The 45,170-nt window shown below is 38.4% G+C and carries 45 protein-coding genes and 1 pseudogene; 36 read left to right on the forward strand and 10 right to left on the reverse strand.

The features are described from left to right. The 13 genes from HCCG_RS05965 to HCCG_RS06030 form a co-directional block, all read left to right on the forward strand. A partial coding sequence (locus HCCG_RS05965) for a sulfatase-like hydrolase/transferase (RefSeq protein ID WP_034548195.1) occupies positions 1–1,607 on the forward strand: 1,607 nt, incomplete at its 5' end. A gap of 36 nt (positions 1,608–1,643) precedes the next feature. After that, positions 1,644–2,483 carry a class I SAM-dependent methyltransferase gene (locus HCCG_RS05970; protein ID WP_002956553.1) on the forward strand — a complete coding sequence of 280 codons (840 nt, stop codon included), beginning with the start codon at positions 1,644–1,646 and terminating at the stop codon, positions 2,481–2,483. 114 nt (positions 2,484–2,597) lie between these two features. Then, a complete protein-coding gene (locus HCCG_RS05975) occupies positions 2,598–5,462 on the forward strand; it encodes an adenylyl-sulfate kinase (RefSeq protein ID WP_015453439.1) in 2,865 nt (954 codons plus the stop codon). Then, on the forward strand, positions 5,459–6,034 hold the full coding sequence (locus tag HCCG_RS05980) for a gamma-glutamyl-gamma-aminobutyrate hydrolase family protein (protein ID WP_002956555.1): 576 nt from the start codon (positions 5,459–5,461) through the stop codon (positions 6,032–6,034). The genes HCCG_RS05975 and HCCG_RS05980 overlap by 4 nt, the downstream gene beginning before the upstream one ends. Before the next feature lie 9 nt (positions 6,035–6,043). After that, positions 6,044–6,586 (forward strand): hypothetical protein, encoded by a 543-nt coding sequence (locus HCCG_RS05985; protein WP_002956556.1) that lies wholly within the window; start codon positions 6,044–6,046, stop codon positions 6,584–6,586. Positions 6,587–6,602: 16 nt separating this feature from the next. After that, positions 6,603–7,508: a hypothetical protein gene (locus HCCG_RS05990; protein ID WP_041321695.1), complete on the forward strand. Its 906-nt coding sequence runs from the start codon at positions 6,603–6,605 to the stop codon at positions 7,506–7,508. Beyond that, positions 7,505–8,272, forward strand: coding sequence for a phosphocholine cytidylyltransferase family protein (locus tag HCCG_RS05995; RefSeq protein ID WP_002956558.1), 768 nt, complete (start codon positions 7,505–7,507; stop codon positions 8,270–8,272). Before HCCG_RS05990 ends, HCCG_RS05995 begins: the two co-directional genes overlap by 4 nt. 63 nt (positions 8,273–8,335) lie before the next feature. Beyond that, entirely contained in the window at positions 8,336–9,664 is a 1,329-nt protein-coding gene (aepX, locus tag HCCG_RS06000; protein ID WP_268257957.1) for a phosphoenolpyruvate mutase, read from the forward strand. Positions 9,665–9,977: 313 nt separating this feature from the next. Next, positions 9,978–10,850, forward strand: coding sequence for a TylF/MycF/NovP-related O-methyltransferase (locus tag HCCG_RS06010; protein ID WP_002956561.1), 873 nt, complete (start codon positions 9,978–9,980; stop codon positions 10,848–10,850). A gap of 13 nt (positions 10,851–10,863) precedes the next feature. Continuing rightward, entirely contained in the window at positions 10,864–13,071 is a 2,208-nt protein-coding gene (locus HCCG_RS06015; protein WP_002956562.1) for a thiamine pyrophosphate-dependent enzyme, read from the forward strand. Beyond that, complete coding sequence (locus HCCG_RS06020) at positions 13,061–14,689, forward strand: phosphonoacetaldehyde reductase (RefSeq protein ID WP_015453443.1); 1,629 nt, start codon at positions 13,061–13,063, stop codon at positions 14,687–14,689. Before HCCG_RS06015 ends, HCCG_RS06020 begins: the two co-directional genes overlap by 11 nt. A gap of 82 nt (positions 14,690–14,771) precedes the next feature. Then, positions 14,772–15,941: an FAD-binding protein gene (locus tag HCCG_RS06025; RefSeq protein WP_050754586.1), complete on the forward strand. Its 1,170-nt coding sequence runs from the start codon at positions 14,772–14,774 to the stop codon at positions 15,939–15,941. A gap of 52 nt (positions 15,942–15,993) precedes the next feature. Then, complete coding sequence (locus HCCG_RS06030; RefSeq protein WP_002956565.1) at positions 15,994–17,391, forward strand: CCA tRNA nucleotidyltransferase; 1,398 nt, start codon at positions 15,994–15,996, stop codon at positions 17,389–17,391. 103 nt (positions 17,392–17,494) lie between these two features. On the opposite strand, the gene HCCG_RS06035 is transcribed toward HCCG_RS06030, so the two are convergent. The 5 genes from HCCG_RS06035 to HCCG_RS06055 all read right to left on the reverse strand — a co-directional run bounded on the left by HCCG_RS06035 (position 17,495) and on the right by HCCG_RS06055 (position 23,529). Then, positions 17,495–18,271: a R.Pab1 family restriction endonuclease gene (locus HCCG_RS06035; protein WP_002956566.1), complete on the reverse strand. Its 777-nt coding sequence runs from the start codon at positions 18,269–18,271 to the stop codon at positions 17,495–17,497. Beyond that, positions 18,252–19,385 (reverse strand): DNA methyltransferase family protein, encoded by a 1,134-nt coding sequence (locus HCCG_RS06040; protein WP_002956567.1) that lies wholly within the window; start codon positions 19,383–19,385, stop codon positions 18,252–18,254. The genes HCCG_RS06035 and HCCG_RS06040 overlap by 20 nt, the downstream gene beginning before the upstream one ends. A 10-nt stretch (positions 19,386–19,395) precedes the next feature. Beyond that, a complete protein-coding gene (guaA, locus tag HCCG_RS06045; protein WP_002956568.1) occupies positions 19,396–21,147 on the reverse strand; it encodes a glutamine-hydrolyzing GMP synthase in 1,752 nt (583 codons plus the stop codon). Positions 21,148–21,299: 152 nt separating this feature from the next. Further along, positions 21,300–22,082, reverse strand: a complete 783-nt coding sequence (locus tag HCCG_RS06050) for a V-type ATP synthase subunit I domain-containing protein (RefSeq protein ID WP_002956570.1) — start codon at positions 22,080–22,082, stop codon at positions 21,300–21,302. Positions 22,083–22,146: 64 nt separating this feature from the next. Continuing rightward, positions 22,147–23,529, reverse strand: a complete 1,383-nt coding sequence (locus HCCG_RS06055; protein ID WP_015453447.1) for an arsenic transporter — start codon at positions 23,527–23,529, stop codon at positions 22,147–22,149. A 137-nt stretch (positions 23,530–23,666) separates the two neighbouring features. Between HCCG_RS06055 and HCCG_RS06060 the strand changes: the two genes are divergently transcribed. Together HCCG_RS06060 and HCCG_RS06065 are read left to right on the forward strand one after the other, a co-directional pair. Further along, positions 23,667–24,227: a hypothetical protein gene (locus tag HCCG_RS06060; RefSeq protein ID WP_002956572.1), complete on the forward strand. Its 561-nt coding sequence runs from the start codon at positions 23,667–23,669 to the stop codon at positions 24,225–24,227. A gap of 9 nt (positions 24,228–24,236) precedes the next feature. After that, positions 24,237–24,608 (forward strand): methionine-R-sulfoxide reductase, encoded by a 372-nt coding sequence (locus HCCG_RS06065; protein WP_014666783.1) that lies wholly within the window; start codon positions 24,237–24,239, stop codon positions 24,606–24,608. 292 nt (positions 24,609–24,900) lie between these two features. On the opposite strand, the gene trpA is transcribed toward HCCG_RS06065, so the two are convergent. Beyond that, positions 24,901–25,698: a tryptophan synthase subunit alpha gene (trpA, locus tag HCCG_RS06070; RefSeq protein WP_002956574.1), complete on the reverse strand. Its 798-nt coding sequence runs from the start codon at positions 25,696–25,698 to the stop codon at positions 24,901–24,903. Between the two features lie 137 nt (positions 25,699–25,835). Between trpA and trpB the strand changes: the two genes are divergently transcribed. The 12 genes and pseudogenes from trpB (at position 25,836) to HCCG_RS06125 (ending at position 35,120) form a co-directional block, all read left to right on the forward strand. Beyond that, on the forward strand, positions 25,836–27,095 hold the full coding sequence (gene trpB, locus HCCG_RS06075) for a tryptophan synthase subunit beta (protein ID WP_002956575.1): 1,260 nt from the start codon (positions 25,836–25,838) through the stop codon (positions 27,093–27,095). 416 nt (positions 27,096–27,511) lie between these two features. After that, the gene (locus HCCG_RS11960) at positions 27,512–27,655 is read left to right on the forward strand and encodes a hypothetical protein (RefSeq protein WP_015453449.1); all 144 of its coding nucleotides are present in this window, start codon (positions 27,512–27,514) and stop codon (positions 27,653–27,655) included. 78 nt (positions 27,656–27,733) lie between these two features. Continuing rightward, positions 27,734–27,967, forward strand: coding sequence for a hypothetical protein (locus HCCG_RS06080; RefSeq protein ID WP_002956576.1), 234 nt, complete (start codon positions 27,734–27,736; stop codon positions 27,965–27,967). Positions 27,968–28,137: 170 nt separating this feature from the next. Then, the gene (locus HCCG_RS06085) at positions 28,138–28,365 is read left to right on the forward strand and encodes a hypothetical protein (protein ID WP_230197911.1); all 228 of its coding nucleotides are present in this window, start codon (positions 28,138–28,140) and stop codon (positions 28,363–28,365) included. 27 nt (positions 28,366–28,392) lie between these two features. Further along, a pseudogene (locus HCCG_RS11690) lies at positions 28,393–28,794 on the forward strand (AIPR family protein); the annotation flags it as partial. A 37-nt stretch (positions 28,795–28,831) separates the two neighbouring features. Next, positions 28,832–29,170 (forward strand): hypothetical protein, encoded by a 339-nt coding sequence (locus HCCG_RS06095; RefSeq protein ID WP_002956579.1) that lies wholly within the window; start codon positions 28,832–28,834, stop codon positions 29,168–29,170. 226 nt (positions 29,171–29,396) lie between these two features. Then, the gene (locus HCCG_RS06100; RefSeq protein WP_002956581.1) at positions 29,397–30,125 is read left to right on the forward strand and encodes an amino acid ABC transporter ATP-binding protein; all 729 of its coding nucleotides are present in this window, start codon (positions 29,397–29,399) and stop codon (positions 30,123–30,125) included. A 27-nt stretch (positions 30,126–30,152) separates the two neighbouring features. Beyond that, entirely contained in the window at positions 30,153–30,929 is a 777-nt protein-coding gene (locus HCCG_RS06105; RefSeq protein WP_002956582.1) for a transporter substrate-binding domain-containing protein, read from the forward strand. A gap of 31 nt (positions 30,930–30,960) precedes the next feature. Continuing rightward, complete coding sequence (locus tag HCCG_RS06110) at positions 30,961–31,719, forward strand: amino acid ABC transporter permease (RefSeq protein ID WP_034548201.1); 759 nt, start codon at positions 30,961–30,963, stop codon at positions 31,717–31,719. Between the two features lie 12 nt (positions 31,720–31,731). Continuing rightward, positions 31,732–32,391, forward strand: coding sequence for an amino acid ABC transporter permease (locus tag HCCG_RS06115; protein ID WP_002956584.1), 660 nt, complete (start codon positions 31,732–31,734; stop codon positions 32,389–32,391). Between the two features lie 179 nt (positions 32,392–32,570). Beyond that, entirely contained in the window at positions 32,571–34,346 is a 1,776-nt protein-coding gene (locus tag HCCG_RS06120; RefSeq protein ID WP_002956585.1) for a DUF262 domain-containing protein, read from the forward strand. 96 nt (positions 34,347–34,442) lie between these two features. After that, on the forward strand, positions 34,443–35,120 hold the full coding sequence (locus HCCG_RS06125; RefSeq protein WP_002956587.1) for a DNA-methyltransferase: 678 nt from the start codon (positions 34,443–34,445) through the stop codon (positions 35,118–35,120). Positions 35,121–35,128: 8 nt separating this feature from the next. Here the strand turns inward: HCCG_RS06125 and HCCG_RS06130 are convergent, their stop codons facing one another. The 3 genes from HCCG_RS06130 to HCCG_RS06140 are packed head-to-tail and all read right to left on the reverse strand — an operon-like array spanning position 35,129 to position 37,015. Then, positions 35,129–35,710 (reverse strand): RDD family protein, encoded by a 582-nt coding sequence (locus HCCG_RS06130; RefSeq protein ID WP_002956588.1) that lies wholly within the window; start codon positions 35,708–35,710, stop codon positions 35,129–35,131. After that, on the reverse strand, positions 35,710–36,324 hold the full coding sequence (gene pyrE / locus HCCG_RS06135; RefSeq protein WP_002956589.1) for an orotate phosphoribosyltransferase: 615 nt from the start codon (positions 36,322–36,324) through the stop codon (positions 35,710–35,712). The genes HCCG_RS06130 and pyrE overlap by 1 nt, the downstream gene beginning before the upstream one ends. Before the next feature lie 10 nt (positions 36,325–36,334). Continuing rightward, positions 36,335–37,015 carry a hypothetical protein gene (locus HCCG_RS06140; RefSeq protein ID WP_002956590.1) on the reverse strand — a complete coding sequence of 227 codons (681 nt, stop codon included), beginning with the start codon at positions 37,013–37,015 and terminating at the stop codon, positions 36,335–36,337. Between the two features lie 182 nt (positions 37,016–37,197). Between HCCG_RS06140 and HCCG_RS06145 the strand changes: the two genes are divergently transcribed. The 8 genes from HCCG_RS06145 to HCCG_RS06180 are packed head-to-tail and all read left to right on the forward strand — an operon-like array spanning position 37,198 to position 43,678. Next, a complete protein-coding gene (locus HCCG_RS06145; protein WP_002956591.1) occupies positions 37,198–37,698 on the forward strand; it encodes a DUF2147 domain-containing protein in 501 nt (166 codons plus the stop codon). A 15-nt stretch (positions 37,699–37,713) separates the two neighbouring features. Next, positions 37,714–39,810, forward strand: coding sequence for an ATP-dependent helicase (locus HCCG_RS06150; protein WP_002956592.1), 2,097 nt, complete (start codon positions 37,714–37,716; stop codon positions 39,808–39,810). A 26-nt stretch (positions 39,811–39,836) separates the two neighbouring features. Next, entirely contained in the window at positions 39,837–40,796 is a 960-nt protein-coding gene (flgA, locus tag HCCG_RS06155; RefSeq protein WP_015453455.1) for a flagellar basal body P-ring formation chaperone FlgA, read from the forward strand. A 34-nt stretch (positions 40,797–40,830) separates the two neighbouring features. After that, positions 40,831–41,415 carry a UbiX family flavin prenyltransferase gene (locus tag HCCG_RS06160; RefSeq protein WP_002956594.1) on the forward strand — a complete coding sequence of 195 codons (585 nt, stop codon included), beginning with the start codon at positions 40,831–40,833 and terminating at the stop codon, positions 41,413–41,415. Between the two features lie 18 nt (positions 41,416–41,433). Then, entirely contained in the window at positions 41,434–41,946 is a 513-nt protein-coding gene (gene coaD / locus HCCG_RS06165) for a pantetheine-phosphate adenylyltransferase (protein ID WP_002956595.1), read from the forward strand. A 3-nt stretch (positions 41,947–41,949) separates the two neighbouring features. Continuing rightward, positions 41,950–42,555 (forward strand): dTMP kinase, encoded by a 606-nt coding sequence (gene tmk / locus HCCG_RS06170; protein WP_002956596.1) that lies wholly within the window; start codon positions 41,950–41,952, stop codon positions 42,553–42,555. Positions 42,556–42,562: 7 nt separating this feature from the next. Further along, entirely contained in the window at positions 42,563–42,955 is a 393-nt protein-coding gene (locus tag HCCG_RS06175) for a hypothetical protein (RefSeq protein WP_002956597.1), read from the forward strand. Positions 42,956–43,009: 54 nt separating this feature from the next. Next, positions 43,010–43,678 (forward strand): hypothetical protein, encoded by a 669-nt coding sequence (locus HCCG_RS06180; RefSeq protein WP_002956598.1) that lies wholly within the window; start codon positions 43,010–43,012, stop codon positions 43,676–43,678. Positions 43,679–43,683: 5 nt separating this feature from the next. On the opposite strand, the gene HCCG_RS06185 is transcribed toward HCCG_RS06180, so the two are convergent. Continuing rightward, entirely contained in the window at positions 43,684–43,965 is a 282-nt protein-coding gene (locus tag HCCG_RS06185) for a hypothetical protein (protein ID WP_002956599.1), read from the reverse strand. A gap of 182 nt (positions 43,966–44,147) precedes the next feature. On the opposite strand from HCCG_RS06185, the gene HCCG_RS06190 reads away from it, so the two are divergent. Then, a partial coding sequence (locus tag HCCG_RS06190; RefSeq protein WP_034548206.1) for a cache domain-containing protein occupies positions 44,148–45,170 on the forward strand: 1,023 nt, incomplete at its 3' end.

Consider the following 45,170-nt stretch of genomic DNA (forward strand, 5'->3'; position numbering starts at 1 on the left):
ATTATAATGTTGTAACGGGTGAGAGTTATAGCCAACTTGATAATTTTGTATTTAAAAATCCGCACAATCTTTCCGCACCTCTTGCTAAGTATGTTGATTTGTTGGTTGGGATTCTCGCCTGTGTTATGATATTGATATGTTTGAGAAAGCAAAGTCTCTTTAAAAATACGCTTATGTGTCTTTTGATTGCTTTTGGTGCAGTTAGCACTCTTAATGCTGCTCATATCGCTACACAGAAGATGGATTTATCATATCGCAATATACCTATCTCGCAAGAAGCAGATTCTCATTTACGAGATCTTTTACCACCTTTTCATCACGATTTAACCAGTTTTAGTAAAGACAAAGAAAATGTTCTTATATTGCTTTTTGATGCCTTTACAGGCTCACATTTGCAGATTATTTTTGAACAATTCCCAGAATTAAAGCAAGAGTTTCAGGGATTTACTTATTATCCAAATACGCTTTCTCTTGATGGAGATACAATTAGGACGGCACATACTATTTTGACTGGACATAATCTATCAGCATTCGCTAATCGCAATTTGAGTATGCAGACATATACGGATAACATTACAGATTCTTTATTAGCGACATATCAAACTTTTAGAAAGTATGGTTTTAAGGTGGATAGTTTTGCTATGCCCCATATTAACAGCTCCCATACGCAAGAAAATATTGATATTTATGATGGATGGGATAATTATTTTGCAGCGTATTCTAAAATGATGGATTTTGATTCCACATTACAAAACCTTAAAAAACATAATCAGCCTGTTGGTGAAATGGCTTCTATGGGACTTTTTTATTTCGCTCCTTATATTTTTCGCGCTAGGATTTATAAGGATTTTGAGTTTGGCAATTATTCGTGGATTTTTGGCAAGAAACAGCAGATAGGTAGTTTTATTAATGGTGTCAAACACACTTCGGCATTGCCACTTATTGTAAGAAATTTAAATGTGGACTCTACTTCTAAGACTTTCAAGTATATACATACAATGCACACACATTATCCATTTGCACTTAATAAAGATTGTATGCCAGAAATGGATACGCAAAGTCAGCTTCCACAACAATATAGGGCATTTTTTTTAAATATTCACCATTATGACAATGAGGTTTGTGCAATGAAAGAGACAAAAATTTTACTTGATTTTTTAAAAGACAATGGTATTTATGATAACACAATGATAGTGCTTGTAAGTGATCACAGCTATAATGATTTGCCTACGCACAATATGCCAAATCAAGCATCGTTTGGCAACAACCCCAATCCCCTTTTAATGATAAAAAAATTGAAAAGTAATGGTGATTTAAAAACCGATATGCGTTTAATGAGTAATGCTGATGTGTATGGGATTTTATGCGATGAAGTAATGGGTGGGGGAGGGTGTAATGTGTCTAATATTCTCAAAAACTATCCACAAGAGAGACAGATCATTCATACAAGAAATATTCATTGGACTTCCGAGGCACAAAGAGCGGACCACTTGATGTTTGAAAAAATATGGCTCATTAAAGATTCTGTGCTTGATCCTAAAAATTTCACAGACATTACAGAATCTGTCAAAAACGGCACTTTTAAGATTGATGGGATAGAGCATTAAATAGCAAGATAGTAGTAAAAATATAAAGGATAAGCTGTGGACAAAACATATTGGCGTGAATTTTATAGTAGGTACAAAATCGGTGTAGAACCATCACTTTTTGCAAAACTTGTGTATAAAAACTATTTGTTAGAATCCATAAATTGCGATACTAACAAATACGCAGAATCTAACGCTCCATCACTCCTTGAGCTAGGTTGTGGTAATGGGCGAGATAGTCTCTATTTTGCAAATAATGGTATAGATACAACCGCCATAGATCAAGTGCAAGAGGAAGTAGAGTTTTTGAATGGTTATGCAAAAACATTGCAAGATTCTAAACAAAGCCCACAAACTAAAAATATCCCACGCTTTCTATGTGGCGATTTCACACAGCTAGATTCCTTTAGTTTTCAACGACAATTTGATTGTATCTACTCTCGTTTTACCCTGCATTCTGTCAGCAAAGCTCAACAAGATAAAACCTTGGCAGATTGCCTTAAATATTGTAAAGATGGCGGAATCTTGAGCGTTGAAGTGAGAGGCGAGAAAAATAGCCTTTGTGGCAAGGGTAAGGCGGTAGAGAATGAGACAAACGCATTTATTTATGATAATCACTACCGCAGATTCTTAAACTTCACTCAAACATTGCAAGAGATTAAATCTTTGCGTTTTAGCTCAAATAATGCGACACAAGGGGTATTCAATAAAAAAACAGATAACACAAGCAATACCCAAGCAGATACCCGTATAATAACTACGGGGGGGGGGTATAATGCTCTCACTTACCGCTTTAAAATTCTCTATGCAAAAGAAGATAATGGCTTTGCACCATTTAATAGTGAAGATGACTACTTTATCCGCATTATCGCAAGAAAGGAGCATTGCGAGTCTTAAGGCAATTCTCACATTACATCGTAAGCTAACCTCCAAACTAAGCCTTGAATCTAGCCATAGCTTCACGAATAACTCCCTATTTACACTATCCACAAAGCCTAGCAGGATTGCCTTATGATTATTTGGATTATGGGCTTAAATGGTGCTGGGAAAAGCAGCGTAGCACAAGAGCTAAGTAAGATTCTAGACAAAAGAGAGATTGAAAATATTATCCTTGATGGGAATCATCTGCGTGAGATTTTTGAGCAAAATGGCTATGATAGGGCTTCTCGTATCGCCCTTGGTATCCGCTATGCCGAGCTTGCCAAGAGTCTCTCTTCACAATCTAGCAAGGCTGTGATTATCGCAGCAAATGGTATGTTAGAAGAGGTGTGTGCGTATAATCGTCTGCATTTGAGTGAGTATTATGAGATATTCCTTGATGTGCCAAAATCCGTGCTTGAAAAGCGAGATTCTGCGGGGATTTATAGCAAGTTTAAATCTGGGCTCGTGCGGAATGTCGGCGGACTTGACTTAGAAGTGGATATTCCACAAGCACATTTACATATCTCCTATGATAGTGCTTTGACACCTTATGACATAGCCTTGAGAATTGATAGCTTTTTGCGTGAAAGCAAAGCCCAAAACTCTACACAACGCCACACACAAAGCGTAGAAAATAATATTTTAGACACAAAAGCTAAAACACTACAAAATCTCCATTCAAAGCTTCAATACGCTAAGATTCTGCCTTTATGGATTCTAAGCAAAAAGGATTTTTTAGAATCTAGTGCATTCAATCATCTTTTACAAGAGCTAGATTCTACACCTTTTACTTCCTTTATCGTGCGTTCATCAGCAAAGAGTGAAGATGGCTTTTCTCACTCAAATGCCGGGGCCTATGCGAGTTTTCTACATATCAAAAAAGATGAGCTAAAAGAGCATATTTTTGAAGTTTTTGCTTCATATCACAAAGAGATTGATGATAAAAACAAGGCATTTTCAAGTGTAGCAAATGATGAAGTGGTGCTTATTCAGCCTATGGCAGAGGGTATTATCTGCTCTGGTGTGGCTTTTAATAGGCAGCCAAAGTCAAATGCTCCTTATTATGTCATAGAATATTCTTTAGAATCTACCCACGCTATCACAAGTGGAGAGGCTAACACGCAGACTTTTTATATCGCTCATTGCACTAAAAAGATTAACAATGCGCATTTACAAAAGATTGTAAGGCTTTTGCGTGAGCTAGAATCGCTCATTCCGCATACGCCACTTGATGTGGAGTTTGGTATCACAGACAAGGAAATCTATTGCTTTCAAGTCCGCCCCCTGCTTGTAAAAACGCACAAGCAATACCCATCGCATAGCATACAACTCACTTTACTTAAAAACAAGATTCACTCTATCCTAAAGCCCCACCCCTCACTGCAAGGCACAAAAGGCATACTTGGGATTATGCCTGATTGGAATCCTGCTGAGATTATCGGGCTGCACCCACACCCCCTAGCCCTTTCTTTGTATGCTAATCTCATTACAGATTCTGTATATGCGACACAAAGGGCGGAGTATGGCTATAAAGATGTGAGTGCCAATCCGCTGATTTATAATCTACACGGCAAACCTTATGTTGATGTGAGGGCAAGTTTTAATTCATTTTTGCCGCGGCATTTGAGAGATGATATAAGTCAAATGCTTGTTAATTTTTACTTGCATCGATTAAGGGAGAATCCGCATTGGCACGATAAGGTAGAGTTTGAGATTCTCTTTGATAGCTATTATTTTGATACACCAAGAAGGATAGAGATTTTAAGCGAATATGGCTTTGGAGCAAAGCAAATAAATGAGATAACAAAAGAGCTAAAAGCCCTAACAAACAACATTATCGCAAATAAAATCTACACCACGGATATACAAAAGCTAGAGATTTTAAGTCATAAACGAGAGCAGATTCTAAGCTTTGAAAGCTCTCTACTTGAGAAAATCTATTGGCTTTTGCAAGATTGTAGAAACTATGGTACAAAGCCTTTTGTGGGATTGGCACGCATTGGCTTTATGGCAATGGGCTTTTTGAATGCATTAGTGAAAGAACAGATTCTAGACGAATGGCAAAAGCAAAATTTTATTCAATCTTTAGAGTGTATAACCTCTCACTTTGCCACCGATTTGCATCATCTCTCAAAAAATGACTTTTTGCGTAAATATGGGCATTTGCGTCCGGGGACTTATGATATTTTATCGCCACGATATGATGAAGGCTTTGATTTTTATTTTAAGCACAAAACCCCGCTAAACTTACATAAAGAAAGCTTCAATCTAAGCTTAGAGCAGATTAAAGCCATTGATAGCCTTTTAAAAGAGCATAGCATACAAACTGATGTGCTAGGCTTTTTTGACTTTATCGCCACAGGCATTATATACAGAGAGCAGTCTAAGTTTGAATTTAGCAAGAATCTAAGCACGGCTTTAAGCCTTATAGCAAAGCTTGGAGCGGAGTTTGGACTAAGCAGTGAAGATATGAGCTATTGCGATGTGGATATTTTCTTTAAAGCCTATCGCACTTCTAATAATTTGGAGCGTTTGATTTTAGAATCCATTGAATATGGCAAAAGCTCCTATGAGCTGCAACAAGCCATTATCCTGCCTCCACTTATCACAGATGAATCTCAAGCAGAATACTTTAGCATTGCTGAATCTATGCCAAATTTCATCACACAAAAACGCATAAAAGGGCAGGTGCTTCACTTAAAAGATGAGATAAAGGCGGATTTAACTCAAAAAATTGTGTGTATTTCAAGGGCGGATCCGGGTTTTGATTGGATTTTTTCACACGATATTAAGGGGCTTATTACGGAGTTTGGCGGGGCAAATTCACATATGGCAATACGAGCAAATGAGCTTGGGATTCCAGCCGTGATTGGCTGTGGGGAGAAGTTTGCGACATTTGCAGCAGCAGGGGCGGTAGAAATTGATTGTGCGAATTCTAAGGTGGTTGTGCTATGACTGCTTTGATAACCCAAAGAATCTGCCACCACAAGCCCTATAATGAGCTATGGGAATGCTTAGATGTAGCCTTGTATGAGTATTTGCTAAAGTGTGATTGCAGGGGCTTTGGTGTGTCTTTTAGTCAAAAAGATTATATTGCTGAAATATTTAAAGATAAAGAAGTGCTTGTGCTAAGTGGGGGCAATGACATTGGGCAGTATCCCAAGCGAGATGAATTTGAGTTTATGCTACTTGAGTATGCGTTACAACATAATAAAAAGATTCTAGCAATATGCCGTGGTATGCAGATTGTAGCGACATATTTTGGATTAAAACTTCACAAAAGCACACACGCCGTTAAAGAATACCACGCCCTAAGCGGCACACTTACACATAGTGTGCATAGCTATCATAATTTTTGTATCAAGGAAGTGCCAAGTGGATTTGAGAATCTAGCTTATGTTGAGAGTGAGATAGAGGCGATGAAAAGTAGGCAGATTCTAGCGTTAATGTGGCATCCAGAGCGAGAGAGACAAGATTCTACTATACAAGCAGATAGGGCTTTAATCTCTCAATTTTTACAAACTTAAGGGGCAAAAATGTATCCATATATCACAGAAAATAACCTAAACCTACCACAAAGCTACAATTACACCGCCTTTGGTGGCGTGGCATTTTTACAAGAGTATCTTTCTACACGCAGGGCTTTATTTACATTTTTATGCGAACCAGCCCAAAATCAAGGTAAAAATATGGAGCAAAGAGAGCTAGAATCTGTCAATGACTATATTTTAGAATCTTGTAAAAACGAGAAAATACTAAAGCTTGTGATTAAAACTTTTGAGATTAATAAAAGGCTGTATATATCTTATGATAAAGGGGTTTCTAGATTTTCTAACGAAGAGATTTTAAAGCCAGATAAGATGAGTTCATATACGCATATTGATAATTATTTATGCTTTGCTAAAGCCTTATGTGCGTTTTTTGCTCAAACACATAATCTTTTGTATCTTAATACTTTGCTAAAACTTAACGATACGCTTTTATCACTTATTTATAATCCTGCTATGGATTTGGCAGTGTTAGATTCTAGCGGGGGGGGGGGGTATAATGCCTTACCTAGCCAAAAGCGTGAAATGTGAAATAGAAGGTGTGAAAATGATAGCACAAAAAGCAGGGTTTCAACCTTGCGTGGATTTTATAGAATCTGCGAGTGTTGATAGGCAGATTCTAGCACACAATGATTTGCAAATAGAGTTACAAGCAGAGCTGCAACAGCTTAAATCCTTGATAGATTCTATCAAAGACTATGAGTATAAGGACACTCCGCTTGATTTTGGCTCTATAAATGCTCCTGCAAAGTGTGTAGAGCTAGAATCTAGCCTTGCTATGATATATGCCCTAAGCTCTCGTTCAAATATCTACTTTCAAGCGATGTTGCAATGTGGTATCGTCCCAAGCCATATTGTGATTTTAGGCAATGCCCTTGAAGCAGGGCAAGTCATTTTACAGATTCAAGACTTAGGCATTAGCACACATTGCATTGATACACAGGATATTAATGATGAAGCGGTGTTTAGTTGTGTGGAAAGTTTGCCACAAAAATATGTGATTTATTCAGGCTATGGCGGGGGGATTTTAGAATCTAAATATTTTCATATTCCAAAGCATTTTATCCATATCCACGCTGGGAAGCTCCCGCAGTATAAAGGCTCAACGACTTGCTATTACTCACTTTTAGAAGAGGGGGAGATTTGCTCAACTGCTATGTTTTTAAACGATGGGCTTGATTGTGGCGATATGCTAGGCTTTTTTAGCCTTAGCTCAAAGCAATTATGCGAGTTTGCTAACACGGATATTGATACTACCCTTGAGCCTTATATCCGCTCTCAAGCTCTTGTAAAAGTGCTTTTAGAATACAAGCAAAATGGGGCTTTTAGCCTAACTTCGCAAAATCGCAAAGAGGGCGAGACATATTATAGAATCCACCCGACTTTGAAGCACCTTGCGTTGTTTTCTTGTTTTGGTAATTGGGACATATCAGCAAATGGAGGCACACAATGAAAGCTCTTATCTTAGCAGCAGGACGCGGTAGTCGTATGCAGGAATTGACACAAGAGAAGCCCAAATGTTTGGTTGAACTTCACAAAAAGCCGCTTTTGCTCTACCAAATTGAAGCGTTAAAAAACGCTGGGATAGATGATATAGGCATTGTTGTGGGCTATGCTAGGGAATGCTTAGAATCTTATATAAAGCACTTTAATCTACACAGCATTATCAATCCGCAATGGGCAGATTCTAATATGATTTACTCCCTGTATTGTGCAAAAGAGTGGCTAATGGATAGCGATAGGGTGGTGGTGAGTTATAGCGATATTTTTTATAGCGTTGCTGCGATAGATTCTCTGCTTAAAAGCAAAGATGATATAGGAATCTTATATAGCACACAATGGCGTAAGCTGTGGGAATTGCGTTTTGATGAGCCACTGCTTGATGCGGAGAGCTTTAAGCAAAGCGATGGAGTCTTGCGAGAGATTGGCTTAAAAGCACAGAATCTAGATGAGATACAAGGGCAGTATATGGGATTACTATCTTTTAGCCTTCAAGGCTTACGCACCCTTTTTTCTTTAAGTGAAAATCTCCCAAAAACAACGGATAGCACCACGCTTTTAAATACCCTGCTTAAAAATGGGCAGAAGATAGCCTGTATGCATTATAGTGGCATTTGGGGCGAATGTGATAATAAAGATGATTTGAATCTTTATAAATCACTTTTCACTCCAAGTGATTTAGAAACTCTCACTCAAAAACCCACTTTAAAAGGATAAGTATGCGAAAAAATACATTTACCCCCCCCCCCCCCCGTTAGTCAGCCTAATCAAAATGCTTTAATAGTCTATGTCGCTATGGCGGCAGATTTAATCCACCCCGGACACATTAATATCCTAAAAATCGCAAGAGAGTTAGCCGATAGCTTAGAATCTAGTGAGGGCAGAAGGGGCGAAGTCGTGCTAGGACTTTTGACCGATAAGGCAATAGCCTCTTATAAACGACTACCTTATATGAACTATGCCCAACGCTATGAAGTCATTAGCCATTTAAAAGAGATTGATAGAGTTATCCCGCAAGATACATTGAGTTATGAGGGCAATATCCGCTCCTTAAAGCCTCGCTTCGTAATCCACGGCGATGATTGGAAAAGCGGCACACAGAGTAAAACGCGTCAAAATGTCATTGATACCCTGCAGGAGCTAAATTGCGGTGAGCTTATAGAGCCTAGCTACACAGAGGGCATAAGCTCCACACAGCTAAACCTTGATGCAAGGGCGATTGGCATCAGCACAAATGCTAGACTTTCGCTCTTACGCCGACTTGTGAATGCAAAAACTCCACTTAGAATCTGTGAAACCCACTCCGCTATATCCGCCCTTATCGCACAAAATGCTTGTGTAGAATCTAGCGGCAAAAAGCTAGAGTTTGATGGCTTTTGGAGTTCTAGCCTTACAGATAGCACAAGCAGGGGTAAGCCAGATATTGAAGCCGTAGAGCTAACAAGCCGCTTAAACACCATTAATGAAATCTTTGAAGTAACCTCAAAGCCCTTGATTTATGATGCTGACACAGGTGGCAAGATAGAGCATTTTGTCTTTTCTGTGAGAAGTTTGGAGCGAACGGGAGTATCTGCTGTCATCATTGAAGACAAAACGGGCTTAAAGAAAAATTCACTTTTGGGTAATGATGTAGAGCAAACCCAAGAAGACATTGAAGTCTTTTGCGACAAGATTAGAGCAGGGAAAAACGCACGGATTACACAGGATTTTATGATTATCGCGCGTATTGAATCTTTGATACTAGACAAAGGGCAAGAAGATGCACTAAAAAGGGCTTTTGCCTATATTAACGCTGGGGCAGATGGTATAATGATACATTCACGCCAAAAAAGCCCTGATGAAGTGTTAGCTTTTCTCAAAACCTTTAGAGAGAAAGATTCTAAAACGCCTGTGGTAGTCGTGCCTACAAGCTTTAATGAAATCACTGCAAAAGAGCTAGGGGAAGCAGGGGCAAATATTATCATTTATGCAAACCACTTGCTTAGGGCTTCATTTGTAGCGATGCAAAAGGTCTCACAAGGGATTTTAGAGTTTGATAGAAGTAAGGAGATGGAATCTTCTTGTATGAGTGTGAAGGAGATTCTCTCACTTATTCCGGGGACAATTTAGTGTTTTTGTGTTTTAGCAATTCAGCTTGTGGCGATAAATGCGGGAGCTGCGAAAAATCACGGCGGTCATTACCCTTTAAGGTAACCTTGTGATTTTCCTGAGCCCCACATTTACTAAAGAAACTGCGGCTTTGCCTTGTTTTCTCACTCACAATCTTAGAATTGCTAGATTCTAAATTAGTAGATTTTCTAAAATCACTCAAAACAAAACTCTATGTAATATAGAATCTGAGTGGCAGATTCTATAAATTTTGTAGTTTGGATTCTATCTATTGCTTGGTAGATAGAACACAAATTACTTTTAAGGAGCAAATATGCAAAAGGTTGTCATTTTTGGTGCAGGAAACTGCGGTAGACTCATTGGAGCAAATCTTATGCAAGATAAGAATGTAGAGATTATCGCTTTTATTGATAATGATCCGCAAAAGGCAGGGCAGAAAATCTGTTTAGAAAATACCCAAGATTCTACGGGGGGGGGGGTAAGTATATATTCTTCTCCTAAGTTGCTGGAGCTAGACTTTGACAAAGTGATTGTAGGCACTTTCACAGGGCTTTATGAGATTAGCGAGCAGTTAGAATCTATGGGTATCCCAAAGGCAAAAATTGATGTAGGCTATATTGAGCTAAGTGTCAAGGCACGCATTGTATTTTTGCAGGATTTTGCAAAAATATCGCAACATTTAGAGGGCAGTGTAGCGGAGCTTGGTGTGTATAGAGGGGATTTTGCAAGGTATATAAATGAAAGTTTTAGGGATAAAACTTTGTATTTGTTTGACACATTTGAGGGCTTCACTCACAGCGATGTAAGTAAAGATTCTACTATGGCTCATTCACTTGGAGCAAAGCATTTTGCCAATACAAGCGTGGAGCTGGTGCTAAGTAAAATGCCCTATAAAGAGCGATGTGTAATCAAAAAGGGTTGGTTTCCACAAAGTGCTGTGGGACTAGAGAATGAAAGATTTTGCTTTGTGAATCTTGATTGTGATTTGTATGAGCCAATTTTAGCGGGGCTTAGATATTTTTATCCCAAAATGGTAAAGGGCGGTGTGATACTCTGCCACGAATATTTTTCGCAAGGCTATGTTGGCGTGAGGGAGGCGGTTATGGAATTTATCGCAGAATCTAGCGATGAGATTTACACACTTCCCATAGGCGATAATTTAAGTATTGCCTTAATTAAAACTTAGAGAAAGGAAAACTATGTTAGACACGCAGGAATTTGGTGATTATTTGCAGAGTGTGGGATTAAGGGATTTTGTCGGTGTGCCTTGCTCATATCTCGCACCGCTTATTAATTATGCGATTAATAGCAAGCGTTTCATTATGAGTAATAATGAGGGTGATGCGGTGGCGATTGCAAGTGGGATAAGTTTGTGCCGACTAATTCATAACAATTCGTCTTTGGGTAGTCATTTGCAAGATTGTGCGTCTTTGGAGGCAGTCATTACTCATAAGGTAACTCCTGCCCCCAAATTCACACAAAACTTACAAAGCAATACCGCACTCGTGCGTAGCACTAGTCCATACTTGCAAAATACTAGAATTGTGGATTCTACCCCTTGTCATTTTGAGCGTAGCGAAAAATCTACAAGCCTAGAATCTCAAGTTAATTCCAACAATAAAGACTCTCAGGCGGAAGTATCTTTGAGTGATTTTAGTGGTTTTCAAGCGAAAGGCGAAGGGAGTTTGCTAAACGCAAATGACCGAGCCTTGAGTGCAGAATCTGCTAAAAGCACCAAAGAGATAACGCCCCATAACTACGGCGTGGTGCTAATGCAAAATAGCGGCTTAAGCAACGCCCTAAGCCCCCTAACAAGCCTTAACTATACTTTTAAGATTCCAATTCTAGGCTTTGTGTCCTTGCGTGGTGAAAGGGATTCTAGCGGTAAAAACACAGATGAGCCACAGCACGAGTTATTAGGCGTTATCACGGATACATTGCTAGAGACTTGCGAGATTAAATATGCCTTTTTAGATTCAGATATGGATAGGGCTAAAATGCAGGTGCAAGAGGCTTTAGAGTGGTTAGAAAAAGGGGAGAGTTTTTTCTTTATTGTGAGAGATAAAACTTTTTCTAAAGTCTCTCTTGTGAGTGGGCATTCAGTATTGAGCGATAAATCGCGGATTGCTGCTGCGGCACTTACACCGAGTAAGCTTCTTGCTTCTGCTTCGCAAAGCCACGATTTACTAAAGAAACCTACTGCGGCTTCGCTTTGCACCGCTTCGCTGGTTTTCTCATCTCAATCCTTAGAATGCCAAGATTCTAGCAATATGGAATCTCAAGCCCATTCCACCCCTTGTCATACTGAAGCATTAGCTGAAGTATCTAGCACAGAATCTAAAAGAGATATTTCGCCTTTTTCAAAGGCTCGCACGAGCAAAGCTCTTGCCCACACTTGCAAATATGACAAGATTCTAGAATCTCAAGCCGATTCTAACAACACAGAATCTAAACCAGATTTTAAACCCACCCAACCTGCAAACAAAATGCCTACACGGCTAGAAGCCTTGGAAGTTCTGCATACTCTAGCAAAAGATTCTAAAGCTTTGCTGTTTGCTACCACAGGTAAATGTGGCAGGGAACTATATGAAATAGAGGATAGTCCAAATCAGCTTTATATGGTTGGCTCTATGGGCTGTGTGAGTTCTCTCTCACTTGGCATTGCGTTAAAAAGCAGACAAAAAGTCATTGCCATAGATGGTGATTCTGCCCTGCTTATGCGGCTTGGTGCATTAAGCACAAATGCGTATTACACAAGGGATAGGGATAATTTTTGCCATATTTTACTAGATAATGAAAGCCACGATAGCACAGGTGGGCAGTTTAATCTCTCACCTTTTGTGGATTTTAGTAGTATTGCTAAGTCGTGTGGGTATGTGAATGTGTGTATAGCAGAGAGTTTAGAAGAGTTTGAGTTGTATGTTCGGTTGTTTTTAGATGCGAGGCATTCAGCTTGTGGCAATTCGTCTTTGGGTAGTCATTTGCAAGATTGTGTGGATTTTGAGGCAGTCATTACTCATAAGGTAACTCCTGCCCCCAAATTCACACAAAACTTACAAAGCAATACCGCACTCGTGCGTAGCACTAGGAAGGCGTTGTCGGGGTGGGGGATTTTTAAGGGGGAGGGAGCGACTTCGCAATTTAAGCCCTTCCTCCTTAAAGAAAAAAATAAAAAATCTAAAAATCAAAACATTTCAAACAAAGATACTTCGCTTACGGCTCAGTATGACAAAGTTATAGAATCTAAAACAAATCCTAGCAATTTAGATTCTAAAAAAGGGGCGTGGTTTATCTACCTTAAAATCCAAAAAGGCTCTAAAGACAACCTAGGGCGACCAAAGGTTACACCGCAAGAAGTGGCTCAAAGACTAAGCGAGTATATGCGGGGGAATAGTGATGAGTTTTAGTTATTATAATCCTGTGCAAATCCACTTTGATGTGGATATTTTAGAATCTTTACAGAATCTAGCGGAAAATGAGTTGGCTTCAAAGAGAATATTGCTAGTAACTTCTAAAAGCTTTAATAGGCAAGAAGAGCATTCAGTATTGAGCGATAAATCGGCGAATCTGCGTTCGCCAACCGCGGCACTTACCTCTAGTAAGCTTCTTGTTGGCTCACTTGATAATGCCAATTTACTAAAGAAACCCGCTGCAGCTTCGCCTTGCACCGCTTCGCTGGTTTTCTCATCTCAATCCTTAGAATGCCAAATAGAATCTAATCATTCAAATCTTAGCCAAGATTCTAGAATTGTGGATTCTCTCCCTTGTCATACTAAGCGTGAGCTACCATCTCAAACACCAAATTCTAATCCCATAGAATCTAAAAGAGCAAACTTAGCCCAAAATATCGCAAAGATTTTTAGCAACATTATCATCTATGATTCTGTAAATCCAAATCCAGAGTTAGAATCCTTGCAAAGTATAAAGGCGGAGTTAAAGGGGCGTTATGATGTGGTTATTGCTCTTGGTGGTGGGAGTGTGCTAGATAGTGCGAAGTTTTTTGCCCTGCAAAATGAGATTATAGCAAAGAATGGGGGTTTGGAGATTGTGGGCGAGGCAAAGGCGATGCCACTTTTTGCCTGTCCTAGCACGGCTGGAACGGGCAGTGAGCTGACACAATGGGCGACTATTTGGGATAAAGGGGCAAATGTCAAATATTCTTTATCGCATAAATGCTTATATCCACAAATAGCATTTTATGACATCTCTCTTTTGCTATCCTTGCCTTTAAGTCTTAGTATTCACACCACGCTTGATAGCCTATCTCACGCAGTAGAATCCATTTGGAATAAAAATGCAAATCCCATTTCTACGCAATATGCAAAGGCGGCTATTGAGCTGATTTTAGAGAATCTGCCACCATTATATGAAATGCTAACCTCTTTAGATTCTAAACAGATTTTAGATTCTACAACAATTGCTTGTCATACTGAGCCTTTAGGCGAAGTATCTAACAATATAGAATCTAAAAAAGATTTTTCGCCTACGGCTCAAAATGACAGGACTACAAAAAACACAAACAGCACCGCCACCACTGCGGAAGGATTTTTAGATAATTTCAAGGGTTGTGAAGCTTTTTGTGCGGAGACTAGCCATAAGGGCTGTCGCACAAGCAAAAAGCAAATCTCCCTGAAAAACACTAAAGAGACAACGCAGATTAGAAGAAATCTAGCCCTTGCTTGTATGCACGCTGCCCTTAGCTTTTCAAACACACAAACCGCCCTAGCTCACGCCATAAGCTATCCTATCACAATGCGTTTTGGTGTGCCACACGGCTTGGCGTGTAGCTTTACTCTGCCGATTTTGCTAGATTGTATAAGTGATGAAAACGCAGATTCTATCCTACGCCCCTATAAACAAGGCATTAAAAATCTTTTTAAAACACTTCATATCTCAAGCAATCCGCGTGATTATGGGTTAGATTCTACAATGATAGAAGATATTTTTAGCTCACTGAATGCTAGGGCAAAAAATGGACTACTTGATGTGGCAAAAGCAAAGAAAAGAATGCTTGATTTGCTCTAAAATCTTTCACAAAAAGCATTTAATGAAACTATGCTAAAATCCTTGCCTTATTTTTATTTTAGAAAGGATTGTGGATAGGGTAATGCGTGAAAATACAAGCTCAAAAGAGACAATGCGTGATTTAGGGGAGTTTGATATAGCCATCATCGGCTTAGGTGTGGCAGGTAGCAATCTCGCCTCACTTTTACAATCTCATCTCAAAGTCATCGCCATTGATAAAAAAGATTCTAGTGGAGATTGCTTTGATGAGAGTTTTCATAAGCCTTGTGGTGGGCTACTATCTGAGGGCGGACAGAAAGCATTTGCCACACAAGGGCTAAATCTCCCCACACGCCTACTTGTAGAGCCTCAAATTTTTGCCATAAACACCATTGACTATGGCTACCCTCACGCTTCTTACATTCAAAAAGGCTACATCAATATGGAGCGACACGCCTTTGACTTATGGCAAAAATCACGCATTCCTAGTCATATTTCTACCTTTCATAAGGCGTATTTTAAAAGTCTCAAGCAAGGTGAAAATGGAATCTACACGCTCCATTTTAAACGCCAAGATTCTAAGAATGCTAAAATATCGCAGGACTTTACTTGTAAGGCTAAGATTATCATCGGTGCTGATGGGGCAAAGAGCCATTTACGGCGGTATCTCTACCCACAGCTTAAGACAAAGTCGCTTGTGTGTATCCAAGAATGGTATAAGGAACATAACGCTCCTATGCTTTCTTGTGTTTTTGATAAAGAACTTACGCCAAGTTATAGCTGGAGTATGTCAAAAAATGGCTATTTTATCTTTGGTGGGGCGTATCCACACGCAAACTGCCAAGAACGCTTTGCCACACAGATAGAGCGACTTCGCACTTTGGGCTTTATCTTTGGGAAGCCTTTAAAAAAAGAGGCGTGTTTGGTGTTGCAACCTACAAGGCTAAAGGACTTTGTCTTAGGACATAGTGGCGTATTTTTAATCGGCGAGGCGGCTGGGTTTATTAACGCAAGCACGCTGGAGGGCATAAGCGGGGCGATGAATAGCTCTAGGATTCTAGCTCATATTTTAAATGCCTGTGATATGAATGTCTCACGCACATCTACTTTACATAGAGCGTATAGAGCCAAGGCTAGAATGCTTATTGTGAAAACTTTATTTCGGCATTATGTGCGGTATCCTTTTATGTTTGTGCCTTGCATTCGGCGGTTGATTTTGCGATTTGGGCTATTGCGTTTAAGAAAAGGGCTAGAAAATGGCAAGATTATCTAGTTTGGAAACACATTTAGAATCTAGGCGAGATTCTAAACCGAGATTCTAAATAATGCCAGAATCTCACTTCAATCCTAAAGATTTTACCCCACAACTGCCTGAAAGCGTGGAGTTTATCCTTTCTCAATTACAAATGAGCGGATATAAGGCGTATATTGTTGGTGGGTGTGTGCGTGATATGATTTTACATACTTTAGAATGTAGCGATAATGCGGGGCTTAAAAGTGATTTAGCTTATCAAAATTTGCCAAGTGATTATGACATTGCCACTTCTGCCCTGCCAAGTGAAGTGATAAGGCTTTTCCCCCGCACAATCCCCACAGGCTTAAAGCACGGCACGATAAGTGTGATTTATGATAATAAGATTTATGAGATAAGCACCTTTCGCATAGAGGGGGCTTATAGCAACAAAAGAGCACCTGATAGCGTGAGATTTACCACTGAATTAGAGCAGGATTTACAAAGGCGGGATTTTACGATGAATGCCCTTGCGTATTCGCCACATACGGGGCTAATTGATAAGGTAGGTGGGCTAAGGGATATTATCAATCGTAAGATTGTGTGTGTGGGGGAGGCACATTTGCGTTTTAATGAAGATGCTTTAAGAATCTTGCGTGTCTTGCGTTTTGCTGCGACTTTGGACTTTGAGATAGAATCTCACACGGATTCTGCATTGCGAGAATGTGCTAAGAATTTATGCTATATCTCAAAAGAACGCATAAAAGATGAGCTTACAAAGCTTTTATGTGGCAGGGCAGCGGAAAAAATTATGCGTAAGTATAGTGATGTGCTGAATGTGGCATTTGGCGGAATGATAAGCTTTGAAGGGCTGGAAGTAAGATTGCCGCAAAATATAGAATCTAAAGCATTTGTTTGGGCTTTATTTTTAGCTCAAGTGTGCGATTGGGGCAAAACAAGCAAAAGAGATAAGGCGGATAAGATTTTAGAATCTCTCAAATTTGATAATAAAACAAGGCGGTATGTGAGTGAGATTCTAAAAGCGTGTGAGATACCCCTTGAGACAAATAGGCAGGAGATAGCAGGGCGGATTATCGCCCTTGGCGGTAGGGAGACTAGGGAGTTTGGGCATTTGGAGCGGGGCTGTGCAAGTGAGAAAATGAGTGGGGATAAGGAGCTGTCTATCAGCGGAGAGCGGATTTTGCGTGATATGATAAGGCTAAAAATGGCGGTGGTGGCTCAAGATTTAACGCAAGATTCAGCTCAAAAGGGGCTTAAAGAGTTTCAAAAAAATATGGAGCAGGTGCTAGTTTCAAACCTGCCTTTAAGTCTAAAAGAGCTATGTATAAATGGCGATGATATAAAGGCTTTGGGCTTTGTGGGTAAGGATATAGGTAGAATCTTGCAGATATTGTTAGAAGAGATTGTAAGTGAAAAATTAAAGCATTCTAGGGAAGCTTTGCTGATAAGGGCAGTGGAGCTAAGGGGCTAGAGCTTATAGTGAAAGCTTTGCTTATCAATAACAAAAAAAGTTCCTTATAGTGATCTTTGGGTGCAAAGTTTTACTTGTGTGATGAGATAGAACCAAAGAGTTTTTATATAGGTTCTATGGCTATATTAACTTTTATAATCTTTACAATCTCGCATACATCATAATTGTGATTTTTACTTAGCATTCCAAAGATTTTAAAAATCTCTAGTAAAAAGTTTTTATCCTTAGAATCTAAGATAAGCAAACCGCATTCTTTAGATTCTGTCACTCTGCCTAAAAGCACGGGGTTACAATGTAGCTCTGTGATAGGAAAGCAAACATAAAGCATAGGCTGCACACCAACCGCCCTTTGTTTTTCTTTAATGATGATTTCTACTAGCACATCAAAATGATTAAATTTATGCACCAAAAGCGGATATTTGACTTGAGATTCATAAAACTCCACACCTAAAATCTTTTTACTTATAGGGTGGCTTCGTAAAATCTGTAAATCACTCCTAGAATCCAAAAATTCATCATCGTTAATATTTTGCAAAAATGCTAATAAATTTGTTATTTCACTCTCTGTAATAATCCCCCATTGCGTGAAATAGTACAGATATTCACTAAGCCCATACAGGGCTTTTGTCTTACCATTTGCCCCGATAAACTCACTTTGCCCTAAAGTGCTTAAAGCCAACTTTTCTTTATCATTTTTATCTACATCATAGCCGATTTGCCACTCAATGTAATGCTTTTGTGAAAATGGAATCTGTCTTGTTGCAGTGGGCAGTCCATATTCATAAAAGCTATTGCGTGTTTTTACTCTTGTTTTGCCACTTTGTGTGGTAAGCGGAATTTCTACAAAGATTTGTTTATTTTCACATTGTTGTATTTTCATAATGCACTCCTAGTAAATCTCTAAAATACTGCGAAATTTCAGGGCTTAGAATCTTGCTTTCACTTGCTTGTATAAAGTGGGATTCTAGGGCTTTAAATTGTTGAAAGTTAATCATTACTTCACAGTTTCCAAAATAATAAGGGATATGTGGCAAAAATAATTTAAACACATCAACATAGCAATAAAGGCTATATTTTTCTTGTGTTACAAAAATCGTATTGCTATTTTCTTTGTTTATAAAAGTCTTAGAACGACGCAGGGCATTTATATCACGCATTGTGTAAAACATCGCTTTGATTTTAGAGCTTACTACACGCTTTTTATTAGGATATTTATCAATGTAGTTGCCAATATAATCAAACCCCTTTAGGCTAAATTCTTTTTTATTTATTGTCTTAAATTTAAAATTACAAATATATTCATAATCCATTCCCTTATTATCCCTTTTATACAGAGCGATAATAATAGGAAAATACCCCTTAGAATCTTTGCAAAAAATTTGAGAGCTAATAATTGTAGAATCTATGAGTTTGTAAGCTTTTACAAAATCTTTTAATGCGCTAAAATTAGCCATTTTTATCAAATAAGAAAGTGGGTGCAAAACACAGATAAAATCCGCTTTTAGTCTCTCATAAGATAGTAAAAAGCTTATGCCTATATCTCTATGTTGCAAAGCAGAATCTATTTGTATGGATTCTTTATTTTTAAGATGATTTTGCACGATGGAAGTTCTATCATTATAAGGCGGATTGCCTATGATAATGAGCCTATCAGTTTGTGCGATAGAAAAATGCTCCCTAGTAACATTATGTAATGCGTTTTTATGAAGCAAAATCACCTTAGAATCCAGTGTGCGTTTTGCGATATGTAAAGCCGTTTTATCAATATCAGTTCCTATGATTTTACTAAAGCTATCTTTAGTAAATCCGCTTTTTATAATGGCTTGTGATTGCAAGAAATTCCCACTTCCGCACGAGCTATCAAGCAGCACATGATCTTTAGAATCTACATATTTTTTAAGCATTATATAGACTGCATTGACCAAAAAATCAGCAGTATAAAAACTGCCAAGATTGATTTTTTCTTGTGTGCTTAAATGCGTTGGTTTTGTCATTGAATTATCTCTACTCCCACTCAATCGTTCCCGGGGGTTTTGAGGTGATGTCATACACGACTCGGTTAATCCCTGCTACTTCGTTAATTATGCGATTTGAGACAGATTCTAAAAATGCGTGGGGTAAGTGTAAGAAACTCGCTGTCATTCCATCTTGTGCTTCCACGGCTCTTACACAAATAGTATTATCATAAGTGCGGTTATCGCCCATTACGCCCACACTTCGCACATTTAAAAGCACACAAAATGCCTGCCACACGCTATCATACAAACCCCATTTATGCAGCTCTTCTATAAAGATAGAATCCGCTTCTTTTAATAGCTCTAAATCCGCCGCATTCACCTCGCCCATAATGCGTATGGCAAGTCCGGGTCCGGGGAAAGGATGTCGCATAAGCATAGATTCAGGCATTCCTAATTCTCTGCCTAACGCCCTTACCTCGTCCTTAAAAAGCTCTCTTAAAGGCTCGATTAACTCAAACTTCATCCATTCAGGCAGTCCGCCGACATTATGGTGGCTTTTTATCGTTTTGCTAGGACCTTTCACACTCACAGATTCAATCACATCAGGGTAGAGTGTGCCTTGTGCTAGGAATTTTATTTCACCTTTTGTGTTGTGCTTTTTAGCTTCAGCTTCAAAGACTTCTATGAAGGTTTCACCGATTATTTTTCGCTTTTGCTCAGGCTCTGTTACGCCCTTTAATCGTCTTAAAAATAGCTCTCTCGCATCGGCTACAATCAAAGGCACTTTTAGATTCTCTTTAAACATCGCTTCTACCGCTTCTCTCTCCCCCTTTCTTAAAAGCCCGGTATCCACAAAAACAGGGATAAGATTCTCCCCTATGGCACGATAAAGAAGTATGGCTACCACGCTAGAATCAACTCCACCACTCACAGCACACAACACTTTCTGCGTTGGCTTTTGCGTGTTTTTAAGGGAGTTTGATTTTGTAGCTTCGTCATTTATGTTTAATAAACTCCTTGCTTCAAAATCTGCACAACCCTTAAAATCATCACAAAATCCTTCCGCATTAGAATCTAACCCTTTTTCTTGTAGATTTTCTTGCGTTGGCTTAGAATCCACTTTTTTAGAATCCCCAAGCACTTTTTCACGCAGTTTTGCAATCTCACTTTCCGCAAAATTCCGCATATTCCAGCTTGTATCTGCCCCACAAATCCCCACAGCAAAATTTTTCAACATCTCTCCGCCACACTCACTATGCACGACTTCTGGGTGAAACTGCAAAGCATATACATTTCGTTTAAAGTCCGCGATAGCACAATAATGCGTATTTCCACTTTTAGCTAATTCCACAAAGCCGCTAGGTAGAGACTCCACCTTATCCGCGTGGCTCATCCACACGATAGAATCTTGCTTCACGCCCTTAAATAGCCCAAAATCCACGCTAGATTCTGCGATTTCTAGCACCGCCTTGCCAAACTCCTGTGCCTCTGCCCTTACCACGCTTCCGCCAAAAAAATGTGCGATATACTGCATACCATAGCAGATTCCAAGCACGGGGACTCCTAGCTCAAACACTCTAGAATCCGGCTTATACGCCCCCTCTTCATACACGCTAGCAGGTCCCCCACTAAGAATGATTCCCTTAGGATTTTTCGCTTTAATAGAATCTAGCTTTTCAAAGTAAGGGACAATCTCGGTATAGATTCCATACTCACGCAGCCGCCGAGCAATAAGCTGTGTATATTGTGAGCCAAAATCAAGCACTAAAATTTCAACAAAATGAGAATCTAATCGCATAAAAACGCCTTGTCAATGTAAGATAAAAAGATTTGACATTGTAGCAAAAGAAGTTTAGAAAGAAGTTAGTTAAGAATTTTAGCTCCCAAGCCCCAACGCATTCAAGCAAATAGGGCTAAAGCTAGATTCTAAAATGAAGTAGAATCTAAAAATTAAAACCAAGGCATTACATCAGTTTCTGTGCGTTTGCGGATTTCTTTCATTTGATAGAATCCTAGAATCCACAATACAAGAGCCGCAAGCACAAATAACCAGCCGATAAAAATAACTGCTGTTATGCCTCCAATAATATTTGCATAGAAAGCCCAAAGCAAGAACTTCTGCTCGGTAACAAATGCCAACTCTCTAAAGAATAAAAGCTGATATACAAGTGCTACAATAGTACCAACAATAAGCAATATTATCGCCACAACAAGCCCAAATTCACCAGCAGAATCATACCCAGCCATAACACCAAACAAAACACTACTGCCAAAAATCATAGCCAAAGTAAATGTCACTGCAAAAACCGCAATACAGAGAATAAAGTTTTTAAACAAAGTTTGACTTTCACTTGTGCGTTTTGTCCCAAGCACAGCCAACACAAACAGCACAAACCCAGCAATGAGTAAAATACCTCCAATCACCCAGCCTATAAATGGGATTATAGAGATAAAACTTCCTCCAAAATAAAGCCCAATGCTAAGTAAAAACTTAAAGCGAATACTTTGTGTGTCATTTGCCATCAATTGCCCTTGAATATTTGCCATATTAATGCTGCCACCTGTGATGAAAACATTTTTTGCCGCCTTTTCACTCACTTCAAAATCCACCTCACAGCCCGTGAGATTTTCCATACTTCTACCTTCCAAATTTGCCACATCGCTTGTCTCAAAAGTGTAGCGATTGCCATCTTCACCGCTGATTAAGCCCACTGCTAGAATCTTTCCTTTCATAGCTTTCCTTTCATTCAAATTTAGAGCTATATTGTAATATTCTAAGATTAATTTAAACTTAAAATTACATTAAGATTCTATGCAGACCTGCATACACCACAAGCCCCAAAAGCCCCACGCACAGCATAAAAGGCACGACAAGCATTGCCACTAGCATATACCGCCAAAAGCTAATATAAATGCCATATCGTTTAAGGCTAAAAAGCCAAAGCAGTGTAGCAAGTGAGCCAATGGGCGTGAGCTTTGCCCCGACATTACAGCCGAGCAGATGAGCGTAAATTAGCAACTCCCTAAAGCTAGAATCTAGCCCCACAAAGTCGCCTAAAGCAAGGTTGCCAAGCATAACCATAGACAGATTATTAATAAGGCTAGAGCCAAGTGAGCTAATCACACCAACGCTAAAGATTTGTGTGAGAGTGTGTGCAGAAAAACTATCACTTAGAGAATCATCAAGGAAAAACGCAAAAATATCACGCATAAAAGAGCTTGTAGAATGTAGTCCAAACACCACGATAAAAAGCCCTAAAGAAAATACCACAATCCCAAAGGGCGAAGCCTTAAGGCAGGGCAGAATCTCAATCCTTTTATACGCAAGAATAAGGCTAAGAGCCGCACATAAAAGCGTGAAAGAAGAAAGCGGGAGAGCAAAAGCATTTGCTATAAAAATCCCGCATAAAAGCAAGAAAAGCAGGGCAAAACAAATGATAATCACGCTTTTTTGTGGCATTGTGCTAGATTCTATCGTGTGAGATTCCGCATTTGGAATCTTAACCCTTAAGATTCTAGGCAATCTCTTACGCACAAGGATAAAAAAGCAAAGACTAGCAATGATAATAAAAATTTGTGGCAATGCCATAACCTTGCTAAAATCTAGGGCATTAAGATTAAAAAAATGCAAGGCAATGATATTTGTGAGATTTGAAATCACAAAGGTATTTGAAGCAAAATCGCTTACAAAACTCACTATAAGCAGGAAAATCACAAGTGGGGTTAGAATCTGCGTTGAATTTTTAGAATCTAGCTTAGATTCCATATCTTTAGAATCTAGCTTGCCAAAAAGGGCGATGATGAGTGGTGTTAGGATTAAAATCGCACCATCATTGGCAAAAAATGCCCCCAAAAATCCCCCAAAAAGCACAATAAACACATAAAATTTAAAGCTAGAAATGCCCCCGCACTCCCCCTTTTCACTTAAAAATCTTAGAATCTTGTAGGCTAAAAAGTCAAAAAATAAGAGCCTTTCAAGCACAATGCAAAAGATAATGAGACCAACAAGTGTGAGTGTGCTATCCCATACCATATTCCACACAAATGCCACATCAGCAAAACCTACAACCCCAAATCCCAAGCAAAGCAATGCCCCAAGAGAGCTATACACCCACAAAGGAAACCTAAAAGGACGGATATAAATGCAAAGCAAAGTCAGTGTAAAAATGAGAAACGCCATAGATTCTACTTTTTTGCGTGGGATAGCTTTAGAAACGCTAATCCTAGCTAAGTTTTATTACACAAACTTTAACCATAAACTTTAACAATGTATAATGAGCTTCCACACGAAGCCACATAAAAGTTTGGAGAAAGTCAATGAAAAAATATCTTTTATTACTATTATGCTGTTTTTCTCTTCACGCAGGGGAGTTTGGAGAAAGGAGTAATATAAGCCTTGGTGTGTATGCCAACACAGGGGCGAGTATGGGTGGTGGGCTGGAGCTAGGCTTTTCACTCTTTCAAGGCTCACTTTTAAGCCTACGCAATAGCATTTCACTTGAATCTAAAGCTTCAAAGCTCTTTAATGATGAACGCTTTGATTCGCAAATTTTTGGAATCTATGACAAACTAAGCCTTGGTATTCTTTCAGGTAGCACAGTCGCTTCAAGTATTGGCTTTGAATACTTTCGTCCATATCTTTATCTAAGTGGCGGTTATGGTCTGCTTAGCACAAAAGAAAATCTCGCTAAAACGCCGCAATATTGGGAAGTGAGCGCGGGAATGGGACACGAGTTTATCTCGCATTTTGGACATACTTTATTTTTTGAGCTTGGCGGAGGGGTAGGCAAACTCACTGCAAACCCCACAACCCTTAGTCAAAATGCCCCACTAGACGGAATGGTAAAAGTCCTGCTTGGGTATAGATACTACTTTTAAGGAAAGAATATGAAAGATAAAATCTCTATGCCACCACTTAGCCCACAAGAACAAGCCGTGATTTTACACAAAGGCACAGAAGCCCCCGGAAGTGGAATCTACACAGATAATTTTGATAATGGTGTGTATCTCTGTCGCCAGTGTGGCACACCACTTTATGAATCTAGCTCTAAATTCCCCACACACTGCGGGTGGGCGAGTTTTGACTCCCATATACAAGATTCAGTGAGTGAGCTGCCAGATAGCGATGGAATCCGCACAGAGATTGTCTGCTCATCGTGTGGCGGACATTTAGGGCATATTTTTTATGGAGAAGGATTTACGCCTAAAAACACGCGACATTGTGTGAATTCTCTATCTTTACACTTTGTGAAGTCTTAGAAAAATTCAGCTTTGGGTATCCATAGCAGCGATTTAGTAAAATTTAGGGTAACCGCAGACTTTATGTCTAGCTCCACCCTAAATTTTACTAAAAGCCCAACTAGCAACACCGCAAATCTTGAATCTTAGTCTTAGATTCAAGGCTTTTCTGCCTTGTGCTTAAGGCACGACCACGAGTTAAATTTTTCAACAACGATATTCAGCAGAATCTAAAAATCTTTCTCTCACTCTAGAATCTAGCAAATCTCTCAAGCCAGATTCTAAACTCCACGAGCAAAGCCTACCAAGCAATCTACCAACCCATAAGGGCTTTTGTATGCTCTTGCAACTTGTGGAGATAATCCTGCGGAGTGAGCTTAGATTCTTTAGATAATTCGGTGATAAACCGCACAAAATAGCTTCCAGCCACGATAATCTCAACATTATTTTTTAGCATTTCAACCTGTTCATTGCTATTTATCCCAAAGCCCAGTGCCAAAGGCTTTTTACAGAATCTGCGTATAAACTTAAGCCACTCTAAAAGTGTAGAATCTATATGCGTTTTTGATCCCGTAGTCCCAGAGCGAGAGACGATATAGACAATCTCATCACTTGCTTTAGCGATTTTCTTAATCCGTGAAGCCTTGGTTTTGGGGGCAATAAGCGAGATGATGTTAATCTCATATTTTTGAGCTAAAATGCGGAGTTTTTCATCAGATTCTAAAGGCAAATCAGGGACTATCATACCCCACGCCCCACATTCCTTTGCCTCTTTGATAAACTCTTCAACACCATAGCGAAAAATCAAATTCGCATAAGTCATCACAATAAGACGCGTTGTTTTATCCTTACTCTGCGTATGGGCTAGGCGTGAAGAAAGTGCTTGAAGCAAGGAAAAGCCCTGTGTAACTTTAAAACCTTGAGCTAGGCTTTTATCACAAGCCTCTTCAATCACTACGCCATCGGCATTTGGATCAGAAAATGGAAACTGCACTTCAAGGTAGTTTGCCCCAGCGTGGGCAATCCCAAGCGCGGCATACATACTTAGCTCCAAGGTAGGATACCCAGCGATAATATGCCCCATAAGCTGAGTTTGCTTATTTTTACTCATAATGTCCTCCAAAAATGGATAAAAAGTAAAGAAAAAGGCGATTGTATCTCATTTTTTTTGAAAATGTCTTAAGTTTAAAGTGAAGCTAATGCCTTTTTACTTACAATCAAGATTATTTTTTATAGTAAAGGGAAAATATGGCAAAAGTTTTTACAGAATCTAAAAATGGTTATTTTGGTGAAGCAAAAGGTGGCAAACACGCTTTTGGCGGACAATATGTCCCAGAGATTCTGCTTCCAGCACTCAAAGAGTTGGAGAAAGCCTATCGCGGCGTGTTTCTTAGCAAAGGGTATAAAAAGGAGCTAAAAAGTCTGTTAAAGCACTTTGTAGGACGACCCACACCGCTTATTTATGCCAAAAATGCCTCTAAGATTCTAAATAACGAGATTTATCTTAAGTTTGAAGGCTTGGCAAACACAGGCGCACACAAGATTAATAACGCCCTAGGACAAGTGCTTTTGGCAAAATATATGGGGAAAAAGCGCGTGATTGCTGAAACCGGTGCGGGACAGCACGGCTTAGCCACAGCGGCGGCTTGTGCGAAGCTTGGGCTAGAATGCGAAATCTTTATGGGGGAGATTGACATCGCAAGACAGCATCCAAATGTCTTTAATATGGAGCTTTTTGGGGCAAAAGTACAGAGTGTCAGTAGCGGGAGCAAAACGCTTAAAGATGCGGTGAATGAAGCGTTGCGAGAGTGGAGTAAAAGAAGCGAAGATAGCTTTTATGTGCTAGGCAGTGCGGTTGGCCCTTATCCTTACCCTGATCTTGTGCGGGATTTACAAAGCGTGATTAGCAAGGAGCTAAAAAAGCAGACAAAGGCTTATTTTAGCGGACTGCCTGATATTATGATAGCTTGTGTTGGTGGCGGAAGTAATGCTATGGGCTTTTTTGCACATTATTTGAAAGAAAATGTCAAGCTTATAGGCGTTGAGGCTGGAGGCAAGGGGAATGGCATTGGCGAAAATGCTATTAGGATTAATGCTATAAATGCAAGTGAAGGCATAGCTCAAGGCTACAAAAGCCTATTTTTACAAGATGAGGACGGGCAGCTTAGTCATACGCATTCTATTTCTGCAGGGCTTGATTATGCTGGGATTGGACCGCAACTCGCACATTTATATGAAGCCAATCGTTTGCATTTTACTTCCGCTACAGATGATGAAGCACTAGAAGCATTAACATTTTTTGCTAAGAATGAGGGCATTATCCCCGCTTTAGAGTCTAGCCACGCCCTTGCTGCATTACTTAAAGTATGCAAAGAGAATAAAGGCAAAAAAATCATTGCAAATGTGTCAGGCAGGGGTGATAAAGATATTTTCATCACAGCAAAAGCCCTAACACCAACGCAATGGAAAAACTTTTTAAAAGACGAGATAAAGCGGATTGAGAGCTAGAGTTTAATCTCGATTGTTTTTTATATTTACTTATGCCATTAAAGATTTTTTTCTATAAAACTACTTTTAGCCTTTTCTTTATTTTGCTAGATGCAAAAATACTCTTAGAAAATATTTATATTATTTTAAATAGTATTTATTAGTATTGCTATATTTTATTTCAAAAGTATTGATATAGGCTGTGATAAGAGTTTATAACAAATTTTACTTTATTGAAAAATTTCCTGCATTAATAATCATTTAAAAAATTTAAGAGTTTTAATTTTTATAGTGAAGTTATAGAATGAGTTTAAAACTATTAGTAAGTATATTTGGGTATTTGTTGTTATGGTTTTTTATTGTGTTTGTAAAAGTAAATCAATATTTTGATATGACGTTGAAGATAAAATATCTCACTAAAGAAGAAAGGATAGAAAATGGCTAATTATCAAGATTTTAAACTTATTCAAACTGCAGTAAACAAATCAATAGAAGATTACAGTGAGAAATATAGATTTGATAGGAAAGATATAGGGTTTTATTGGTTTGTGGCAGAAAATATATTCAAACCAAGAAGATGAAGCTGATGAAGCATTGATATATAGTATAAATTTTAAACAAGAGAAAAAAATTTTTTAGATAAAGCAGGAGTTGATGCTATGCTTATTGAAAACAATAGGATAAGTATAATGTTTTTCAGATATACAGAAGATTTTGAAATAGCTAAAAATGATTATTTTCCAGCAAATAAACTTGATAGTATTTTATTATTTTTGGAAAAATTATTCAATAAAGAATGTGATGGGCTTGATAAAAGGTTGCAAGAAAGGTGTAGGGAAATTTTTCTTATGCAAGAAAAAGGACATTTTTTTCTTTTGATCTCTATTTTATAAGCAATTATTTTAATGGATTTCAATTAGATAAAATTAATAAATTTGAAACAAAAAAATATATATCGAGATATTTCTATTAATTTTCTGCACTTAGACAATTTGCTAGAGAAAGTTATTGATAGGACATTATCAATTGATGTGAGAGTCAAGAGTATTGCTGGCAATTTTTTTTGAAAAAAAATGAAGGTAGAAATAGGGCTTTAATTATGGAGCTTTATGCAAAAGATATTATTAGAATAGTAAGTGATAGTGAAATTTTAAGAAAGGATGTAGAGGCAAGTTTAATACAAATTAGAGAAGGCAATATTGAAGAGATGGCTTTTGACGATAATGTTCGTGTTTATTTACATCAAAGAACAAATGTGAATAAATCTATTAAAAAAAACGACTCTAGATGATGTAGAATCTTCTAATTTCTTTTTTATAATAATGGAATCACAATTATTTGCGATAATATTCAGTATCAAGGAAAAAAAGATGTATCTATCATTCTTAAGAATATTCAAATAGTTAATGGTGGACAAACTATCCACTCACTTAAGGAAGCGCTTAGTCAAAATGATAATATAGAAAATGTTTCTGTTTTGTGCAAGATTTATCAAACCAACAGCAAGAGATTAAAAGCTAAAATATCAGAGTTTACAAATAATCAAAATCCAGTCAAATGGCGAGATATTCGTTCAATTGATGAGCTACAAATTAAGCTTGAAAATGAGTTTAGAATTTTGGGATATTACTACGAGAGAAAAAAGAATCAATATAAAAATTATCCAAAGAAAAAGAGGATAGATAGTGAAAAGATAGGGCAAGTGTTGCTTTGCATATAAAGGAAAACCTACAGAGGCAAGAAACAATAAGGGTTTAGTGTTTGATTTAGAGTATAAGAATATTTTTGATAGTGAAATTAATGCAAAAGATATTTTGAAAATATATAAAGTTTATTTATTTATTGAGGAAAAAAAGATTGAATTGGAGGAATATTATTCTTTTTTAAAATATGCAAGTTATTATTTTTTATATTTTTATTCTCTTTCTGTAGAAAGAGGGATATGTGATATAGAAGATGGGATAAGTGTCAAAAAAACTTATAATGAAGCTTTAGAAACTATAAGAAGTTATGTGGAAATAGAAAGAAAAAAGCAAGGTGAAAGATTTTTGGAAAATGTTTTATTAAAGGAAAAATGTTACAAGTTTATTTGTTAAGTTTGTATGGCTAGAAATAGATTTGGGTGCATAAATACTATTTTTTAGTTGGACAAATATACTGATTTTATAAATCTTTGATGTGAATAAAAATATGTGATATGTATAATTTTGTAACAATATTTTGTTTGTCATACACAATTTTTACATCGTTATTCCAAATTCTGTGTAATTTTGTGCTAGAGTTTTGCAGTTTCCCCAAAAATCATAACAAACAAGGATAATCGTGATTGAACTTAAAAATGTCAATAAATACTATGGCAAACACCACGTGCTGAAAGATATTAATCTCACAATTAAAGATGGTGAAAAGCTTGTTATCATTGGACCAAGTGGCAGTGGTAAAAGCACCACTATCCGCTGTATGAATGGGCTTGAAGAGGTAAGCTCTGGCGAAGTTATTGTTGGTGGTATCCCGCTTAATCATAAGACAAAGACAAAGATATGTCGCGAGTATTGTGCGATGGTGTTTCAGCATTTTAATCTTTATCCGCATTTAACTGTGCTTGAAAACTTGACCCTTGCACCCATTAAGCTAAGGGGCAAAAGTAAGCAAGAAGCACAAGAAATTGCCTACAAATACCTTGAAGTCGTTGGTTTAAAAGATAAGGCAAAAGTCTATCCCGCCACACTTAGCGGAGGGCAGCAGCAACGCGTGGCGATTGCTAGAAGTCTATGCACACAAAAGCCCTACATTCTTTTTGATGAGCCAACCTCCGCACTTGACCCTGAAACGATACAAGAAGTTTTAGATGTTATGCGTGAAATCTCACATCAAAGCAATACGACAATGGTTGTCGTAACGCACGAGATGGGGTTTGCCAAGGAGGTGGCGGATAGAATCATCTTTATGGAAGATGGTGCTATTGTGGAAGAGAGTGTGCCTAAGGATTTCTTTGTGTCGCCAAAAACAGAGCGTGCAAGGACATTTTTGGGAAAAATTTTGAGCCACTAGGCTAAACTTAATTTTAAAGGAGTTGTAATGAAACTAGGTTTTAAAGGAATGCTAAAAATAGCAGGTTTGTTTCTCGTATTAGGCATCTTTGCCCTACAAGCAAATGCAGGAATGTTAGAAGATATTAAAAAACGCGGTGAGATTGTTGTGGGTGTGAAAAATGATGTGCCATGCTTTGCCTTACTTGATCAAAAGACAAAGGAGATTCAAGGCTTTGAAGTTGATGTGGCAAAACTTTTGGCTAAAAGCATTTTGGGCGATGAGAAAAAGATTAAACTCGTAGCTGTGAATGCCAAAACTAGGGGACCATTGCTTGATAATGGCAGTATTGATGCGGTTATTGCAACCTTTACAATCACGCCAGAACGCAAACGCACTTATAACTTTTCACAGGCATACTACAAGGACGCTGTGGGCTTACTTGTGCTGAAAGAAAAGGGGTATAAATCTATCGCTGATATGAAAAATACGACTATTGGTGTAGCTCAAGCGGCGACTTCGAAAAAGGCTATTGATGCAGCAGCTAAAAAGCTTGGTGTTAATGTGAAGTTTAACGAGTTTCCAGACTATCCAAGTATCAAAGCAGCCCTTGATGCAAAACGCGTAGATGCCTTTGGTGTGGATAAATCTATCCTTTTGGGTTATGTTGATGATAAGAGTGAGATTCTCCCAGATAGCTTTGAGCCACAAGAATACGGCATTGTAAGCCCTAAGAAAGATAAAGAGTTTGCCACATTTATTGACAAATTTGTGAAGGATAATAAAACACAGATTGATGAGCTAGCTAAAAAGTGGGGACTATAAAAAAGTGGAAGATGTAGGCTTGGAGACTGAAATGATAGGAAGTGAGACTTTGGGGGATAGTCTTTTTGGATTCTTAGAATCTGTTGGTTTGTATGATGAGGAAAATCCTAGCTCAAATCCATTTGCGTTGTGGAAGTTTGCAGATATGCTTTCACACGCTGATGAGTTTTTATCAGGCTTTGGCTATACCTTATCGGTGAGTTGTTTGGCTCTTTTGATTGCACTTATTTTTGGGACAATTGGTGGCGTTATGGCGACAAGCAGATTTAAGATTCTTAAAGCCTACACACGCATTTATGTTGAGATTTTTCAAAATACACCGCTTGTGATACAGATTTTTTTCTTGTATTTTGCTTTGCATCCGCTTGGGATTCACCTTGATGTATTTAGCGTTGGCGTTTTGGGGGTTGGGGCATATCACGGAGCGTATGTGAGTGAAGTAGTGAGAAGTGGGATACTCTCGGTCCCAAAAGGGCAGTTTGAAGCTTCCGCTTCGCAAGGATTCACTTACACACAGCAAATGCGTTATATTATCCTGCCCCAAACCATTAAGATTATCCTCCCGCCACTTACAAATCAAATGGTGAATCTTATCAAAAATACTTCTGTGTTGCTCATTGTAGCGGGTGGGGAGATTATGTATGTGGCGGATAGCTATGCTGGGGATACGAGCAATTATGCTCCAGCTTATCTCTTTACCGCATTGCTGTATTTTATCGTGTGCTATCCGTTGGCGTATTTTGCAAAATTTTATGAAGACAGGCTGAAAAATGCCCATCTTAAGCGTTAAGGAGAATCTAGAATGGAAAATGTATTTAACGAGACGAACTTCCATTTTTTGCTTGATGGCTTATATTTAACGCTTATGGTGGCGGTGGCTACTTGTGTGATTTCTATCATTCTTGGGACATTTCTTGCTATCACGCGTAACTATGGCGGGAGGATCGCACGCACACTAGCGGCTATCTACATAGAGACTTTTAGAAATACCCCCTTGCTTTTATGGATGCTAACAGCGGTGTTTGTTTTGCCAAGCTTTTTTGGGAGGGCTGATCCTGCGGTGTGGGGGACAATCGGCTTTTCGCTTTATACAAGCTCGGTTATGGCGGAGATTATCCGCGGTGGGCTAAACTCTATTCCAAAAGGGCAGTTTGAGGCGGCGTATTCACAGGGATTTAGTCAATTTTTTACATTATTTTATATTATCTTGCCCCAAACTTTTAGGAAAGTCATTCCCTCACTGCTTTCACAGATTATTACGACATTTAAGGATACTTCATTTCTTGCTGGGCTACAAATCGCCGAGCTTACCTATCAGTCTAAGATTATCTTAGCTCAGCTTACAAGCTTTGAAGAGATTCTTTTGATGATTGGTGTAGTGGCGAGTATTTATTTTGTCGTGTGCTTTAGCCTATCTGTGCTTGTGCGTTACCTTGATAAAAAAACTGCGTATGTGGGGTAGAATCTAAAAGTATTACATGCTCATAAACTTTGTTTATGAGAAGAGATAGGTTTTGTAAAGACAAAAAATGTTACTTTTTTGCTAAAAATCTAAATGGGTTGATGAATTTTTCATAATTTTACAAAAAAAGACCTGCACTGCACTAGAATCTAGCCCAGATTCTATAGTAAGGAGTGATTGTGAATTTTAAACCAGAGCAAAAATATATTGCAAAAATGCTAAGCGAAGAGGATGTAAAGTTTATTATCCCACCGTATCAACGCCCATATAAATGGGGGATAAATGAATGTGAAACATTATGGAATGATATTGTCAATGCTTTTAATGACAGTGATGATGAGTATTTTCTAGGCTCTATTATTGCATTTTCAGAAGAGAAAGATGAATTTCAAATCATTGATGGACAGCAGAGAATTACGACTTTTACTCTGCTATTTCGGGCATTTTATGAATGTTTCAAAACAGAATCTAATAGCGAAAAAGAAAAAGGGGATTTTGAAAAAGATTTTGGCAAATGTTTGTGGGAGTATAAAAATGATGAAGGATTTGACTTTGACAAGCAACATTTGCAAAGTGAGGTTGCCACAGAAAAAGAGAAAGAGAATCTCAACAAGATTTTAAGTGATACAATTGATGAGAATTTAATACAAAAAGATAATAAGAAAATAAAAAATAACCGCTCACCTTATGTGCAAAACTATTTATATTTTAAAGATAAATTAGAAGAGTTAAAAGGATCTCAAACACTTAGCTGGAGTAAGTTTTGCAATTTTGTCTTGGGCAAAAATCTATTTGTATTATTTGTAGTATGTGATAGTCAAGAATCTGCAATGACAATTTTTAATACACTTAATTCTCGCGGTATGCCACTTTCTAACGCTGATGTGTTAAAGGGATATTTATATAAACACTACAAAGAGCACGGCAATATCGATGGCTTTATTAATCAATGGAGTGAGATTGAAGCAAATATAGAGAGTGTGGAGAGTAATAAAGATGTGAATCTTGATTTTCTATTTTTGCAGTATATGCACATTATTAGGGCGGTGAATAAAGATTTTGATACAACAACACCTGGTCTTTTAGACTTTTTTACGAAAGAAAGTAAAGAAAATAGTAAGAAAAAGGTAACTTATGGCTATAGGGACAAATGGCTGTATAAAAGTGAAACAATGCCCTTCATCACTTGTTTGACAAATTTTTGGTTAAAGCCACAAAATTATTTGCAAGATAAATCACTTTTATATATGAATGTGCTTTTTCTCTTTCAAAACTCAAGCTGGAAGTCGTTTGTGAGTTGCTTAGTGTGGAAAAATAAAGAGCATTTTATATGCGAAAGTACTGATAAGAATGTGATTAGCAATGTTTTTGAAGCACCATTACTAGAATTGCTTAAAACAATGAGCTTGCTCTTTATAAATAACCAAGCTACCACTAACACAACTGATCACATTGTATTTAAACTTAATGTTAATCTTCTGCATAGTATATCTTTGACCAGTGAAATTGAAAAAGTCTCATATCCAAATGAAGAAAATTTTCTTAATAACTTTAACAACATAGCCACCAGAAGAGCTAAATACTTGCTCTATCTTTATGCCTACATTTATGATGAGTTTTCACAGCCTATTGATGTTTCTTGTTTGGAGGTTGAACATATTTTACCAAAGCAGTGGCAGAATGCTAACTTTAATGGCTGGAATAAAGAGAGTCACAAGGAGTATTTAGAGCAGATAGGCAATAAGATTCTACTTCCTAAAAAGAGTAATGTTAAATGTACTGATAATTTCTTTGCTCAAAAGAAAAAAGAATATGCAGATTTTGCAAATAGCCACTTAAAAGAAGTGCAATATTTAGCCAACCTGCCACAAAATGATTGGCTAAAAGAAGATATAAAGAGACGGAATAAAGAGATTTACACCCGTTTAAAAAACTTTTTTAGAGAAAACTTATAGCCTTAAGCCAGTTGCGGTGAATCTTGGCATTTATCTTAAATATATCTTTTGCTATAATGACAGAGATTTTTGCCAAAGGCAGCACAAAGGTAATATGTGAAGATTCAAAAAAATACCAAACTTACTCATATTCAACTGCTTAACACCAAACTCAACATTGATGGCTTAGAGCTTATGGGGAGTTTAGAATCTCGCAGTGTTGATTTGTGTTTTTTTGACCCGCAGTATCGTGGGGTGCTTGATAAAATGCGTTATGGGAATGAAGGGGAGCGACAAAAGGGCAGAAGCAATCTTGTGCAGATGAGTGAAACGCAGATTCAAAGCTTTATATGCGAGATTGATAGAGTGCTAAAGCCTAGTTGTTATTTGATGCTGTGGATTGATAAGTTTCATCTATGCGAGGGGGTAAAAGCGTGGGTGAAACAAACAAGTTTGCAGGTGGTAGATCTCATTACTTGGGATAAGCTCAAAATAGGTATGGGCTATCGCACAAGGCGACAGAGCGAGTATCTGCTGGTTTTGCAAAAAGCACCGATAAAGGCTAAAAATACTTGGCGGCTTCATAATATCCGCGATGTGTGGAGTGAGAAGATTCCAAATGATGAGCTAAAGATTCATCCGCATTCAAAGCCCAAAGGATTGCAAAAAGCTTTAATAGAATCTTGCACAAATAAGGGCGATTTAGTGCTTGATCCAGCAAGTGGGAGTTTTAGCGTGTTTGAGTGTGCTAAGGAGTTAGGGCGAGAGTTTATCGGCACAAATCTTATGCCTTAAGCACACATTTAGACTTTGATAATGTAAGTCCCACAAAGCACATCGTGCAAAAGCCGTCCATCACGGCGGATAAGCCCAAAGAGTAGCCCTACAAGGAAAGTCGTGCCAACAAGCCACAGCGCATAACGCACGAGAGATTTAAAAAGGCTGATTTTGACAAAGGGCGAGTGTGTCTCATCAGTAGTATTTGAATCTTGTGCGGATTGCTCTTGCATAGTAGCTTTCTTGGAATGAGAATCCTGCCTTTGCATAAGCTTTAAACCCATATAGCGATAACCGGGTGTTTGCGAAGTGAAAGCCAAAAAAAGCGAAATGATAAGCCCATAGCCTACACCACAGGCAAGAATTGCACTTTGATTATGTGTGAAGTCGTTTTTACCATCTAAAAACACATAGGTTGTGAGATATAAAAGGGGCATATTTATCATAAACATATCTGTGATAAATGCCTTAATCCGCTCACTCGCATACATTAGTTGAAGTTGCTTTTTGAGATGAAAATCTTTGAAGCTTACCCATTGTGAATGCGGTTGAGATTCTATCTGTGGAGTGTGTTTTTGAGACTTTATCTCACGCCAACGCTTTGCCATTAGTTCCCACGGCTACCGGGCTTCACAGCTTTATCTGCTCCATTTTGACAAAGCGGACAAGAGCTAGGCTCATACATATTAAACACAAAATCTTCTAATGCAAAAAGCGGTATATGCTCTGGCAGTCGTGCTTCCTTTTTCCGCTCTAAATGTGAGCCTACGCGTTTGCAGAATCCGCGATTAGCTAATCCTGCAAAGGCAACTATCTTTGCCCCTTGAAACTCCACGCATTGTGCAGATTCCAACGCTGAACCACCTGTTGTGATAATATCTTCACACACAAGCACCCTTTCACCCTGCTTCACTTCAAAGCCCCGCCTTAGCTGCATTTGCCCTTCTACCCGCTCTGTAAAGATAAATCTCACACCCAAAGCCCTAGCAAGCTCATATCCTGCCAAAATCCCACCAAGAGCCGGAGAACAGACACAATCCACTTCTATATGAGATTCTAGAATCTGTTTGGCTAAAGCGTTGGCTAGTTTTTCAGCGACTTTTGGATTTTCAAGCACACGGGCAGATTGCAGATAGTGATCTGAATGATTCCCACTGCTTAAGAGAAAATGCCCTTTAAGCAAGGCATTGGCATCAATATAGTATTGTTTGACATCAAGCATAAAAACTCCTTTAAAATTTATATGAATATTTGAGATAATTTACACTCATACCGCGTTCTTTCTGGTAATCTAGCAAATCATAGCCCACAAAAAGCTCGTGATGTCTGCCATAGGTGAAAATAGGTCCAAAAGCGATTGTTGAAAAAAACCACTTTTTATGCTCGGCAGTAAGGGTTGGGATAATGGCTGAATCCGTCCTTGAGAAGTTAAACGCTCCTAGTGAGCCAAGCCTAATGCGAAAGCCGATGTAGGAATTTGCGTAGATTCTATATTCTGCTGAAAATCCACCGCGATAAATTTGCATTGCATTTGGCTTACTGCTATCAAACTCTAAGTCGGCAAATCCGCCATAATTTGTGCGATCAAAGAAGCCAAAAATCCGCAAAGAATGCCTTTTACCAAAGATAAAATCATATCCTACTTCTACGCCTAAAACACTACTTGTCCCTAGGCTTGGGGTAAAAGCAGCCCCAATGCTAACAAGCCCATAGAATCCTTCTCTTGGGTCCTTTGGCTTTTTGATTTTTATCCCTGCGACTTTATAGAGTAATTCCTGACGCGTTTGTTTGACATCTTCTAGCACTTCTTCGGGGTTTTTATCTTGTGGGAAATCTTGAACAACTTCTTTTTTTGCACCCTGTGCTAAACTCCCACAAAATGCGATACAAGCTAGGATTGTGTAGAATCTCATATACTCCCTTTCAGTTGTGCTTACTAAACTTGGGCTTTGCGTAAGCAAGTTGGTAAAAAGTTGTGTTATTCTAATATATTTTTGTTATACTTACAAAATCAAACTTGCAAAAACGCGAGTTTATCTAAGCACAAGCGAATTTCGTGCCACTTTTTATCTTATTAAAACTTAAAGGAGAGATAATGCGTATATTTCAGCTAGTTGCTACTTGTGGAATGTGTGTTGGGCTATTTGGAGTGGATTTAGAGGGTTATTATATGACGCATAAGGGTGAGAGTGGGAGACAATCTATCGTGGAGTTTTTTCAAAAAGATGGGAAATATTACTGCTATGGCTTTGCGAATGTTGATGGCTCTGCCCCTAAAAAAGATGTGAATAATGAGAATCCAGCTCTAAGAGAACGCTTTGATAAGGGCAGTGTATTTGTGTATAACCTTGTGCGAGATGGCAAAAGCGATGTGTTTAAAAATGGCAAAGTGTATAACTTTGATGCGGGAAAAGAGTATTATGCAAAAGTTACGCTTAAAGGTGATACGCTTGAGCTACGAGGGAGTATTGATAAATCGGGCTTAATGGGTGAGACAAAAATATGGAAAAAGTTAAGTGATAAGGAAGTTGCTCCATATCTTTCGCAAAAGCCTGATTTTTCCGTTGTCGAAGCAAGTCTCAAAGATATAAAATAATAACAACAAAATCTTATGGCAGATTCACCACTTCATCAAGCACTTCAATCTTTGAATCCCAAGCAAAAAGAGGCAGCCACACATATTGATGGGGCTTTGCTGATTCTAGCTGGGGCTGGGAGTGGGAAGACAAAAACGCTCACTACGCGTCTAGCTTATCTTATTAACGAAGTGGGAATCCCACCAAGTGCCACACTTACCCTGACTTTTACAAATAAAGCCGCACAAGAGATGAGAGATAGAGCATTAAGCCTTTTAAGTAATGCCTACCAAGCCCCGCCACTTCTATGCACTTTTCATAAATTTGGCTTACTTTTTTTGCGTTTTTATATTAAGGTGTTGGAGCGGGAGGCAAACTTTGTCGTGCTAGATTCTGATGATAAAAAGGCGATTTTAAAATCCTTATCAAAAGCCCTGCCCGTATCGCATTTTGACTCATATATTTCAAATATGAAAAATAGCTTTCTCTCCCCACAAGAGGCAGCAGCCTACGCTCACAGCCCGGAATATAAGCTGATGAATAGAATCTATGCCGAGTATGAAAGCTATATACAAAAAAAGAATCTACTTGATTTTGATGATTTACTTTATCTTACCTATAAGATTCTATCCCAAAGGAGTGATATTGCTAAAGAGATGAGTCAAAGGTATCAATACATTATGGTAGATGAGTATCAAGACACAAATGAGCTGCAATACAAGATTCTAAAATCTCTATGCACAACGCATAATAATCTTTGTGTCGTGGGTGATGATGATCAAAGCATTTATGGGTGGCGTGGAGCGGATATTGGCAATATTTTGCGTTTTGCTAAGGAATTTAGCGGGGCAACGACCATAAAGCTAGAAGAAAACTACCGCTCAAGTGAGGAGATTTTGCAAGCAGCCAATGCTTTAATCGCTCACAATACCGAGCGTTTGGGTAAGAATCTAAAAAGTGTTAAAGGCTCTATACAAGCAGTTAGAGTGATAGAAAATGATGATGAAGCACAAGAAGCTACCTTTTTGGCTAAAGAGATAGCAAGGCTGTGTGAGAATGGGGAAAATCCAAGCGATATTGCTATTTTATTCCGTGTGAATGCGTTATCAAGGAGTATTGAAGAGAGCTTTAATCGCTTTAAGATTCCATATAAGCTCATTGGGGCGGTGCGGTTTTATGAACGAGCCGAGATAAAGGACTTGTTAAGCTACTTGCGTTTGATTGTGAATGCAGATGATGATTTTTCATTCCTTAGGATTATTAATCGCCCAAAACGCGGGATTGGTAAGGTTACACAAAGCAAACTAGAGCAGCTCTCTCAAAGTAAAGGGCTTTCCTGCCTTGCGTGTTTGGAGCAATATCCATTAGAATCTAAAGCCCACATTGGAGAAAAGGCATATACCGCACTTGTCAAACTACAAAAAGATTTATCTAAATGGCGGAATATGACGGATTTGAGTGAGATGATTGAGGATATGCAGGAGAATCTTATTTTTGAGTTTAGCCCACTTGATGAAGTAGATAGGGAAGGGAATATCTATGAATTTTATGGTATGTTTAAAGACTATGTCATTCATAATCCCACAAATACTTTAGATGAGTTTTTAAATGACTTAGCCCTTGCTAGTCCTAGTGATGAGGCGGTTGGGGATTGTGTAAGCTGTATGAGTGTGCATTCAGCAAAGGGACTAGAATTTAAGCATATTTATGTGATTGGCTTTGAGGAAGGGTTTTTCCCACTGCATCGTGGGGAGAATGATGAGCTAGAGGAGGAACGGAGGCTTGGCTATGTCGCCTTTACTCGTGCTAAGGAGCATTTGAGTTTGTGTTATAGTAAGAGTCGGCTCTATCGTGGCAAAAGGGAGTGGCAACTTAGGCAATCAAGATTTTTAAAAGAGAGTGGGCTAGTAGAAGGGGCAGAATCTCTGCAAGATTCTCTTTCAAATACTTTAGAATCTAAAAATGATGAAATAGAAGTAGGCTCACAGGTGGTGCATAAGATTTTTGGTGTTGGAAGCGTGGAGGGTATGGAAGGCAAGGGAGAGCAGTGTAAGCTTAAGATTAATTTTGGTGGTTTAAGACGCGTGATTATAAGAAGTTTTGTGCAAAAGCTAGATGAAAGCAAAAGTTAGATGAAGTAATAAGTGGGGCTAGGAAAATGAAAAAGGTATTATTAAAAAAGACACTTAGTTTTTTGCTCTTTTGGCTTTTTGCTTCTTTTGCTACAATGGGGGCTTTGGCAGATGAGATTGAGATTCCAAAGTCTGTGCCTAGCTCAAAGCTGCATTTACAAAAAAGCTATTCTGTGAGCCAAAATGATATTTACTCCACAGATTTATTTCCGCAAATGGATAGAAAGTTTAAAATCGCCTCTTTTCCGCCCGATAGATTCACACTTAGGCTAAAAAGTGTGGATATTAAGCTTATTTTTCAACGCTTTGGCTATAAGATAATCTCCTTTGAAAGCGATGTGGTGGAGTTTGAATTTGTCTCAAGTATGAAAGAAAATGACGCCCTAGAATTTATCCAAAAGATGTATATTCAGCATTATGGCAAGGATTTGCAGATTGATAAGATTTTGGTGCGTCCTTTGGGGAATCTGCCTAAGGATTATACTTTGATTGATTTTAGCATTCCAAACTTTGCTGTAAAAAAAAACAGCGGAAGCTTTACTATGGGATACCGCACACTAGATGGAGAGCGTATTAAAAAGCTCACATTTATCTATGAGATACAAGCTCGTTTAAGGGTGGCAAAAAGCACACAAAATATCCCTTCTAGTGAGAATCTAAGTTTGCAGAATGTGGAAGAGGATTTTATCAAGTTTGAGCGTGTGGGGGCGGAGTTTGTGAGCATAGAGGAGATACAAAAATATAGTGCAAAAAGCTATATCCGCACACAAATGCCTATAACTAAAGATAAGCTTAAACCTAGAATCTTGGTCAAAAAAGGCGATATGGTGAGTGTTTTTAACAAGCAAGAGGGGGTGAGTATTGAAACTTTGCTTGTAGCAAAGCAAAGTGGAGCGTATAATGAGATTATAAACGCGCAAAATCCCGATAGCGGAAAGATTCTGCGGATTAGGATTGTGAGTGAGAATAAAGGCGAGATACTATGATCTTACATTTGAAAAGACATAAAAAGGGGTAAAAATGAGTATCAAAAAACTTGTAGTTGCCATAGGTGGAGCAAGTGGAGTGCATTTGGGCGTGAAGTTTATAGAATGTATCCCCAAAGATATAGAATTATTTGTTGTCGTCAGTGAGGGGGCAAAGGCTGTGGCATTGAGTGAAATGGGACAGGAGATTGAATCCGCACTTGATAGGGCAAGGCAAAGCCGAGATTTTAGAATCTATGATGAAGATGAGCTAGATAGCGGGATTTCATCAGGGAGTTTTGGTATAGATGCGATGGCGATAATCCCTACAAGTATGAATCTTTTAGCAAAAGTGGCTCACGGCTTATGTGATGATCTCATCTCGCGTTGTGCAGCAGTTATGCTGAAAGAAAGACGCACATTACTTTTAGCCCCGCGTGAAATGCCCTTTAGCCCCATTGCGTTGGAGCAAATGAGTAGGCTTTCAAACCTTGGCGTGATTATCTCTCCGCCAAATGTGGGGTATTATGCTAAGATAAGAAATTTAGAATCTATGGAGTATTTTTTCATCGGTAAATGGCTTGATAGCTTGAAAATTCAAAATAGCTTATATAAGCGTTGGAAAATTGACACAGATTAATGAGTATAAGGAGCATATATGAGAGAGCTTGCCATTTATCCGGGGACTTTTGATCCTATCACAAATGGGCATTTAGATATTATCAAGCGTTCCATTGAGATTTTTGATAGAGTGATTGTTGCTGTGGCAGCATCAAACGCTAAAAAACCGATGTTTTGCTTACAAGAGCGGCTTGAGATACTAAAACTTAGCACAAGTGATTTGCCAAAGGTGCAGGTGGAGAGCTTTGAAAATCTTTTAGCTGACTTTGCTAGAGAGAAGGGGGCTAGGGTGATTATAAGGGGACTTAGGGCGGTGAGTGATTTTGAGTATGAATTACAAATGGGCTATGCGAATGCGTCATTAAATGATACGCTTGAGACAATTTATTTTATGCCGACTTTGCAAAATGCTTTTATTAGCTCATCTGTGGTGAGATCTATCATTGAGCATAATGGTAGATTTTCTCATCTTGTGCCAAGTGCGGCTGTGCCTTTTATCCAATCACTCTATCAGCAAAAGATATTAGATTCTAAAGTGAAAAAGGATTAGAGAATGTATGTTGTGATTGAGGGTGTTGATACTTGCGGTAAAAGCACACAGCTAGAGCTGCTAAAAAAGCATTTTCCACAGGCTGTTTTTACAAAAGAACCCGGTGGTAGCGTGATAGGTGAATCTTTGCGGGATTTAATCCTTTTTGCACCGCAAAGGCAGGGCTTTGTGCTTGATGAATATGCGGAGTTTATGCTTTTTCTTGCGGATAGGGCGCAGCATTACAAAGAAGTATTAAAGCCGCATAAAAACAGGCTTGTAATCTCCGATAGAAGCTTAATCTCAAGCATTGCTTACGCAAAACATATAGATATGGATAAAGCCATTATGCTAAATAAACTTGTCCTGAGGGGAATCTTGCCACAACTTGTAGTGATATTAAAGCTAGAAAAGAGTGCATTACAAGCGAGATTAGAATCTAAGAAAAATGACAGCATTGAAAGCCGTGGTATAGAATATATGCTTGAGATACAGGGGCGAATGTGCGAGGCGACAAAGATGTTAAATCTGCCTTATATTGAAATAAATGCGAGTTTGGATAGGGAAGTGATTTGCCAAGAGATTGTAGGTGAGATTAAAAGAGTAGAATCTAGCCTAAATAATTGCTAAAGGAGCTTTGGCTTTGGAACTTGTGCTGTTTGTGCTTATGTTTATTATGCCACTTGGCTTTGTTTGCGTAGTGTATGGGGTTTTACACTTTGGATTTGTGGGAGTAATGTATCTTATACATCTGTTTTATAAAAAAACCCAAAATCAGCAAAGAGCTTTGTTAATGCTAAGAATCTTAGCCCTTTTTGCGTGGGTGATTTACCTTGCCTTGCCACTTTGGGCTGGTCTTATGCTTGGCTTAGAGACTTATGAATTTGGCGTGTATAAGCAGCTTACAGATAAGGATAGGGGTGTGTATATCCTAGACATATATACTTTGTGTTGTTTATATATCTGTGCAATTTGGTTTTTAAGGAAGATTCTTGCCAAATTACATTGTGCTAAGGCTGCGTTGATATGAGAGGGTAGGGCAGAATCTTTATGAGCAGAATCTTAACAAGAAGGTTGTAAGAAAATGAAATGTCTTGTGTGTGGGCGGTGGCATTGGCGTGTGGATTTTGTGATATGCAAGGCTTGTTTAGATTCTATACCGCTTAAGCTTTCTACAAGAAAGCTAACAGATTCTATATACGCATATAGTTTTTATGCGTATAGTGATGTGAGTTTGCTTATGCAGAGTAAATATCAGCTTATCGGGTCGCGTGTTTTAAATCTTTTGGCACACAAAGCAGCGGCATATTTTTTCACACATATTGATTTTGCTGATTTTACTCAAAGGGTAGGGCTTGTGGGGCTAGATGACTATCCCTATGGGGCGTATTCGCATACAGGCGTGATTGTAAGGGCATTTGAGAGAGAATCTAAAGGGGTATTTAAAGGCGTATATGGGGTGCTAAAAGCAAGAAATGCCATCAAATACGCAGGGGAAAGCCTTGCTTTTCGTCAAAATAACCCAAAAGGATTCTATCTTACAAGAAATATCTCTTATCCGCTTGTCGTGTTGGTAGATGATATTATCACCACAGGGACTAGCTTTAGAGAAGCTATAAGTGTATTTTCAGCTTTTGATGTGGAGAATGAATCTAGGGTAGAATCTAAAGTAACTTTAGATTCTAAATTTGCTACAAAATCTTTAGAATCTAAAGTCATATCTTGTCTTGCTTTATGCGATGCGAGAGAATAGTTTATTTATTTTCGTCTGGATCTTCGCTGTCGCATTGCGACTGCGGGGGGGGGGGGGGGGGTAGAATTTAGTCGTGTTTGAGATAGCACTTGAGATTCTATAAGTTCTAATTCTTTGGTAAGATTTTGCTGTGTGGATAGGATTTCTTTAAACTTAAAGCCAAGCATAACAACCGCATATAACTCCTTTTTATTTTTCCGCCAATTATAAAGCGTTTTTGTGTCTATGTTTAAGATACCTGCAATGTCGCGTTGTGTAAGCTTGAGGGAGAAAGGATTATTTTTCATCTTAGACTCCTTGAAGTAATAAAATTAAAGGAAAAAAATTTACACTTTTTCATCATGAATTTTAACAAAGGAAATAATACAATTTCTTAATAAATTAAAAGTATTTTTTCCTTTGTTAATTTTTTAGCCTTTTTTCTAAAAAATTTCGGGCTTAAAAAATGACTTATAAGGAGAAAGAGGTGATGTTTAACAGGTTAAGCATAGGAAGTAAGATTATTGTTTCAGTGAGTTTGGTTCTGTTTTTGTGTATGGGGATTTTGGGCGTTGTTTTGGTGAGTATTTCGTACAATATCCAAAGCGATGATGCCAACAAGCTTGTGCTAAATATGGCAAAGCGGACAGAAAATGTCATAGAGGGATATATTAATGAAAACTTTGTAGCTTTGAACTATTCACAGCAGAATCTTACGCAACACATCAATAATGGGAATCTAAGGGAGCATACAGGCAAAGATATTTTAACAGCACTTTTAGATTTTAATCAATGGGCGGAATATGCCTATATCTATCTTAAAGATTCTGCATTGATACCTGATGTGAGTAGTGATTATAGGCTAAGTAATGGCGGGGTAATGATATTTGGGCACGATGATAATCCAAAAGAGACTGGTGGGGTAGCGATTTTACCTGCTGATGTGTCGTTTTTAGAAGATGATGGTTTGCAAAAAGCACTAAATAGCGGTAAGCCTAGCGTTGGCAACCCAATGAAAGTGCAAATGGGAAATAAACAGACAATGCACTTAACGCTTAACTATCCCATTAAAGATAAGAGGGGGAGTGTTGTTGGTGTTGTTGGAAGCACACTTCATCTTGGTTTGATTAAAGAATTTCTTTTTGCAGAGATTACGAGTGTTTTTAAAAATGGTTATCGTGTGCTTACAACAAGCGAGGGACTACTTGTGCTTCACCCAAATAGTGAGCTTATGGGAAAAAGTCTTGTCGATGTAAGTAGGGATAATCCTAGTATGCAAACCATAATCAACGCACTCAAATCCCACGAATCTGGTGTGTATGAGGTAACAAACACACGAGGGGAGGAGAGTATTATGGGTGTGGCTTCATTTGAAGTGGGGCGAGGTAGCACTGGGCAGTGGTGGGGAGCAATCACGATCGCACCTGAATCATCAGTATATGAGTCTGTGGACTATATGAGAAATGTAAATATTATGGGGATTTTGGCTTGTGTGTTTGTGGTTGCGTTGTTT

This window comes from Helicobacter cinaedi CCUG 18818 = ATCC BAA-847 (assembly GCF_000155475.1).
Lineage (GTDB): Bacteria > Campylobacterota > Campylobacteria > Campylobacterales > Helicobacteraceae > Helicobacter_C > Helicobacter_C cinaedi.

Bases quoted from the DNA above. Each gene is read 5' to 3' on its own strand.
- guaA (WP_002956568.1), bottom strand. From the start codon at position 21,147: ATGCGATTAGATTCTCATTTTGTTGAAATTTTAGTGCTTGATTTTGGC.
- tmk (WP_002956596.1), top strand. From the start codon at position 41,950: ATGTATGTTGTGATTGAGGGTGTTGATACTTGCGGTAAAAGCACACAG.
- HCCG_RS05975 (WP_015453439.1), top strand. From the start codon at position 2,598: ATGATTATTTGGATTATGGGCTTAAATGGTGCTGGGAAAAGCAGCGTA.
- HCCG_RS06035 (WP_002956566.1), bottom strand. From the start codon at position 18,271: ATGAAAATACAACAATGTGAAAATAAACAAATCTTTGTAGAAATTCCG.
- HCCG_RS06115 (WP_002956584.1), top strand. From the start codon at position 31,732: ATGGAAAATGTATTTAACGAGACGAACTTCCATTTTTTGCTTGATGGC.
- HCCG_RS06040 (WP_002956567.1), bottom strand. From the start codon at position 19,385: ATGACAAAACCAACGCATTTAAGCACACAAGAAAAAATCAATCTTGGC.
- HCCG_RS06015 (WP_002956562.1), top strand. From the start codon at position 10,864: ATGTTAGACACGCAGGAATTTGGTGATTATTTGCAGAGTGTGGGATTA.
- HCCG_RS06180 (WP_002956598.1), top strand. From the start codon at position 43,010: ATGAAATGTCTTGTGTGTGGGCGGTGGCATTGGCGTGTGGATTTTGTG.
- HCCG_RS05990 (WP_041321695.1), top strand. From the start codon at position 6,603: ATGATAGCACAAAAAGCAGGGTTTCAACCTTGCGTGGATTTTATAGAA.
- HCCG_RS06020 (WP_015453443.1), top strand. From the start codon at position 13,061: ATGAGTTTTAGTTATTATAATCCTGTGCAAATCCACTTTGATGTGGAT.
- pyrE (WP_002956589.1), bottom strand. From the start codon at position 36,324: ATGCTTGATGTCAAACAATACTATATTGATGCCAATGCCTTGCTTAAA.
- HCCG_RS06080 (WP_002956576.1), top strand. From the start codon at position 27,734: ATGCTTATTGAAAACAATAGGATAAGTATAATGTTTTTCAGATATACA.
- HCCG_RS06145 (WP_002956591.1), top strand. From the start codon at position 37,198: ATGCGTATATTTCAGCTAGTTGCTACTTGTGGAATGTGTGTTGGGCTA.
- HCCG_RS06055 (WP_015453447.1), bottom strand. From the start codon at position 23,529: ATGGCGTTTCTCATTTTTACACTGACTTTGCTTTGCATTTATATCCGT.
- HCCG_RS06105 (WP_002956582.1), top strand. From the start codon at position 30,153: ATGAAACTAGGTTTTAAAGGAATGCTAAAAATAGCAGGTTTGTTTCTC.
- HCCG_RS06110 (WP_034548201.1), top strand. From the start codon at position 30,961: ATGATAGGAAGTGAGACTTTGGGGGATAGTCTTTTTGGATTCTTAGAA.
- HCCG_RS06160 (WP_002956594.1), top strand. From the start codon at position 40,831: ATGAGTATCAAAAAACTTGTAGTTGCCATAGGTGGAGCAAGTGGAGTG.
- trpB (WP_002956575.1), top strand. From the start codon at position 25,836: ATGGCAAAAGTTTTTACAGAATCTAAAAATGGTTATTTTGGTGAAGCA.
- HCCG_RS06025 (WP_050754586.1), top strand. From the start codon at position 14,772: ATGCGTGAAAATACAAGCTCAAAAGAGACAATGCGTGATTTAGGGGAG.
- HCCG_RS06185 (WP_002956599.1), bottom strand. From the start codon at position 43,965: ATGAAAAATAATCCTTTCTCCCTCAAGCTTACACAACGCGACATTGCA.
- HCCG_RS06060 (WP_002956572.1), top strand. From the start codon at position 23,667: ATGAAAAAATATCTTTTATTACTATTATGCTGTTTTTCTCTTCACGCA.
- HCCG_RS05995 (WP_002956558.1), top strand. From the start codon at position 7,505: ATGAAAGCTCTTATCTTAGCAGCAGGACGCGGTAGTCGTATGCAGGAA.
- flgA (WP_015453455.1), top strand. From the start codon at position 39,837: ATGAAAAAGGTATTATTAAAAAAGACACTTAGTTTTTTGCTCTTTTGG.
- HCCG_RS06030 (WP_002956565.1), top strand. From the start codon at position 15,994: ATGCCAGAATCTCACTTCAATCCTAAAGATTTTACCCCACAACTGCCT.
- HCCG_RS06140 (WP_002956590.1), bottom strand. From the start codon at position 37,015: ATGAGATTCTACACAATCCTAGCTTGTATCGCATTTTGTGGGAGTTTA.
- HCCG_RS06130 (WP_002956588.1), bottom strand. From the start codon at position 35,710: ATGGCAAAGCGTTGGCGTGAGATAAAGTCTCAAAAACACACTCCACAG.
- HCCG_RS06010 (WP_002956561.1), top strand. From the start codon at position 9,978: ATGCAAAAGGTTGTCATTTTTGGTGCAGGAAACTGCGGTAGACTCATT.
- HCCG_RS05985 (WP_002956556.1), top strand. From the start codon at position 6,044: ATGTATCCATATATCACAGAAAATAACCTAAACCTACCACAAAGCTAC.
- HCCG_RS06150 (WP_002956592.1), top strand. From the start codon at position 37,714: ATGGCAGATTCACCACTTCATCAAGCACTTCAATCTTTGAATCCCAAG.
- HCCG_RS05980 (WP_002956555.1), top strand. From the start codon at position 5,459: ATGACTGCTTTGATAACCCAAAGAATCTGCCACCACAAGCCCTATAAT.
- HCCG_RS06050 (WP_002956570.1), bottom strand. From the start codon at position 22,082: ATGAAAGGAAAGATTCTAGCAGTGGGCTTAATCAGCGGTGAAGATGGC.
- trpA (WP_002956574.1), bottom strand. From the start codon at position 25,698: ATGAGTAAAAATAAGCAAACTCAGCTTATGGGGCATATTATCGCTGGG.
- HCCG_RS11960 (WP_015453449.1), top strand. From the start codon at position 27,512: ATGGCTAATTATCAAGATTTTAAACTTATTCAAACTGCAGTAAACAAA.
- HCCG_RS06065 (WP_014666783.1), top strand. From the start codon at position 24,237: ATGAAAGATAAAATCTCTATGCCACCACTTAGCCCACAAGAACAAGCC.
- coaD (WP_002956595.1), top strand. From the start codon at position 41,434: ATGAGAGAGCTTGCCATTTATCCGGGGACTTTTGATCCTATCACAAAT.